Source organism: Paracoccus shandongensis (genome assembly GCF_017315735.1).
In the GTDB taxonomy this organism is placed as follows: Bacteria; Pseudomonadota; Alphaproteobacteria; order Rhodobacterales; family Rhodobacteraceae; genus Paracoccus; species Paracoccus shandongensis.
The window spans coordinates 1-48,796 of sequence record NZ_JAFLRK010000025.1; the positions used below are offsets into that span (position 1 = coordinate 1).

Genomic DNA, 48,796 nt, shown 5'->3' on the forward strand with positions numbered 1-48,796 from the left:
CCTGGCCCGCCGCGCCGACCCCGGCCCGCGCCCCGCGCCGCTTTACCTGCGCCCCGCCGATGCGGCCCCCGCCCGCGATGCGCCGCCGCTGATCCTGCCGTGACGCCCGACCAACTGGCCGCGCTGCACGCGCGCTGCTTCACCCTGCCCCGCCCCTGGAGCGCGCCCGCGTTCGCCGCCCTGCTGGACAGCCCGCATGTCTTCCTGCTGGCCCGCCCTGATGGCTTCCTGCTGGGCCGCACGGTTGCGGACGAGGCGGAACTGCTGACCCTGGCCGTTTCCCCCGATGCCCGCCGCCAGGGTATCGCCCGCGATCTGGTCGCGGAATTTGCCGCCACGTCACGGGCGCGCGGCGCCACCCGCGCCTTTCTGGAGGTCGCGGCCGACAATGCCCCCGCGCAGGCCCTTTATGCCGCGACGGGCTGGCGGGAAACCGGGCGCAGGCGGCGCTATTACGGGCCGGATCTGGACGCGATCGTCATGGAACTGCCGCTGGAGGACCGCCAAGAAGGCGGTTGACCGCCACCAGCCGATACGCCCTAATCGCCCCATCACGCGGGTGGCTTGAATCGCCCGATGCAACAGGATGAGGTTTCCTTATGTCCCTGACGAAAACGCTTCTGGCGGGCGTGGCGCTGACGGCCCTAGCGGGCACCGCCGCCCTGGCGGAACCGGCGCTGATCTTCGATCTTGGCGGCAAGTTCGACAAGTCCTTCAACGAAGCGGCCTATACAGGCGCGAAACGCTGGGCGGATGAAACCGGGGGCACCTACAAGGAACTGGAAATGCAGTCCGAGGCGCAGCGCGAACAGGCGCTGCGGCGGCTGGCCGAAACCGGCGCCAATCCCATCGTGATGACCGGCTTCGCCTTCGGCGACGTGCTGAACCAGGTGGCCCCGGATTACCCCGACACGAAATTCGCCATCATCGACATGGTGGTGGAACAGCCCAACGTCCAGTCCATCGTCTTCACCGAGGAACAGGGCGGCTATCTGGCCGGGATCATGGCGGCCCATGCCTCGAAATCGGGGACGGTGGGCTTCATCGGCGGCATGGACATTCCGCTGATCCACAAGTTCGAATGCGGCTATTCCCAGGGCTTCAAGGCCGCCAAGCCCGACGGCAAGGTGCTGGTCAACTATACCGGCACCACGCCCGCCGCCTGGAACGACCCCGTGAAGGGGGGCGAGCTTGCCAAGGCCCAGATCAGCCAAGGCGCCGACGTGATCTATGCGGCGGCGGGCGGCACGGGCATCGGCGTGCTGCAGGCGGCGGCCGACGGCGGCATCCTGTCGGTCGGCGTGGACAGCAACCAGAACCACCTGCACCCGGGCAAGGTGCTGACCTCGATGGTCAAGCGCGTGGACAATGCCGTCTATGACGCCTTCAAGAACGGCGTTGAGCCGGGCGTCAAGGTCATGGACCTGAAGGCCGAGGGCGTGGACGTGGCCATCGACGACAACAACAAGGCCCTGGTCACCCCGGAAATGCAGGCCGCCGTGGATGAGGCGCGCGCCAAGATCGCCAGCGGAGAGATCAAGGTCCATGACTACATGACCGACAACACCTGCCCGGTCCAGTAAATGGCCGCCATGGTGCAGAACGGGGGGCGGCTGGAAACGGCCGCCCCTGCGGCGATTGAACTGCGCGGCATTTCCAAGGCCTTCGGGTCGGTGCAGGCCAACCGCGACATCGACCTGCGGGTGGAACGCGGCACGATCCACGGCATCATCGGCGAAAACGGCGCGGGCAAGTCCACGCTGATGTCGATCCTTTACGGCTTCTACAAGCCCGACGCGGGGCAGATCCTGGTGGGCGGGCGCCCCCTGACCATCACCGACAGCCAGACCGCGATCCGCGCGGGCATCGGCATGGTCTTCCAGCATTTCAAGCTGGTCCAGAACTTCACCGTGCTGGAAAACATCATCCTGGGGGCCGAGGATGGCCGCCTGCTGCGCCCCTCGCTGTCCAAGGCGCGCGGCGTCTTGCGGCAACTGGCCAAGGATTACGAACTGAACGTCGATCCCGACGAAGTGGTGGAAAACCTTTCCGTCGGGCACCAGCAGCGGGTCGAAATCCTCAAGGCCCTGTATCGCCAGGCCGACATCCTGATCCTGGACGAACCGACCGGCGTGCTGACCCCCGCCGAGGCCGACCACCTGTTCCGCATCCTTGAGGGACTGAGGGCCGAGGGCAAGACGATCATCCTGATCACCCACAAGCTGCGCGAGATCATGGAGATCACCGACACCGTGTCCGTGATGCGGCGCGGCGAGATGGTGGCATCGGTCAGGACCGCCGAGACCAGTCCCGAACAGCTGGCCGAACTGATGGTCGGCCGCAAGGTTCTGCTGAACGTGCAGAAGGCGCCCGCGGCGCCAGGCCAGCCGGTGCTGGAAATCCGCAACCTGCGCATGGTCGATGCGACGGGCGTGGAACGCCTGCGCGGCATCGACCTGGACATCCGCGCGGGCGAGATCCTGGGGATCGCGGGCGTGTCGGGCAACGGCCAGACGCAACTGCTGGAAATCCTGGGCGGATACCCCGAAAAGGGCAGCACCGTCACGGGCGAGGTCCGCGTGAACGGCACCCCCCTGCCGCTGTCGGGTTCCGCCTGCAACGCCGCCGAACGCCGCCGCCAGAACATCGGCCATATCCCCGAGGACCGGCAGGTCGAGGGCCTGATCATGGACTTCGCCGCCTGGGAGAATGTGGCCTTCGGATACCACGACGCCCCCGAATACGGGCGCGGCGCGCTGATGGACCGCGACGCCATCCGCCGCGATGCCGAGGGCAAGATCCAGCGTTTCGACGTGCGCCCGCCCAGTTGCGACCTGGCCGCGCGCAATTTTTCCGGCGGCAACCAGCAGAAGATCGTCGTGGCCCGGGAAATCGAGCGCAATCCTGACCTCTTGCTGATCGGCCAGCCCACGCGCGGCGTGGACATCGGCGCCATCGAGTTCATCCACAAGCGCATCGTCGAATTGCGCGACGCGGGCAAGGCGATCCTGCTGGTGTCGGTGGAACTCGATGAGATCATGTCGCTGTCCGACCGCATCGCCGTGATGTTCGACGGCCGCATCATGGGCGAACGCCTGCCCGGCGCCACCACGACCGGCGAACTGGGCCTGCTGATGGCAGGCGTGGACGCCGCTTCCACCCCCCAGACCCAAGACCTTTCCCGAGAAGTGTGAATGACGACTGCCCGCATCGCCTGCCTTTTCTCCCTGTTCCTCGTTGCCGGGTGCAGCACCGGCGCCATGACGCGGATGCCCAAGATGGACATCTGGCCCGACGGCGAGGCCCCCGACCGCCTTGTCATGGCCGCCGAGGCCCGCGCCCAGACCCGCGCCCGCAACCCCGACGGCAGCTGGGCCGTGGCCGATCCGGTCCGGGAGTCCGACTATGAGGACGACTTCGCCGCGAACTGCGTGACGGACGCGCGCGGCACCGCCTGCGCCGACCACGCCCCCGTGGAAATGCCCGCCGAGGCCGCGACCGCGCCCCAGGTCACGGGCCGCGTCGCCATCGCCTTCGCGACTTTGGCCGACGGCAGCCGCTGCACCGGAGAGGCGCGCCAGGGCGCCACCCGGGCCGAGGAAAACCTGCTGGTCGTGCGCGGCTTTCCGGGCAAGGGCGGCGCGGTCCCCCGTGCCCGCAGCCTGGCGCGCATGGCCGGCAACGGCGACGCGATCACCTGGGACCAGATCGCCGATGCGAAGACCTTCCTGGGGCTTTGCCAGGGCATGAAAGGCTGACCGATGACCAGGATGCCGAAATGGGCCGATGTGATCCTGACACCGCTGATCTCTCTGGTGCTGGCGATGGCGATTTCGGCGCTTGTGATCCTGGCCATCGGCGAAAGCCCGACCGTCGCGCTGACCACGATGATCGACGGGGCCCTGGGCTCCAGCTATGGCTGGGGCTTCACGCTGTATTACGCGACGAACTTCATCTTCACCGGGCTTGCGGTGATGGTCGCCTATCACGCCAGCCTGTTCAACATCGGCGGTGAGGGCCAGGCGGCCATGGGCGGGCTTGGCGTGGCGCTGGTGCTTCTGTCCCTGCCCCTGCCGCATTGGGCGCTGGCCCTGCCCGTCGCGATGATCGGCGCGGCGCTGTTCGGCGCGGCCTGGGCGCTGATCCCCGCGTGGCTGCAGGCGAAACGCGGCAGCCATATCGTGATCACCACGATCATGTTCAACTTCATCGCCGCCGCCGCGCTGAACTATGTCCTGGTGAACCTGATGCGCCCGGTGGGCAGCATGGACCCGGCATCCGCCCGGTTCCCTGACGCGACGCACCTGCCCAAGCTGTCGGACATGGCGCTGGCCCTGGGCTTCGAATGGGGCAAGAACACGCCCGTCAACATCAGCTTCTTCGTGGCCGTGATCGCCTGCGTGCTGGTCTGGCTGCTGATCTGGCGCAGCCGCCTGGGCTTCGAGATTCGCGCCTTCGGCAAGTCCGAACCCGCCGCGCTTTACGCGGGCATCAACCCGGTCCGCATCACCGTGATCGCCATGCTGATCTCGGGCGGGCTGGCCGGGCTGATGGCCATCAACAACGTCATGGGAGAGGCCGAGCGCCTGGTCCTGAACGCGGTCGAGGGTGCGGGCTTCATCGGCATCGCGGTCGCGCTGATGGGCCGCAACCACCCTGTCGGCGTCTTCCTGGCCGCGCTGCTGTTCGGGTTCCTTTATCAGGGCGGGGGGGAACTGGCGCTCTGGACCTCGATCCCGCGCGAGTTGATCGTCGTCATCCAGGCGCTGGTGATCCTGTTCACGGGCGCGCTGGACAACATGGTGCGGATGCCGCTGGAACGGATGTTCCTGGCGATGCGGAAAAAGGGCGCGTGATGGATCTGAACACCGTCCTGCAAATCCTCGACAGCGCGGTGCGGCTGATGACGCCCCTGCTGCTGGCCTGCCTGGCCGGGCTTTATTCCGAACGCGCCGGGGTCTTCGACATCGGGCTGGAAGGCAAGATGCTGATGGCCGCCTTTTCCGCAGCCACCGTGGCCGCGCTGACCGGCAATGTCTGGCTGGGGCTGATGGCGGGCCTCTTGGGCGCGCTGCTGCTGTCGGCCATCCACGGCATCGCCTCGATCACCTTCCGGGGGAACCAGTTGATTTCCGGCGTGGCGATCAACTTCCTGGCCTCGGGGCTGACGGTGCTGCTGGGGCAGAAGATCTTCGGCCTGGGCGGGCGCACCCCCAGCCTGACGCCGGGGGCCGAGCTTGAGGCGCAGGTTTCGCCCTTCCGGGGCTGGCTATCGGGCATCACCGGGCCGGAGGGCGCGGCCGCGCTGACCGCCGCGCCCCGCTTCGGCGACGTCACCCTGCCCTTCGCCGAAACCCTGCGCGGCGTTCCGGTGATCGGGCCGCTTTATGCCGAGGTGATCTCGGGCCATTCCATCCTGGTCTATGTGGCATTCCTCATGGTGCCGCTGACCTGGTGGGTGCTGTATCGCACGCGCTTCGGGCTGCGTCTGCGGGCAGTGGGGGAAAACCCGGCCTCGGTCGATACGGCGGGCGTGTCGGTCACGCGGCTGCGCTTTGCCGCCGTGGCGATTGCCGGGCTGCTCTGCGGGCTGGCGGGGGCCTATCTGGCGACCGGGCTGTCGGCGGGCTTTGTCAAGGAAATGACCGCCGGGCGCGGCTTCATCGCGCTGGCCGCGCTGATCTTCGCCAAGTGGCGGCCCTGGGGGGCGCTTGGCGCGACCTTCCTGTTCGGCCTGCTGGAGGCCCTCGCCAACCGCTATCCGAACCTGGATCTGGGCATCGTCACCGTGCCGTCGATGTTCATGAACGCCCTGCCCTATATCCTGACCGTGATCATCCTGGCGGGCTTCGTGGGCCGCGCCATCCCGCCCCGCGCCGGAGGAGAACCCTATGTCAAAGAGCGCTGAGCTTGCCCGCCTGATCCGCGACCGCGCGGGCGACCAAGCGCCGGAATACGGCCTGGTCCTGGGGTCGGGCCTCGGGCACCTGTCGGGCACGGTCGAAGGCGTGGCGATCCCCTATGACGACCTGCCGGGCTTTCCCCATGCTGGCGTGTCCGGCCATGTCCCGCACCTGGTGATCGGCCAGCTTGAAGGCCGCCGCGTCGCCGTCTTCGGCGGCCGGTCGCATTACTACGAATCGGGCCGCGCCGATGCGATGCGCCTGCCGCTGGAAACCCTGGCCGCGCTTGGCTGCGACCGGCTGATCCTGACCAACGCCGCCGGATCCCTGCGTCCGGACATCCCGCCGGGCGATCTGATGATGCTCAGCGACCACATCGCTTTCGCCGGCACCAACCCCCTGATCGGAGAGGCGACCGACGCCCGCTTCGTCCCCATGACCGACGCCCATGACGCGGAAATGCGCGCGGCCCTGTCAGCCGCAGCAGCGGCCGAGGGCATCGACCTGCCCCAGGGCGTCTATTGCTGGTTCTCGGGCCCCAGCTTCGAGACGCCCGCCGAAATCCGCGCGGCCAAAATCCTCGGCGCCGATGCCGTGGGCATGTCCACCGTGCCGGAAATCATCCTGGCCCGCTTTCTGGGGATCCGCTGCGCCGCCATCTCGGTCATCACCAACATGGGCGCGGGCCTGTCGGACGAATCGATCAGCCACGACCACACCAAGGCCATGGCCCCGCTTGGCGCCGCCAAACTGGAACGCATCCTGCGCCGCTTCCTGCGCAAGGCATAAACGTCTTCTTCACTTAAATATCCCCGCCGGAGGCAACCCCCGCAGGGGGTTCACGCCAGCCGCGCCAAGGCAGCCTCGACCCGCCCCGCCGCCTCGTCCAGGTCGCGCAAATCCTCCAGAACAACAACCGCCTTTTCCCGCTCGGCATAGCGCAGCCGGTGCTTCAGGTAACGCGGGTCGTAATGGTCGCGCAAAAGCCCCTCGGCCAGGCCCCGCCAGTCGCCCGCCGCGACGGCAGCCTGCCAGCCCTCGATCCGCTCGGCGGGGTGCAGCCGCGACAGCGCGGCCAGGATCGCCTCGACCCGCGCGGGATCCACCACCATGTCGTCATAGGTCGCGGCGGTATAACCCGCCCGCGCCGCCACAGGCACCTCCAGCCGCAGCCGGGGCGCGGCGCAGATCGCCTGCCACATGGCCTTGGGCACCGTCACCGCGCCGATGCGGCTGCTTTCTGCCTCGACCAGCACGGGGCGGGCGGGGTCCAAGGCTTCCAGCGCCAGGGCCAGCCGCCCCTCGAACAGCTTCTGGCCGGGCTGGCCCTCGGCGCGCCCGCCGAACAGGCTGCCCCGGTGGTTGGCCAGCCCCTCCAGGTTGATCACCTGCCAGCCGCGCCGGGCCAGCCGGTTCAGGATCGCGGTCTTGGCGCTGCCGGTGTTGCCGTCCAGCACGATCACCGGGGCGGGCACCGGCCGGTTCTGCACCCGGTCCACGACCAGCGCGCGCCAGGCCTTGTAGCCGCCTTCGATCCGGTCCACCCGCCAGCCGATCTGCGACAGGATGGTGGCGAAGCTGCCCGACCGCTGCCCGCCGCGCCAGCAATAGACCAGCCCGCGCCAGCTTCCATCGCGGTCGGCCAAGGGCCCGGCGATATGGCGCGCGGCATTGGCCGCCACCAGGGCGCCGCCGATCTTGCGGGCGTCGAAAGGGGAAACCTGCTTGTAGATGGTGCCGACCCGCGCCCGTTCGGCATCGTCCAGAACGGGCAGGTTGATCGCGCCGGGCAGGTGATCGGCGGCATATTCCGCCGGAGACCTGACGTCGATGATGTCGTCGAACCCCGCCAGCGCGGGATCCGACAGGCCTGTCAGCGTCAGCGCCACATCAATAGACGTAAACGGGCGTTCCGACGGGCACCTGGTCGTAAAGCGCCATCACCGCCTCGTTGCGCATCCGCAGGCAGCCGTTCGACACGGCGCGGCCGATGGAATTCGGCTCGGTCGTGCCGTGGATGCGGATCGCGGTGTCCTGGCCCTTGTCGTTGTACAGATACAGCGCCCGCGCCCCCAGGGGGTTCTGCGGGCCGCCCGGCATCCCGTTGGCCCATTTCGCGTATTGCTGGGGCTTGCGCTTGATCATGTCCTGTGTCGGCGTCCAGGACGGCCATTCGACCTTGCGGCCCACGGTCGCGCGGCCCTTCCAGACCAGTTCCGCCGTGCCCACGGCCACGCCGTAACGGACCGCCCGGCCCGGCGCGATCACGTGATACAGGAAGAAGTCCTTGCTGACCACGACGATGCTGCCGACCTCGAAATCGTCGCGGATCGCGACCTCGGTCGGGGCATAGGGATCGCGCGCAGTCTGGGGGGCGGCCTCTTGCGAGAAGGCCAGCGAGGGGGCGAAAGAGGCGGCGGCCATCAGCGGCACGGCCAGCGACATCAGCTCACGGCGGTTCATGGTGATCCTGTCAATCTCGTGTTCTTCTGCTCTGCCCTGCCCATAACAAGGGACAGGCTGTCCATGCAACTCACGACGGCGTTTCGCGTTCACTTTGCCCTTGACCAGGGGCCGTCCGGGGCACATCTGCAAGGTCATGGCCCCCGTCCTGCGCCCCTGCTGCCAAAAAGCGCGCCGCCCTCTGCGGCGGCCCGCGCATCTGTGCCGGGGCCGGGGCGACCGGGCCTGCCGCTGCCACCAGGACGCGCGCCCCCTTATTGCCCGTCCCCGCCATGCGCCGCGTATCGACCCGCGCGCCCTGATCGCCGCGCAACTTCCCCGGCAGGCGCCCACCCGCCCGCAGGCGCCGCCCCGTTTCCTGAACCCGTCCTGCACCCGCCGCATGATCTCAGGAAACCATCATGACCGTTCACTCCGCTGACCTGCCCGTTCCGGGCGATTCCCAAGACCTGATCACCACCCGCCTGTCCATCGAGGGGATGAGCTGCGCCGCCTGTTCCGGCCGCGTCGCGCGCACCCTGTCCGCCCGCCCCGGCGTGACGGATGCGCAGGTGAACCTGCTGGCCGGATCGGCCAGCATCCGCCATGCCCCCAGCCTGTCCCCCGCCGACCTGGCCGAGGCGGTGACACGGCTGGGCTATCCCGCCACGCTCCAGCAGGACGCCGCGCCTGCGCCCAAGGCTGACGAGGCCGCCGCCCTGAAGCGCGCCTTCCTGACCGCGCTGGCCCTGACACTGCCGGTCTTCGCGGTGGAAATGGGCGGCCACCTTGTCCCGGCCTTCCACCACTGGCTGCACGGGCTGGCGGGCACCGGGCCGCTGAACTGGATGCAGATGATCCTGACGGCGCTTGTGCTGGCCGGACCGGGACGGCGCTTCTTCGCAACCGGCATCCCCGCCCTGCTGCGCGGCGGACCCGAGATGAACAGCCTCGTGGCCCTGGGCTCGGGGGCGGCGTTCCTGTTCTCGGCGGTGGTGGTGCTGATGCCCGGGCTGATCCCGCCTGCCTCGCGCCACGTCTATTTCGAGGCGGCGGCGGTTATCGTCACCCTGATCCTAATGGGCCGCTGGCTGGAAGCCCGCGCCAAGGGCCAGGCGGGCGCCGCGATCCGCGCCCTGGTCGAACTGGCCCCCGACCGCGCCACCGTCCTGCGGGACGGCCAGCCCGTGCCCGTCGCCGTGGCCGACCTGCATCCCGGCGACCTGGTGCTGCTGGCCCCGGGCGAACGGGTCGCGGTCGATGGCACCGTCACCGAGGGCCAGGGCCATGTCGATGAATCCATGCTGACGGGCGAGCCGATCCCGGCCCCGAAATCCCCCGGCGATCCGGTCACGGGCGGCACCGTGAACGGCACCGCCGCGCTGACCTATCGCGTCACGGCCACCGGGGCCGACACCACGCTGTCCCGCATCGTCCGCATGGTCGAGGGCGCGCAGAACGCCCGCCTGCCGGTGCAGGCCCTGGTGGACCGCATCACCCGCATCTTCGTGCCCGTGGTGATGGGGCTTGCCGCGCTGGCCTTCCTGCTGTGGCTGGCCTTCGGCCCGGATCTCGCCCATGCGGTCGTGGCGGGCGTGGCGGTGCTGATCATCGCCTGCCCCTGCGCGATGGGACTGGCGGTCCCCGTATCCATCATGGTGGGCACCGGACGCGGCGCGCAGCTGGGCGTGCTGTTCCGCCGGGGCGAGGCCCTGCAGCGCCTGTCGAACGCCCGCCTGATCGCCATGGACAAGACCGGCACCCTGACGGTCGGCCACCCCGAGCTGCTGGCGATCCACACCCAAGGCATCGCCGAGGCCGAGGCCCTGCGCCTGGCCGCCGGGGCCGAGGCGCGGTCCGAACACCCGCTGGGCGCGGCCATCGTCGCGGGGGCCGTGGCGCGCGGCCTGGACCTGCCCCCGGCGACCGAGGTCAAGGCCACCGCCGGACGCGGCCTATCGGGCGTGGTCGAGGGGCATCGCCTGCTGATCGGCAACCTGTCCGCACTGACCGAGGCCGGGATCGATCCCGCCCCCGCCCTGCGCGGCGCGGCAAAGGAAGCCGCAGCCCAGGGCGCGACCCCCGTGCATCTGGCCGTCGATGGCCGCCATGCCGCGGCCTTCGCCCTGGCCGACCCGGTCCGCCCCGAGGCCGCCGACACGGTCGCCACCCTGCACCGCATGGGCCTGCGGACCGCGATGCTGTCGGGCGACATTCCCGCGACGGCGCAGGCGGTGGGCCGGCGGTTGGGGATCGACGACGTGCAGGCCGGGCTGATGCCGGGCGACAAGCTGGCGGCGATCCGGGCTATGGGCGCAGGGTCGGTCTTCGTGGGCGACGGGATCAACGACGCCCCGGCGCTGGCCGCTGCCGAAACCGGCATCGCCATCGGCACCGGGACCAGCATCGCCATCGAATCGGCCGACCTGGTGCTGATGTCGGGCGACCTGGGGGGCGTGGCGCGCGCGGTCCGGCTGTCGCGCGCGGTGATGCGCAACATCCGGCAGAACCTGTTCTGGGCCTTCGCCTACAACACCGCGCTGATCCCCGTTGCCATGGGCGTGCTGGTGCCCTTTGGCGGGCCGCAATTGTCGCCCATGCTGGGGGCGGGGGCGATGGCGCTGTCCTCGGTCTGCGTGGTGGGCAACGCCCTGCGGCTGCGCAGGGTGCGCTGAGCGGGCCTAGTGGCCCTTGTGGCCCCCATGGCCCGCGTGGCTTTCGGGGGCCGCCTCGGTCCGGTCATTGTCCAGCGCGGCCTCGACCTGCTGCGTCCCGCAGTCCCCGAAGTCCAGCGTCAGGACGATGCTGTCGCCATCCGCCAGGGGCTTGACCAGCCCCATCAGCATCACATGGTCGCCGCCCCGCGCCAGGGCATGTTCGCCGCCCGCCGGAATGTCGATGCCGCCTTCGATCTTCTGCATCTTCATCACGCCGCCTTCCTCGACATTGGTATGCAGGTCCACCATGGCGGCCGCGTCCGAGGACACGCCGGTCAGGCGGCAGTCGGTCGCGCCCCGGTTCTCGACCACCATGAAGGCGGCGGCGGTCTTGGGATTGGCGCTGCGCACATAAGCGTCGCGGATCGCCAGCCCGTCCTGGGCCAGGGCAACGGCGGGCGTGACAAGCGCCAGCGCGGCCAGGGTCATGCGGATCATCGTTCTTGTCCTTCTGAGGCGAAACTCTCGCAGCGTGGCGCGACCATCACCGAAGGACGCGCGGAAGGCAACGGACATGCAAAAGCCCCGCCGCTTGAACGACGGGGCATATTGCCGCAACCGGGGGCCGGATCAGGCCTGGGGCGCTTGGGCCTTGGCGATCTCGCGCTTGATCTTCAGCGCGCGGTCGGACAGCTCGTCGTCCTTGGCCTTGGCCAGGAAGGCGTCCAGCCCGCCGCGGTGATCGACCGAGCGCAGCGCCGCCGCCGAGATGCGCAGCGAATAGCCACGGTTCAGCTTTTCCGACAGCAACGTGACCTCGTTCAGGTTCGGCAGGAACCGGCGACGGGTCTTGTTGTTGGCATGGCTGACATTGTTGCCGGACATCGGGCCTTTGCCGGTCAGTTCGCAGACGCGCGACATGGTGTTGATCCTTCGTCTTTGCTATGCGGGCGGTCCCGGCGGGGGTTCCGGCCCAAAGTGAAAAGGCGCCGCGAGGCAGCGCCCGGAATTCCGTTTGCGCGTCCCTAATGGAAGCCGAACGCCTCGTCAACCGGGAATCAGCTTTCCAGCCCTTTCACCTTGGCTCAAATATCCCGGGGGTCCGGGGGCTGGCCCCCGGCCACCGCGGGACGCAATCAGGCATAGCGCCGCTCGATCGCGATCAGCTTTTCCTTGCGCCACAGCCCGCCCGCATAGCCCGTCAGCGTGCCGTCCGCGCCGATCACCCGGTGGCAGGGCACCACCAGGGCGATGCGGTTGGTGGCATTGGCGCGGGCCACGGCGCGGATGGCCGTGGGACGGTCGATGCTGGCGGCCAGTTGCAGATAGCTGCGCGTCTGGCCCGCCGGAATGTCCTGCAAGGCGCGCCAGACCTGCTGCTGGAAAGGCGTGCCGTGCAGGGTGACGGGAACGTCCAGAAACGGGGCGTTTCCGGCGAAATAGGCCGCAAGCTGTGCCTCGGTCCGGTCGTGGACGGGCGTGCGGCCCAGGCCGACACGGCCGCCCACATGGGCGGACAAGCGGCGCAGCCCCTCGGGCAGGGCCTTGCGGTCGATGAATTCCAGCAGGTGCAGCGTCGAGGTGTCGGCAATGGCGATCATCCCGCCCAGGGGCGTGTCGATCCAGTCTGCCAGCAGGTCCGACCCCTGCCGCATCCGGTGCGGGGCATGGCCGAACAGCCGCGCGAAGGCCGCCCGGAAGCCCGATGCCGAATCGAAGCCGGCCTCCAGTTGCGCGTCGATCATCGGCGATCCTTTCACCAGGCTGGCCATCCCGCCCCGCAGCCGCGCGGCGCGGGCCATCTCCAGGAAGCTTTGTCCGAAATGCCGTTTGAAGGCCCGCCGCACGGTCGAGGGGTCGTGCCCAAGCGCCAGAAGGTCGGCTTCGGACCAGCGGTGGCCGGGGCGTTCGTCCAGCCGCGCCATCAGGTCGCGGACCAGCGGCTCGCCCTCGGCCGTCGCGCCCAGCGGGTGACAGCGGCGGCAGGGGCGAAAGCCCGCGGCCTGCGCGGCATCGGGCGTGGCAAACCAGCGGCAGTTCCGGGCCAGCGGCTTGCGCGCCGGACAGGTCAGGCGGCAGAAGATGCCGGTGGTCGTGACGCCGACCAGGGCGCGGCCTTCCCAAGCGGGATCCCGCGCCACCAGCGCGGCATAAAGCGTATCGGTATCGGGCAGGTCCAGCATGTCGTTCACCTTCTCCATGCCTTGACCCTAACCGATTCGCAGGGGCGCGTGGGCCGCGAAATCGGGCGTTTATTTCTGCCGCGCCAGCCAGCCCAGCATCTCATGCGCGGCCTCGGCCGGGGCGGCGCGGCCACCCGCCACGGCATCCCCCAATCCCGCCAGCCGGTCCCGCGCGGCGGGCGTGTCCAGCCGCGCCAGCAGGCCCGCGCGCACATCGGCCAGGAACCAGTGGCGCGCCTGCTCTGCCCGGTTGGCCGCGAAATGCCCGTGTTCCCGGCGCCATTCGGCCAGCGCCTGCATCTCCTCCCACGCCTTCGCCAGACCGTCCCCGGTGGCGGCGGATACCGGCAGCGCCTTGGGAAAGCCCTGCGGATCCTGCGGGCGCTTCCTCAGCAGCCGCAGCGCGCCCGCGTAATCGGCCACCGTGCGGCGTGCGGTGCCCAGCAGGTCGCCATCGGCCTTGTTGACCAGGATCAGGTCGGCCATCTCCATGATGCCGCGCTTGACGCCCTGCAATTCGTCGCCGCCCGCAGGCGCCAGCAGCAGCACGAACAGGTCGCACATCTCGGCCACCAGGGTTTCGGACTGGCCCACCCCCACCGTCTCGATCAGCACCACGTCATAGCCCGCGGCCTCGCACAGCCGGATCGCCTCTCGCGTGCGCCGCGCCACGCCGCCCAGTTGCGCGCTGGACGGCGTGGGGCGGATAAAGGCCATGGGGTTGCGGGCCAGCGTTTCCATCCGCGTCTTGTCGCCCAGGATCGACCCGCCCGACCGCGCGGACGAGGGGTCCACCGCCAGCACCGCCACGCGCAGGCCCGCTTTGGTCAGCATGGTCCCGAAGGCCTCGATGAAGGTGGACTTGCCCACCCCCGGCGTGCCCGACAGCCCGATCCGCAACGCCTGACGATCCGGCAGGTCCGCCAGCAGCGCCACGGCCCGGGCACGGTGGTCGGGCCGTGTCGATTCGATCAGCGTGATCGCCCGCGACAGGGCGCGGCGGTCCTTGGCGACCAGGGGTTCGATAAGCTCATCCATGGGCCCATGGGATAGGGGGCGGCGCGGCGATTGCCAAGCCGCCCCTGCGGCCCGATAATGCCGCCATGATCCGCGTCCTTGCCGTGCTTGCCCTGACCGCCCTGCCCGCCGGTGCCGAACCCCTGCGCCTGCTGATGGTGGAAAAGGAGGGCTGCGTTTATTGCGCCGCCTGGGACCGCAGCATCGGCCCGGGCTATGCCGCATCCGAACAGGGCCAAGCCGCGCCCTTGGTGCGGGTGGACATCCACGGCCCCTGGCCCGACGGGCTGGCCCTGGCGCGCAGGCCCTTCGTCACGCCGACCTTCATCCTGCTGGACGGCGGATCCGAGGTGGGGCGGCTGGAAGGCCACATGAGCCCCGCGCAGTTCTGGCCGGCCCTTGACACCCTGCTGGACCAGGCCCGCTGACCGGGCTTTCGCAAGGCCATCGCATCGGCTAGTCACCGGGCAACGCTTTCAGTCTAGGGTGACGATCATGCATGACATCCGTGCCATCCGGGAAAACCCCGCAGGTTTCGACGCGGCCCTGTCGCGGCGCGGGGTCGCGCCGATGTCGGACCGCATCCTGTCGCTGGACGCCGACCGCCGCGCCCGGATCGTCGCGGCGGAAACCGCCCAGGCCGACCAGAACCGAGCCAGCAAGGACGTGGGCGCCGCCAAGGCGCGCGGCGACGATGCGGAATTCGAACGCCTGCGCGCGCTGGTGGCCGAGAAGAAGGCCGACGTGACCCGGATGCAGGCCGAAGCCTCGCTTCTGGACGGCCGGTTGCGCGACCTGCTGATGGAAATCCCGAACCTGCCGCTGGACAGCGTGCCGGACGGCCGTGATGAGGCCGACAACGTCGAACTGCGCCGCTGGGGCAGCCCGCGCGCCTTCGACTTCACCCCCGTCGAGCATTTCGAGATCGCGGGCGTGAAACCCGGCATGGACTTCGAGACCGCCGCCAAGCTCTCGGGCAGCCGTTTCGTGGTGCTGAAGGGCGGCGTGGCGCGCATCCACCGCGCGCTGGCGCAGTTCATGCTGGACCTGCATGTGGACCGCCACGGCCTTCAGGAAACCTGGGCGCCGGTGCTGGTCCTGGAAAACATGATGGTGGGCACCGGGCAACTGCCGAAATTCGGCGAGGACAGCTATCTGACGCGCGAAGGCTATTGGCTGATCCCCACGTCCGAGGTCACGCTGACCAACACCGTCCACGGCGACCTGGTGGACCACGCCACCCTGCCCCGCCGCATGGTCGCCCATTCGCAATGCTTCCGGTCCGAGGCCGGCAGCGCGGGCCGCGACACCACCGGCATGCTGCGCCAGCACCAGTTCGAGAAGGTCGAGATGGTGTCCATCACCGACGCCGACACGGGCGTTGACGAACACGCCCGCATGACCCGCTGCGCCGAGGCCGTGCTGGAGGCGCTGGAGCTGCCCTATCGCACCATCGTCCTTTGCACCGGCGACATGGGCTTTGGCGCGCGCATCACCCATGACATCGAGGTCTGGCTGCCCGGCCAGGACAAATACCGCGAGATCAGCAGCGTCAGTTACTGCGGCGATTTCCAGGCGCGGCGGATGAACGCGCGCTATCGGTCCGACAGGACCGGCAAGCCTGAATTCGTCCATACGCTGAACGGGTCGGGCCTGGCCGTGGGGCGCACGCTGATCGCGGTGCTGGAAAACGGCCAAGGGGCGGACGGGTCGGTCACGCTGCCCGCCGCGCTGCATCCCTATCTGGGCGGGGCGACCCGGCTGGACGCGGAGGGCCAGCTGGTCTGACCACAAGCGCGTGAAGCCGCGATTGCGGCAGGGCGCGCCGAAACTGGGCGCGTGCCCTGGGCGTTTGCCCGCATGGCGCGCGCGGCAGAGATCCTTTACCTGGCTTCGGTGACGATCTTCGTCGCCAGCAGCGCCGTTCTGGCGACCCTGGGCCGTCCGGCGGCCCAGATCGCCGCGCCGATCCTGCCTCAAGCCCATTCCTATGGCCCGCTGGAGCTTGGCCCAAGCCTGCCCATGGCGACCCTGCCGCAGCTTTATGTCCAGCCGCAGAACCCGCTGATGTGGATGCTGCTGGCCGCGCTGTGGCTGGCGTTGCTGGCCGACGGGATCGGGCAATACCTGGACCCCTCGGACCATGGCCCGCATCCCGCCTGGCTGCCCCTCAGCCTTGCCTTGCTGGGGGGCGCGCTGTGGCCCTGGCTGGTGGGGGTTCACAAGCCGCTTGCCACGCTGGGCGCGCTGCTGATGCTGACCGCCGCCTTGTCGGGCGCCATGCGCGCCCGCGGCCAGAGGCGTCCCGCGCCGGGCTTCCTGGCGGGGTGGAGCCTTGCGCTTGGCACCGCGACGCTGGCAAGCCTGATCGGCGCGCCGCTGGACCTGACCACCCCGCAGACGGCCATCGTGGCGATCCTGCCCGGCGCGGTGATCGGGATGTTCGCCCAGGAACGGCTGGACGGGTCGCTGGCCTTTTCGCTGGCGATGATCTGGGCCTTTTGCGCGGTGGCCGTGACCACCATGGCCAGCAGCCCCGGCGTGGCCCTGGCCGCGATCATCGGCATATCCGGCATGGGGGTCGTGTTCGTGCGCGCCGCGACGTAGGGCAAGGCCACCCTGCAGGGGATCCCGGCCTTACGCTTCCTTCGGCTTCTGCCGGTTCCTGTGCTTGGACAGCGCGCCCGACTGGTTGATCTTCTTGGCCTTTTCCTTGAAGGGGTTGTCGCCCCCCTGGTCGCGGAAGAACAGCCGGATGGGCGTGCCGGGCATGTCGAAATCGGCCCGCAGCCCGTTCACCAGATACCGCTGATAGCTGTCGGGCAGCTTGTCGGTATGCGTGGCCTTGACGATGAAGGCGGGGGGCCGGGTCTTCACCTGCGTCATGTAGCGCAGCCGGATCCGGCGTCCGCCCGGCGCGGGGGGCGGATGGCTTTCGGTCATCGCGCCCAGCCACTGGTTCAGCCGCGCGGTGGAAATGCGGCGGTTCCAGACCTCGTGCGCCTTGAGGATCGCGGCGTGCAGCCGGTCCAGCCCCTTGCCGGTGCGGGCGGACACCGTGACCAAGGGCGCGCCCTTCAGCTGCGGCAGCAGCTTTTCAAAGTTCGCGCGCAACTCGTTCAGCTTCTGGGGCTTGTCGTCTTCCAGATCCCATTTGTTCGCGGCGATCACGACCGCGCGCCCCTCGGTTTCCGCGAAATCGGCGATGCGCAGATCCTGTTGTTCAAACGGGATGGCCACGTCCAGCAGGACCACCACCACCTCGGCAAAGCGGACGGCGCGCAACCCGTCGGCCACGGACAGTTTTTCCACCTTGTCCGTGACCTTGGCCCGCTTGCGCATCCCTGCCGTGTCGAAGATCCGCATGGGCGTGCCCATGAAGGTGGTCGCCACGCTGATCGAATCGCGGGTGATCCCGGCCTCGGGGCCCGTCAGCAGGCGGTCTTCGCCGATGATCTTGTTGATCAGGGTGGACTTGCCCGCATTGGGCCGCCCGATCACCGCCAGTTGCAGCGGGCGCGCGGCGGAGGGGCGCCAATCCTCGGCCCCCTCGCCGGTCTCGGCGTCCTCGTCCGAGATGTCGATGTCGGTCTCGGCGGCGATGGGCGTAGGGCGCTCGGCCTCGATCCGGTCGGCCAGGGGGACCAGGGCGCGATACAGGTCGTCCATCCCCTCGCCATGTTCGGCGCTGATGCGCAAGGGTTCGCCCAGGCCAAGGCCCCAGGCCTCCATCGCGCCGGATTCGCCCGCCCGGCCCTCGGCCTTGTTGGCGGCGACGATGACGTGCTTCGCGCGCTTGCGCAGGATGTCGGCGAAATATTCGTCCGCCGCCGTGACGCCCACGCGGGCGTCGATCACGAACAGGCAGATGTCGGCCTCGTCCACCGCGCGCTCGGTCAGGCGGCGCATCCGGCCTTGCAGGCTGTCGTCGTCGGCCATTTCCAGGCCCGCGCTGTCGATCACGACAAAGCGCAGATCGCCCAGGCGGGCCGCGCCTTCGCGCAGGTCGCGGGTGACGCCCGGCTGGTCGTCGACCAGGGCCAGCTTCTTGCCCACAAGGCGGTTGAACAGGGTCGATTTGCCGACATTGGGCCGACCGACGATGGCAAGTGTGAAGGTCATCGGAACGCGTGCAGTTGGCCGCTGCGCGAGACGACATAGATCGTCTGGCCGGCAATGGCGGGGGCGGCGGCGGCACCGCCGGGGATTTGCGCCTGGCCGACCAGGGCGCCCGAATTCGGATCAAACACCCGCATCACCCCATCCGAGGACACGACGAACAGCCGCCCCCCCGCCAGCACCGGGCCGAAATGGGCATGGATGCGGTCCTGCTTCTTGATCTTCTGCGTGGTGTAATAGGGCATGGGGACGCGCCAGATCACCCCGCCCGTCGCGGCGTCCAGGCGGATCAGTTCGGCCTGGTCATTGACGGCAAAGACCGACCCGCCCGCCACGACGACCGGGCTGTTGGCCCCGTCGCGCGCCGACCAGGCCTCGATCCCGCTGTCCAGCTCGACCGCGTTGATGCGCCCCGAGGAGGTGCCGCCATAGACCCTGTTGCCCGCTATCACCGGATCGCCGGTCACGTCGCGGATGTTGGCGATGGCGCGGCCGGTGCGCATCCCGCCGATCTGCGCGGTCCACAAGGTCGCGCCGGTGTCCCGGTCGGCGGCCAGCATCTGGCCCGAGGCGAAGGGGAAGATCACCGTATCGCCCTGCACCGCCGGGACCGAGACCCCCATCACCCCCGCCGTCGAGGGCGTGCCGGATGTCTGCCACAGCACCTTGCCGTCGGATGCGCGCACCGCCCAGCCGATGTCGTTGCGGCCCAGCACATAAACCACGCCGTTCTGCACCGCCGGTCCGCCGCCGATGGGCGCATCGACCCGCTGGCGCCACAAGATGCGGCCCGATGCGGCATCCATCGCGACCAGCTCGCCAAAGCCGCCGGTGGCATAGACCCGGCCCGCCTCATAGGCGAGGCCGCCGCCCGACACGCTGTCGCGCGTTTCCAGGGCGGGGGCGATGTCGGTCGTCCAGGCGGTCGCCCCGCCGGTGGTGGTCGCGGTGACGCGGGTGCGGCTGTCCAGGGTGAAGACCAGCCCCCCGCCCACCACCGGATCGGCGCTGATGCGGTGGCGCTTGTCGCTGCCCTGGCCGATATCGGCGGTCCAGATGCGGCCGGTCCCCGCGCCCAGGGCCAGGTGGCCCGGCTGGTGCGCGGCATTGCCCGCCCGGTGCGTCCATTCGGCGTTCGTCACGGGCGCGGCCAGCCGCAGCGCGGTCGAGGTGACAGGCGCCGGGCCTTCGATGGCGGGGCCGTCGGGCGAGGTCACGGCCAAGGGATCAAGCCGCTGCCCGGGCAGGATCGTTTCCCGTTCACCGCAGGCCGTCATGCCAAGCGTGGCCGCCAGGGCCAGGGTCAGTCGCAGCGTGGCGGTCATTCCTCGCCTCTCCCTCGTGTTCGTTCATTGGCCCGCGCGTCAGCCCGCGGGCATATTGTCGGACGGTTCCGGCTCATGGCCCAGGGCGATCATCATCTCGGACAGGCGCAGGCGCAAGGCTTCGGTCAGGCCGTCCTTTTGCTGGATCTGGCGGATCAGGGTGACGGCATCGTCAGGCCGGCCCGCGCCGATCAGGGCGATGGCCTTCTGTTCCAGCGCCAGCAGTTCAAAGGGCGCGCCGGTGCGCGACAGGCGCGACAGGATCTCGTCGCGCTGCGCGGGGTCCATGGCTTCGCCCCCCAGCATGACCAGCTTCAGTTCCGCCAGGTCGTGCAGCACCGTGCCCGCCGCCTGGTCGCCCGCGACATTGCGCAGGGCCTCGGCCGCGGCGTCAATGCCGTCCTTTTCGGACCAGGCGCCTGCCGCCAGCAGCGCGGCCAGCACCCGGCGGCTGTCCGCGCCCTGCGGATCGACCTGCATGATCGCCGCCGGATCGCCTGACCCTTCCGCCGCCAGGATCGCGTCGCCCCAGGCCCGCGCCTGCGCATCGGCCCGCGACTGGCTGTATTCGCGCCAGATCACGCCCCCGACGATGCCCAGGATCACAAGGCCCGCGACCCATCCCCACCGGCGGAACAGCCGGAACAGGCGTTCGCGGCGCAGGTCGTCGAAGACCTCGTCGATGAAGTTGTCGTTCTGATTGGCCATGCCCGCCTTCCGCAGATTTTCTTGCGCCCTGTCTTATACCGGCGCGGCGGGGAAAGCCAATGCCGATGCCAAGGATGTGCAAAGGCCCGGCGCTGCGGCCGGGCCCCCATGGCGATGTTGCGGAAATCACATGCGCGAGGCGACGTTTTCCCAGTTCACCAGGTTGTTGAGGAAGTTTTCCAGGTATTTCGGACGCGCGTTGCGGAAGTCGATGTAATAGCTGTGTTCCCACACGTCGCAGCCCAGAAGCGCGGTCTGCCCGTGGCAGAGCGGGTTCACGCCGTTCTCGGTCTTGGTGACCTCCAGCCCGCCCTGGGCGTTCTTGACCAGCCAGACCCAACCCGAGCCGAACTGGCCCACGCCGCCTTCGGTGAACTTCTTCTTGAAGTCCTCGACCGAGCCGAAGGATTCGGTGATCGCCTTTTCCAGTTCCGACGGCATGGCGCCGGGCTTCGGCGTCATCATTTCCCAGAACTGGGCGTGGTTCCAGTGCTGACTGGCGTTGTTGAAGATGCCGTTCTGGGCGACCGCGCCCTTCTGGTAGGTGCCCTTGACGATCTCCTCCAGCGGCTTGCCGTCCCATTCGGTACCCGCGACAAGCTCGTTCAGCTTGTCCACATAGGCCTTGTGGTGCTTGTCGTGGTGGTATTCCAGCGTTTCCCTGGACATGCCGCCTTCGGCCAGTGCGTCATGCGCATAGGGAAGATCGGGAAGCGTGAAAGCCATTTTCTGTCCTTTCAGAAGGGGTTGAGCCTTGGTCGGGCGCACGGTCCCGCATTCGCGGGGCAAACGCAAGGGGTCCGGGGCGGGTTCCTGCCGGGGCAAAGGCCGGGGGTTTCACACCCCCCTGGGGCCTGCCGGCCCCTTCTTCGCTGAAAAAGGTCCAATGGACCTTTTTCCGGGCGCTTCGAAGCCCATGGGATATTTGTGGTCCAATGCAAAGATCAGCGCGGCGCCAACTGGCTTCCGGGAATGGCCGCGTTTTCCAGGATCAGACGCAGGTAGTCCGCGGTCGAACGGAAGCCGATCAGCCGGAAGCCGCCGGGGATGCGCCACAAGGCCGCCGCCGTCTGGGCCGCGCGGCTTCGGCGCAAGCCATCAGGGGGCAGCGCGTCCAGATCGACGGGCATCAGCTTGGCGATCACGTCGCCTGCATGGGGGCCAGTCACGTCAAAGACCGCGCGGGCGTCCGAGACGTCCACGACCAGGGCATGTTCGCCCGCCAGCGCATCGGTCAGCGTGGTCAGGGCGTCGGCGCGTTCCGCAACCGGCAGGACCAGCAGCAGCTCGTCCGGGGACATCCAGCCCAAGCTGCGGCTGCCGTCCGTCACGATGCGGGTCATGGCGGGAATGGCGAGGCCCGATGCCTCGGCGATGGCGTCGCCCGCGCGGTCCAGGTCGGCGCGGATCGCGATCATGCCCAGGCCGGTGATGCGGGTGATGGTTGCAAGCGCCTCAGCCATTCAGACGGGTTCCTTCCTTGTCGTAGAAGACCGGATCGACGATCCGCGCCTGCATCATCCCGCCTCCGGGCAGGGGAAAGTCCAGCACCTGCCCCATCCGCGCCGGGCCGTGGCGCACCAGCCCCATGGCGATCGGCCGGTTCAGCGTGGGCGAGTGATAGGAGGAGGTGACGCGGCCCTGCGTCCGGCGCTGGCCGTTGGCATTCACCCCCGGTTCGACCGCATAAGCGCCGTCGGGCAGCACGCGGCCATCCAGGCTTTCCAGCCCCACCAGTTGCCAGCGGCTGCCGTCCTTCATGAAGCTGCGGGCCTGCGCGCGTTTGCCGATATAGTCGGGCTTCTTCTTCGAGATGGCCCAATGCAGCCCCAGATCCTGCGGGATCACCGTGCCGTCGGTTTCGTCCCCGATCATGATGAAGCCCTTTTCGGCGCGCATGACGTGCATGGCCTCGGTCCCGTAGGGGGTGATGCCCAGGTCGCGGCCCGTGTCGTGCAGCGTTTCCCACAGTTCCAGCCCCCGGTTGGCGGGGACGGCGATCTCATAGCTGAGTTCGCCCGAGAAGCTGATGCGATAAATGCGCGCGGGGATGCCAGCCAGTTCGCCCGTCGCCCACTGCATGAAGGGCAAGGTCTCCTGGTTCAGGTCGATGGTGCCGGGCAGGCGTTGCAGCAATTCGCGCGCCTTGGGTCCGGCCACGGCGATCTGGGCATATTGTTCGGTCAGGCTGGCGGTCCAGACCTGCCAGTCCCACCATTCGCATTGCAGCCAGTCCTCCATGTGGGCATGGATGCGGTCCGCCCCGCCGGTGGTGGTGTGGCACAGCCAGGTGTCGCCCGACAGCCGCGCCACGACCCCGTCATCCATCAGGAAGCCGTTTTCGTTGCACATCAGGCCATAGCGGCATTTGCCGACCGGCAGCGTGGACATCATGTTGGTGTACATCATGTCCAGGAACCGCCCGGCATCCGCTCCCTTGACAACGATCTTGCCCAGGGTCGAGGCGTCCAGCGTGCCCACGCCATGGCGCACCGCCAGGATCTCGCGGTTGACCGCCGCGTGACGGTCCTCGCCCGAGCGGGGATAGCTGTAGGGGCGGCGCCAGTGGCCCACGGGCTCGAACGATGCGCCGTGGCTGGCGTGCCAGTCGTGGATCGGCGTCTTGCGCAGGGGCTGGAAGGCCTCGCCCCGCGCCTCGGCCGCGATGGTGCCCAGGGTCAAGGGCGTGTAGGGCGGGCGGAAGGTGGTGGTGCCGGTGGCTTCCAGCGGCTGGTCCAGCGCGTTCGACAGCACAGCCAAGCCGTTGATGTTGCTGGTCTTGCCCTGGTCGGTCGCCATGCCCAGCGTGGTGTATCGCTTGGCATGTTCCACGGAGGCATAGCCCTCGCGCGCGGCCAATTCGACGTCGCTGACCTTCACGTCGTTCTGGAAATCCAGCCACATCTTGGCGCGCAGCCTGTAGGGCGCCCCGGACGGCATGACCCAGACGGGCACCGTGGGCGCCTCGGTCCGTTCCAGGCCGCCCGCGCAGCGCAGGTCGCCATTGGCGGCACCGAGAGGCGTGACCATGGGCTTGCCGTCCGCGCCCAGCGGCGGGCGCGCGGGGTCGGGGCGGAACATCGCCTGCGCTTCGTCCCAGGTGATCCTGCCCCCGCAATGGCTGTACAGGTGGACCACCGGAGACCAGCCGCCCGACATGGCCACCACGTCGCAATCGAGCGTGCCGGTGACGCGGCCCGTGCCCGCCTGGTCGCAGAGCGCCACGCCCTCGACATGGGTGCCGCCCTTGACCTTGGCGATGGCGGTGCCGGTCAGGACCGGGATGCCCGCCGCGCGCACCGCCTGCGGCAGGTCGCCGGTTGCCTGCGGGCGGGCGTCGATCACGGCCACGACCTCCAGCCCCGCGCCTTGGGCGGTCAGCGCGGTGCGATAGGCGTCGTCGTTGTTGGTGACGACCGCGATCCGCCTGCCCGGCGCCACGCCGTAATCGGTGATGAAATCGCGCACGGCGGAGGCCAGCATGACCCCCGGCACGTCGTTGCAGGCGAAGGATAGCGGGCGTTCCAGCGCGCCGGTGGCCGTGATCACATGGCCCGCGCGGATCCGCCACAGCCGCTGGCGGGGGATGCCCTGGTTCGGGTCGTGATCGGCCAGGGATTCGCGCGCCAGCAGATAGCCGTGGTCGTAAAGCCCCGTCGCCATGCAGTTGCGGCGCAGGGTCACGTTGGCGCGCGCGCGCAGGTCGGCCAGCAGCGCGTCGATGGCGGCTTGGCCGCCGTCGTGGTCGGTGGGCGTGCGCCCGCCCCAGTGGGGGTTCTGTTCCAGCACGATCACGCGCCCGCCCCGATCGGCGGCGTCGCGCGCCGCCGTCAGCCCGGCGATGCCGCCGCCCACGACCACCACATCCGCAAAGCCGTAAGCCTGTTCATAGCGGTCGGGATCGGGATCGGTGGGCGCGCGGCCAAGGCCCGCGCTGCGGCGGATGATCGGCTCGAACAGGTGCTTCCAGAAGGGGCGCGGGTGGATGAAGGTCTTGTAATAGAAGCCCGCCGGCAGCAGCGGCGACAGCCAGGTGTTGATCGCGCCCACGTCCGCGTCCAGCGAGGGCCAGCAGTTCTGGCTGCGCAGCACCATGCCCGCTACAAGCGCGGTGGTGCTGGCGCGCTGGTTCGGCTCGAACCGGCCGCCCTGGCCCAGGCCGAAAAGGGCGTTGGGTTCCTCGGCGCCCGAGGCGAGAGGACCGCGCGGGCGGTGATACTTGAAGGACCGGCCCATCAGCATCTGGCCGTTGGCCAGCAGGGCAGAGGCCAGCGTGTCGCCCTGCACGCCGCGCAGGTGGCGGCCGTCGAAGCGGAAGGCAAGCTGGAAGGCGCGGTCGATCAGGCGGCCGCCGCGCGGCAGGCGGAAGGGGGGCGTGCGGCTCATCCGGCCACCGCCTCGGATGCCTGGGGCCAGTCGGGCACCCATTCGGGGCGGGCCTGGCGGGCGTTGGCGACGATGTCATCGGTCGCGTGCGCGGTCTGCGCCTTGTAGGTGCCATAGACCTGCATGGTGTGGGTGTCGCGGGCGGCCAGGAACCACTTGCCGCAGCCATAGGCGTGGCGCCAGCGTTCGAAATGCACGCCCTTGAGGTTCTTGCGCGCGAACAGATAGGCCTCGAATTCCTCGGCCGTGCCGTCGGGGCCGATGCGCTTCAGATGCGCCTCGCCTCCGGGGGCAAGTTCGGTTTCCTCGGCTTTGACGCCGCAATAGGGGCAGAACAGGATCAGCATGATGCGCTCGGCAGGTGGGGGATGAACGGCGAAAACCACCCGAGCAAGGCTGCGGGTGGCTTGGTGGCGAAGGCCGGGGGCTGGCTGCCCCCGGACCCCCGCGGATATTTCGATGAAGAAGAAGCCCGCCAGCCCGTGCCGGCGCGGCGCGGGTCAGTTGGCCGGGGCCGGGGTGCCCGTCGTGGTGCCCGTCGTGGTTCCGGGCGTGGTTCCGGGCGCGGCAGGCTCGACCTCGATGGCGTCATCGACAGCCGGGTCGGCGGCTGTGGTGGCCGGGGCGGTCGTGGCCGCGTCGCCGGTCGCGGTGGCGTCGGTTGCCGCGTCGTCGCTGCCCGACATGAAGAAGAACAGCAGCGCCACCACAACGACGATGGCCCCGATGATGATATACATGCGATTGCTGTTGGGTTCGGCCATTCTCGTCCCTTTCCATTCACCCTGAGGTACCCGGACAATGAGACCGGCGCCCCTTGGGTTCCCCGAAAATCCCGCGCGCATTCAACCATGACTAATGTGCCACACCCGCCGCCACGGATTCGTCGATGAAGCGCCCCTCGCGGAAACGGTTCATGCCGAAGGCGGCGGCCAGCGGCCCGGGCCGGCCCTGCGCCACCAGTTCCGCCATGGCCCAGCCGGATCCGGGGATCGCCTTGAAGCCGCCGGTGCCCCAGCCGCAATTGACGAAGATACCGCCCACCGGCGTGGTGGACAGGATGGGCGAGCGGTCGCCCGTCATGTCCACGATCCCGCCCCATTGCCGCAGCATCTTCAGGCGCGAGATCATCGGAAAGGTCTCGACCAGGGCGCGGACGGTTTCCTCGATATGGTGCCAGGATCCGCGCTGCGTGAAGGCGTTGTAGCTGTCGGTGCCGCCGCCGATCACCATCTCGCCCTTGTCGGACTGGCTCATGTAGCCGTGGACGGTGTTGGCCATCACGACCACGTCCATGCAGGGCTTGATCGGTTCGCTGACCATCGCCTGCAGGGGCACGCTTTCGATGGGCAGGCGGAAGCCCGCCATGTCCGCCAGCTGGCTGGAATGGCCGGCCACGACCAGGGCCAGCTTGTCGCAGCCGATGCGGCCCTTGGCAGTGTTGACGGCGCGGACCTGGCCGCCCTCGGTCTCGATCCCCGTGACCTCGCAGTTCTGGATGATGTGCATTCCCATGTCGCTGCACGCCCGCGCATAGCCCCAGGCCACCGCGTCGTGCCGCGCCGTGCCGCCGCGCGCCTGGTAAAGCCCGCCCAGCACCGGATAGCGCGGACCGTCGATGTTGATGATCGGCACCAGTTCCTTGAGGCGCGCAGGCTCGATCCATTCGGTCGCCACGCCCTGCAGGGTGTTGGCGTGGACGGTGCGCTTGTAGCCCCGGACCTCGTGTTCGGTCTGGGCCAGCATGATCAACCCGCGCGGGCTGAACATCACGTTGTAGTTCAGATCCTGCGACAGGGTTTCATACAGCTTCAGCGCCTTGTCATAGATCGCCGCCGAGGGATCCTGGAGGTAGTTCGACCGGATGATGGTGGTGTTGCGCCCCGTGTTGCCGCCGCCCAGCCAGCCTTTCTCGATCACCGCGACATCGGTGATGCCGAAGTTCCGGCCCAGGTAATAGGCCGTCGCCAGCCCGTGCCCGCCCGCGCCGACGATCACCACCTGATAACGGTCGCGGGGTTCCGGGCTGGTCCAGGCGCGGGTCCAGCCCCCATGCTGGCGCAGCGCCTCGCGCGCGATGGCAAAGACGGAATAACGGCGTGACGGCATCAGGAACCCCCGGTGGACTCGGGCCGCAGAATGGCGGGACGGCGCGGCGGGCTCAAGACGGCTTGCGGCGCGATCACGGCAAAATGCGACAGCCTGACGCTTTCCGCGCCGGTCAAATGCCCTTAGAAGCGGGATCAACCGGAGGGCTGGAATGTTCTGGATCATCTGCGCCGCCACCACGATCGTTGTCGGCCTTGCCATCATCGCGCCCCTGCTGCGGGGCGGGCGCATGGCTGCCGAACCGACGGCGGCCTTCGACCTGCGCGTTTATCGAGACCAGTTGCGCGAGGTCGAGCGCGACCTGGAACGCGGCGTGATCGCCCCCGAGGAAGCCCTTCGCCTGCGCACCGAGATCGGGCGCAAGGTGCTGGACGCCGACCGCCGCCTGGCGCAGGCGGAAACGGGCGGCACGGGCGGGCGCGGGCTGCTGGCGCTGGCGCTGCTGGCGCTGCTGTTCGCGGGGGCGGCGGCGCTGTATCTGCGCGAAGGCCAGCCCGGGCGCGACGACCTGCCCATCGCCCGGCGCATCGCCGATGCCCAGCGGGTTTACGAGAACCGCCCCAGCCAGGCCGAGGCCGAGGCCCGGGCCCCCGCCCCCGTGGTGCCCGATGTGCCGGCCGATTTCGCCGCCCTGATCGCGCAACTGCGCGAGGCGGTGGCGAAGAACCCCGACGACCCGCAGGGCCTGGCCTTGCTGGCCACGAACGAGATCCGCCTGGGCAATCTTGCCGCCGCCCGGGATGCGCAAGCCCGCCTGGTCGCGTTGCAGGGCGAGGAGGCGAGCGCAGGCGATCTGGTCCGCCTCGCGGCCCTGATGATCGAGGCGGCGGGCGGGTTGATCACCCCCGAGGCCGAGGCGGTCCTGGCCCGCGCCCTGACCAAGGATCCCGCCCATCCGCAGGCCCGCTATCTGCTGGGGATGCTGCAATTGCAGAACGACCGCCCCGACCGCGCCTTTCCGATCTGGCGCCGCCTGCTGGAGGAAGGCCCCGAAGACGCCCCCTGGATCGCCCCCATCCGCACCGCCATCGCGGATCTGGCCTGGCTGGCGGGCCAGCCCGATTACACTCCGCCGATGCCCGGTCCCGATGCCGATGCGGTGGCCGCGGCCCAGGACATGACGCCCGAGCAGCGGCAGGAAATGATCGCGGGCATGGTGTCGCAACTGGAAGCCCGGCTGGCCGACCAGGGCGGCACGCCCGAGGAATGGGCGCGGCTGATTTCGTCCCTGGTGGTGATCGGCAACACGGACCACGCGCGCGACATCTTGACCGAGGCGCAGACCCGCTTTGCCAGCCAGCCCGAGGCGCTGGAGATCGTGCGCCAGGCCGCCGACCAGGCGGGGCTGGCGGAATGATCCACGCCGACATCACCGATTTCGCGGCCAGCCTGCCCCCGGTGGGGGCCCTTGCCGGGCTGGACCTGGGCACCAAGACCATCGGGGTCGCGGTCAGCGACGGGCTGCGGCAGGTGGCATCCCCCCTCACCGTGATCCGGCGGCAGAAGTTCACGTTGGACGCCGCCGAACTGCTGGCGATCGCCAAGGATCGCAGGCTGGTCGGCCTGGTCCTGGGCCTGCCGCGCAACATGGACGGCAGCGAGGGCCCGCGCGCCCAATCCACCCGCGCCTTCGCCCGCAACCTGGAACGGCTGACGGATCTTTCCATCGGCTTCTGGGACGAACGCCTGTCCACCGTGGCCGCCGAACGCGCCCTGCTGGAGGCCGACACGTCCCGCAAGCGCCGGGCCGAGGTGATCGACCAGGTGGCGGCGGGATACATCCTGCAAGGCGCGCTGGACCGGCTGCGGTATCTGCACGGATGACCCTAAGCCCCTGCGTCAAGATCTGCGTGATCGACCCCGCATCCGGGCTTTGCACCGGCTGCTGGCGGACCCTGGACGAGATCGCCGCCTGGGGCACGCTGACGCCTGAAGACCGGCAAAGGATCATGGCCGAGCTGCCCGCCCGCAAGCCAAGCCTCGGCTGACCCGCTTGCCGCATGGCGGACCATCTGCGATAGAAGCGGCCGACCCGACCACGAGGCCCGTTCATGACCTTCCGCGCCCGTCACCTGCTTGGCATCGACCACCTGTCCCCGCCCGAGATCGTCACCCTTCTGGATCTGGCCGAGGATTACGTCGCCCTGAACCGCCGCACGGTCAAGCACGCCGACGCGCTGGCGGGGATGACCCAGATCAACATGTTCTTCGAGAACTCGACCCGCACCCAGGCCAGCTTCGAACTGGCGGGCAAGCGGCTTGGGGCGGACGTGATGAACATGGCCGTGGCCCATTCGTCGGTGAAGAAGGGCGAGACGCTGATCGACACGGCGCTGACGCTGAACGCGATGCAGCCCGACCTGCTGGTGGTGCGCCATCCGAACAGCGGCGCGGTCAACCTGCTGGCCGAAAAGGTGAACTGCGCCGTCATCAACGCGGGCGACGGGCGGCACGAACACCCCACGCAGGCGCTGCTGGACGCGCTGACGATCCGCCGCGCCAAGGGCCGGCTGCACCGCCTGACCATCGCTATCTGCGGCGACATCGCCAACAGCCGGGTGGCCCGCTCGAACCTGCTGCTGCTGGGCAAGATGGAAAACCGCCTGCGCCTGATCGGGCCTTCGACCCTGATGCCGGCGGGCGCGGGCGAGATGGGCGTGGAACTGTTCGAAAACATGCGCGAGGGGCTGAAGGGTGCCGACGTGGTGATGATGCTGCGGCTTCAGAAGGAACGCATGGACGGCGGCTTCATCCCGTCGGAACGCGAATACTTCCACCGCTTCGGCCTGGACGCCGAAAAGCTGGCCTGCGCGGCCCCCGATGCCATCGTCATGCATCCGGGGCCCATGAACCGGGGCGTGGAAATCGACGGCACCATCGCCGACGACATCAACCGCAGCGTGATCCAGGACCAGGTGGAGATGGGCGTGGCCGTGCGCATGGCAGCACTTGACCTGCTGGCGCGGAACCTGCGGGCGGAACGGGGACGGGCAGCGGCGGGGGTGATGGTGTGAGTGATTTTGGAAGATTAGAGCGCGTTGACTTGCGCCAAGGTTGGATGACCGAAGCGCAGCATTTCACCCCATGGCTTGCACGCGAAGAAAACCTTGCGCTCTTGGCTGACACCCTGGGTCTTGATCTCGAATTTGAAGCGCAGGAGCGAGCCGTCGGCCCCTTCCGGGCTGATATTCTGTGCAAGAACACCGCCGACGACAGCTGGGTTCTGATCGAGAACCAGTTGGAGCGCACCGATCACAGCCATCTGGGCCAACTCATCACCTATGCGGCAGGTCTGCACGCGGTCACAATCGTCTGGATTGCTGCGCGCTTTGCTGACGAACACCGCGCCGCATGTGACTGGCTGAACGAGATAACATCCGAGAATGTGCGCATCTTCGCGCTTGAAGTTGAACTGTGGCGGATTGGTCAAAGTCCTATCGCTCCCAAGTTCAACGTCATCAGTCAGCCGAATGACTGGGCCAGACAGGTCGCCACAGCCCAGAAGGCCATTACCGATGGCGAGTTTAGTGAAACCCGGCAAACCCAGTGGCGCTATTGGAAAGCGGTCGAGGATCTGATCGGCAAGGCCAATGGCACCATACGGCCCGTCTCGCCACAGGCCAGTTCTTGGGTGTCACATGGCATAGGCAAGACCGGTGTGCATTTCAACTTCGCCATGAGTCGCCCAGAGAAGCTTGTTCGGATCGAGGTTTATCTCTCGGGGCTTCATGCGAAGTCCGATTTCGCCCAACTGGCGGCACGCCAAACCGAAATTGAGGCAAAGCTGGGAAAATCGCTTGTTTGGCAGCCTATGCCCGACAAGAAAGACGCAAGGATTGCTCTCCCTTTGTTGGACATCGATCCCTTCGACGAGGCGGATTGGGAACGCCAACACCGCTGGATCGTGGAAAATGCCCAATTGCTCCACCAGGTATTCCGACCTCTGGTCATGTCGCTGGACCGCCCTGGCAAGACCGTGGAAGATCCTGCATCCCCTGAGGCACAATGACCGCGACCCTGTTCACCAACGCCCGCCTGATCGACCCCGAGGCGCAAACCGACGCCCCCGGCAGCCTGCTGGTCCGCGACGGCGTGATCCAAGGCATCGACATCGACGCCCCCGAGGGCGCCACCGTCATCGACTGCAACGGCCGCGCGCTCGCGCCCGGGATCATCGACTGGGGCGTCAAGATCGGCGAGCCGGGCGAGCGGCACAAGGAATCCTTCCGCAGCGCGGGCCTTGCCGCCGCCGCCGGGGGCGTGACCACCATCGTGGCGCGTCCCGACACCCTGCCGCCCATCGACACGCCGGAATCGCTGGAATTCGTAACCCGCCGCGCCGCTGATGCGCCCGTGAACATCCGCCACATGGCGGCGCTGACCAAGGCCCGCGAAGGGCGCGAGATGGTCGAGATCGGCTTTCTGACCGACGCGGGCGCGGTGGCCTTTACCGATGGCGTACGGCAGGTGACGGATACGCGGCTTTTGTCGCGCTGCATGACCTATGCGCGCGGCCTGGGCGCGTTGATCGTGGGCCATCCGCAGGATGCGGGCCTGTCGAGGGGGGCTGCGGCCACCAGCGGCAAGTTCGCCTCGATCTATGGCATCCCGGCGGTGTCGCCCATGGCCGAGGTGATCGGGCTGGACCGCGACCTGGCCCTGGTGGCCATGACCGGCTGCCGCTGGCACGCGGACCAGATCACCACGGCACGCGCCCTGCCCGCCCTGCGCCGCGCGCGGGACGCGGGGCTGGACGTGACGGCGGGGATCTCGATCCACCACCTGACGTTGAACGAATATGACGTGGGCGATTACCGGACCTTTTTCCGCTTCACGCCCCCCTTGCGGTCGGAAGACGACCGGCTGGCGATGGTCCAGGCGGTGGCGGACGGACTGATCGACGTGATCGCCAGCTTCCACACGCCGCAGGACGAGGAATCGAAGCGCCTGCCCTTCGAGGCCGCCGCCCCCGGCGCGGTCGGGTTGCAAACGCTGCTGCCTGCGGCGATGCGGCTGTATCACCAGGGGGGCCTGAGCCTGCCGCAACTGTGGCGGGCGATGTCGCTGAACCCGGCGAAACGGCTGGGCCTGCCTGGCGGGCGGCTGTCCGTGGGCGCGCCTGCCGACCTGGTGCTGTTCGACCCCGACGCGCCCTTCGTGCTGGACCGCTTTACCCTGCTGTCCAAGTCGAAGAACACCCCCTTCGACGGCGCGCGGATGGAGGGCCGTGTCCTGGGCACCTGGGTCGCGGGCCGCCGCGTCTTCGGGGGCAAGCCATGATCCTGTGGACCGTCTTCGGCTATCTGCTGGGCTCCATCCCCTTTGGCCTGGTCATTGCCCGTGCGCTTGACCTGGGCGACCTGCGCACCATCGGGTCGGGCAATATCGGCGCGACCAATGTGCTGCGCACCGGGAACAAGGGTGCCGCGCTGGCGACGCTGCTGCTGGATTCCGGCAAGGGCGCCATCGCCGTGCTGGCCGCGCGGCACCTCAGTGGCGACACGGCGGCGGTGCTGGCAGGGGGCGCGGCCTTCCTGGGGCATTGCTTCCCGGTCTGGCTGGGCTTCAAGGGCGGCAAGGGGGTCGCGACCTTTCTGGGCACGCTGATCGCGCTGCACTGGCCGCTGGGCCTGATCGCCTGCGGGGTCTGGCTGCTGACGGCGCTGGTCAGCCGCATCAGCAGCCTGTCGGCGCTGCTGGCCGCCGCGCTGTCGCCGGTCTTTGCCTGGGGCTTGGGCCGCACGGACCTGATCGCGGTCAGCCTGTTCATGGCGGTGCTGATCTTCCTGCGCCACCGCCCGAACATCGCCCGCCTGCTGGACGGAACCGAGCCCCGGATCGGGAAAAAGGGTTAACGCTCGGCCACGAGGATCCGGCCTGCGGGGCGTGCGGGACGGGTCGGGGCGGGCTCGGGCTGCGGTTCGGCCACGACCTCGCGCAAGGGGGTCTGGCTGAAGACGCGGGCCGGGGTTGCGGCGGGCGCGGCCACGCCCTGCCCCGCAATGCGGCGCAGCGCCTCGGCCCCGCGCCGGGCCGAGATCGCCAGGGAGACCAGCGCCAGGCAGGCGCCCGACAGCAGGATCAGCGCCACGATCCCCAGCAGGCCCACGAAGATCGGCAGGGGCGGCAGCCCCTCGGCCTGGCCGACCTGGGTGACGATCGCGCCGATCAGGGCCACGACGCCCACCGCAAAGACCGCGCCCACGATCCGCTGCACCCACACCATCGCATCCGTCTTCATCGCCTGCCCCTTTCCGGTTTGCCCCTGCCCTGCCACCGGCCCGGGGTCCGTGCAAGGGGAAGGACGGTCATATTGTCGTGCGCCGGTGCCAGGCGCGGTTTGTTGACCTTGCGGAAAGAAAACGCGTTCCGGGACGCGCGGGCACCATGCTACAAGCCTCGGCACAGCCGGCTTCCCCGGTTTTTGGTGATTCGCGATGTGTCAGGCCTGTTTCCACCCCGATCCGGTTTCCGGCAAGATTCACTTCTGCCATTGCGGCAGCCCGCTGACCCTGACGATCATGCGCCGGATCGAGGCCGACATTTCCCGCCGCCAGATGATCGGCGGGATGGCCGCCGTGGTGGGCATGTTCGCGGGCTTCGGCCTTGCCCCGCGCGAGGTGCAGGCCCAAACCCCGGCGCGGCCGATCCTTCTGACCAACCTGCGGCTGTTCGACGGCGAAGCCCTGTCCCTGCGCGAGGGTGTCGGCATTCTGATCGACAATGGCCGCATCACCGCGCTGCCCGCCCCCGGCCAAGGCCCCGAGGATGCGCAGGTGATCGACTGCGGCGGGTGCGCGGTCATTCCCGGCCTGATCGACACGCATTGGCACACCACCCTGGCGTCCGTCAGCCAGATCGCCGCCATGACCCAGGACATCGGTTTCCTGCATCTGATGGCGGGGCAAGAGGCCGGGGCCACGCTGATGCGCGGCTTCACCACCGTGCGTGACGTGGGCGGCCCGGCCTTCGGGTTGAAGGCGGCGGTGGACCGGGGCGTGGTCACGGGACCGCGGATCTTTCCGGCGGGGGCGATCATCTCGCAAACCTCGGGGCACGGGGATTTCCGGTTCCAGAACAGCCTGCCGATGATGCCCGGCGATCCGGCGGACTATGCGACCCGGCAGGGCATGTCGGCCCTGGCCGATGGCGTCCCCGAGGTTCTGCGCCGCACGCGAGAACAGTTGATGAAGGGCGCCAGCCAGATCAAGATCACGGCGGGCGGGGGCGTCGCGTCGCAATACGACCCGCTGGAATCGCTGCAGTTCACAGAAGAGGAAATGCGCGCGGCGGTGGATGCGGCGACCGATTGGGGCACCTATGTCTGCGCCCATGTCTATACCGCGCCCGGCATCCGCCGCTGCATCGCGGCCGGGGTGAAATCCATCGAACACGGCCAACTGGCGGACGAGGATACCGTGCGGCTGATGGCCGACAGCGACACCTGGTGGTCGATCCAGCCCTTTCTGGCCGATGAGGACGCGAACCGCTACACCGACCCCAAGGCCGTGGCCGCGCAGCGCGCCGTGGCCGAGGGGACGGCGAACGCCTTCGAATGGGCCGACAAGCACCGGGTCAACTGGGCCTTCGGCACCGACATCCTTTACAGCGGCGGCGAAAGCCAGGGGCGGCAACTGGCCAAGCTGGCGCGCTTCATGTCGCCCCTGGCCGCGCTGCACCGGGCGACGGGCGCGGCGGGTCGGCTGCTGGCGCTGTCGGGCGCGCGAGCGCCCTATGACGGCAGGCTGGGGGTGATCGCGGAAGGCGCGCTGGCCGACCTGCTGGTCATTGACGGCGATCCCGAGCAGAGCCTCGACTGGCTGGGCAATACCGGCAACCTGCGGCTGATCATGAAGAACGGCCGCCTGTTCAAGAACGAGCTTTCCGAGGATTCGATATGATGAAATTCGCCGCCCTTGCCGCCGCCCTGCTGGCCGCCTCGCCTGCCCTGGCGCAGGACTGGAACGTCCAGGTCACGCCCTATGTCTGGGCCTCGGGCCTGGGGGGCGATGTCACGCCCTTCACCGGCGCGCCCACGCTGTCCTTCGACAAGAGCTTTTCCGAGGTGCTGGAGGATCTGGACGCGGCCTTCTTCCTGTCGGGCTATGCCCGCAAGGACCGCTTTGTCGTTCTGGGCGATCTCAGCTATTCGGCCAGTTCCAAGTCCGGGCTGATCCCGCCGGGCCTTCCGGCCGAGGGGGAACTGACCCAGCGGTCCCTGACCCTGGCCGCAGGCTGGCGGGCCATCGACAACGACGGGCTGGCGCTGGACGTGCTGGGCGGCGTGCGGGCCTGGAAGATCAAGGCCGAGGTGTCCGTCGCGGGCGGGCTTGTCAGCCGGTCCGGGGACAAGGATTTCGTCGATCCGATCATCGCCTTGCGGGCGAATTACCAGCTTACCCCCCGCTGGTCGGCCATCGCCTATATCGACCACGGCATCACCGGCATGGGGTCGGACAGCACCACGCAGGTGGTTGCCACCGTGAATTACCAGATGACCGACCGGGCCTATGTCTCGGCGGGCTACCGGCGGCTGGACGTGGATTACCGCAGCGGCGGCACGCGGGTGGACGCAACCATGGCAGGCCCGCTGCTGGGCCTGACCTGGCGGTTCTAGGCGTCAATAGGAATATTCGCGGTAGATGGGGGTCAGGTCGCCCCCCCATTCGCCGTGGTATTTGTCCAGCAATTCGTCGGCCATGACCTTGCCGCTGTCGAGGCTTTCCTTGATGGCGTTCAGGAAATGCGTCTCGTCCGGGACCATGCCGCCCGCGCCCGCGCGGGCGCGGTTCTTCAGCCCCGCTTCCGCGATCCCGACCACCTGGCGCGCGAGATCCCGCATCCGAACCCCGTTCACCTGCGCGTCGAGCGCGTGGATCCCGGCCTCTCGCCGCCAGGATTCGCGGGTCTCGTGGTCCCAGTCCTTGACCAGATCCCAGGCGGCATCCAGCGACGACTGGTCATAGATCAGCCCCACCCACAGCGCGGGCAGCGCGCAAAGCCTGCGCCAGGGGCCGCCATCGGCGCCGCGCATCTCGATGTATTTCTTCACGCGGGCCTCGGGGAAAACCGTGGTCATGTGGTCGGCCCAGTCGGACAGCGTGGGCACCTCGCCCGGCAGGGCGGGAAGGCGGCCCTCCAGGAAGTCGCGGAAGCTTTGCCCCAGGGCGTCGATGTATTTTCCGTCGCGATAGACAAAATACATCGGCACGTTCAGGACGTAATCGACCCAAGCCTCATATCCGAACCCGTCCTGGAAGACGAATGGCAGCATCCCGGTGCGCGCGGCGTCCAGGTTCTGCCAGATATGGGCGCGCCAGCTTTTCCAGCCGTTGGGCTTGCCGTCCAGGAAGGGCGAATTGGCGAACAGCGCGTTGGCGACGGGTTGCAGCGACAGGGCCACGCGCATCTTCTGGACCATGTCGGCTTCCGACCCGAAGTCCAGGTTCACCTGCACAGTGCAGGTGCGATACATCATCTGCTTGCCCAGCGTGCCCACGCGGTCCATGTAGTCGGTCATCAGCCGGTAACGCCCCTTGGGCATCATCGGCATGTCGTCCTGGCCCCAGATCGGGGCCGCGCCCAGGCCGATGAAGCCCGCGCCGATGCGGTCGGCGATCTCCTTCACCTCGGCCAGGTGGCCGTTCACCTCGTCGCAGGTCTGGTGGATGGTTTCCAGGGGCGCGCCCGACAGTTCCAGCTGCCCGCCCGGTTCCAGGCTGATATTGGCGCCGTTGCGTTCAAGCCCGATCAGCTTGTCCTGTTCCAGGACCGGGTTCCAGCCAAAGCGTTCCTGCAACCCCGTCAGCATCGCCAGAATGGAACAAGGGCCGTTATAGGGCAGCGGCATCAGGCCCGCCTTGTCGTATCCGAACTTCTCGTGCTCGGTCCCGATGCGCCAAACCTCGCGCGGCTTTTCGCCGCTGGCGATATAGGCGGCCAGCTGGTCGCGGCTTTCGATCGGGCCTCCGCCCTGTTGTGGTATCGACATGAGGCGGGGCCTTTCTGGGTTCGCGCGTCACAGGTGACGCGCGGCGGGGGCCAAGTCAACCCGCCTCAAGGGGGCCTCCGCCAAAGGGTGCGCACGGCGTCCGGCTGGTCGGCGACATGGGCCAGGGCGGCGGACACGGTGCCCATGTCGAGGCCCGGGAGCGCGGTGAAGGCATCGGCCAGCGCATCCGCCCCGGCGGCATCGACGGGCACCAGCAGCGCCTCGCCATTGGTGCTGCGCAGCCGCCAGTGGCCCCGGCCCTTCAGCCGCAGCAGGCGGATTTCCACCAGGTCGCGCAGGGCGATCTCTCCGCCCAGAACGGATGCGCCGTAATAGCGGATGGCGCCCTCGTCCAGCTCGACCACGCCGGGGGCGGCGATCTGGCGGCGGAAGGGCAGGCGGCGGATCGCGCCCAGCAGCAGCGACAGGCCGACCAGCAGGACAAGCGCGCCGATGGCCGCAAAGAACCAGCCGCCGCGCAGGGCCAGCCACAGGCCGGACAGCAGGATGGCGGCGGCGACCAGGGCCTCGGACCGGCGGGCAAGCCAGGCGCGCAGGTCAGGGCGGATCATCCGGTGGCGGTCAGGCATGGGTATTTGGGCAACGAAGAAGCTACCATCGCGACAGGGCGTCTTCGTCGCTGGCCTTGGCATCGACCCATCGGGCGGCGCCGTCATGGCCGATTTCGCGCTTCCAGAAGGGGGCGCGGGATTTCAGCCAGTCCATCAGGTAATCGGCGGCCTGGAAGGCCGCGTGGCGGTGGCGGGCGGCGGTGGCGACCATCATGATGGGTTCCCCCACCGCCAGCCGCCCGTGGCGGTGGACGATGCGCCAGTCGGTGAGGTTGAAGCGTTCGGCGGCCTGCGCGCCGTAATCCGACAGCGCGCGTTCGGTCATGCCGGGGTAATGCTCGATTTCCAGCGCGGCCATGGCGCCGGTGTCGTCGCGCACCACGCCGGTGAAGGTGGCGATGGCCCCCGCGCCCGCGCCGAAGCCCGCGAGTTCCGCGGCAAGGTCGAAGGGCGGGGTCTGGACACGGGCCGACATGGATCAGCCGCCGGTCATGGGCGGGAAGAAGGCGACCTCTCGCACGCCTTCCAGCGGCGCGTCCAGATCGGCCAACTGCTGGTCCAGGGCGCAGCGCACGGCGGCAAGGTCGGCAAAGGCCGCCGCGTGCCAGTCGTCGCGGGCGGAAAGGTCCGCGATCAGGTCGCGCACGGTGGCGGCGTCGGTCTCGATGCGTTCGCGCGGCTGGCCGATGCGTTCGCGCAACCAGGCGAAATAAAGAACATCAAGCGTCATGGCCGGGTTCGCGCAGGTAAGGGCGCGCCTTGGCGAAGTAATCCCAGCCGGTCCAGGCCGTCAGGATCGCGGCGATCCAGATCAGCAGCAGCCCGACCTGCGTGGCCAGATCCGCCCAGGAGGACGAGAACCACGGCAAATGCCCCTCGCCCACGCGCGGGGGGCGGCCATGTTCGACATAGGCCAGCCCCGTGCCCAGGAACAGGACCGAGATGGCGACCATCTGCGTGGTGGTCTTCCATTTCGCCAGCTTCGTGACCTTCAGCAGCCGCGCGTTCGATCCCAGGAACTCGCGCAGGCCGGACACGAAGACTTCGCGGAACAGGATCAGGGTGGCGGGCAGGATCAGCCAGGGGTTCATCCCGGAATAGCCGGTGATGACCACGATGGCGATCACCACCATGGCCTTGTCGGCGATGGGGTCCATGGCCGCGCCGAAGCGGCTTTCCTGCTGCCAGCTGCGCGCCAGATAGCCGTCGATCCAGTCGGTCACGGCGGCGACAAGGAACAGCGCCAGCGCCGCCCAGTCGGCCCAGGGACGGCTGAAATACAGAAACATCAGCGGCACGGCAGGCGCCGCGATCAGCCGAAGAAGGGTCAGGATATTGGGGACGGTCCAGCGCATAAGGGGCAAGCTAGTCCGTGCCGTGCCGCTTGGAAAGGGGCGGCGCATCGAAATGCGCCGCGCCCGGGGCATCAGCCAAGCGCGCCGTCGATCAGCGGATAGGCGCGGCCCGCGATGGTCAGGTGGACCGCCTTGATCCGCTGTTCGCCGAAGCGGCGGGTGCGGTGGCCGATCACGCGGACGGGATCGCCGGGCATCACGGCGGCGGGGGTCAGACCGATCGCCGCATTGCGGGCGCGGCTGGCAAGTTCCACCGTCCAGTTGCGGCCCTCGGCGTCGCTGACGCACAGCACCGGGTCGCTGCCGGTGCTGTTGTTGTCGGTGACGGTGCCGGTCAGTTCCATCAGATGCGGCTTGAATTCATCCCCCCGGGCGTATCGGGGCAGGCCGGCGGGCAGGAACCGCGGGGCGATGATGCCGGGTTCGGGCAAACGGGTCATGTGAGCCTCTTTCCCAAGGATTGAGCGGGGCAACCATAGCGCGATCGAAGGCCAGCCTTGTGGTGCCATGTTACCGCGCGTCCTCAGGCCGCACGGCGCAGGGCAGGCCCACCCAGGCGGCGACGCGCAAGTCCTTGATCCATGGCCTGTTTGGAACCGCCCCGGGTTCGCCCGCGATTCCCGTTCCCCCGCGCTTGTGAAGTTTGGAACGGCATTCCCCGCGCCCGGTCAGCCCCGCGCGTTGAAGTGGTCGTAAACCTTCTGCGCCATCGCGGCCGAGATCCCCTCGACCGCCTGCAGATCGGCCAGGCCCGCGCGGCTGACCGCCTTGGCGCTGCCGAAATGCTGAAGCAGCGCGCGCTTGCGCGAGGCGCCGATGCCCGCGATCTCGTCCAGGGGGTTGGCCATGACCGATTTCGCGCGCTTGGCGCGGTGGGTGCCGATGGCCCAGCGATGCGCCTCGTCGCGCAGGCGCTGGATGAAATACAGGACCGGGTCGTTCATGCGCAGCGCAAAGGGGGCGCGGCCGGGGCGGTGGAATTCCTCTTTCCCCTGGTCGCGATCGATGCCCTTGGCGACGCCGACGATGGGAATATCCTCGACCCCCAGGTCGGCCAGGATGCCGTCCACGGCGGACACCTGCCCCGCGCCGCCGTCGATCAGCAGCAGGTCGGGCCAGGCTTCGGTCTGGCGGTCGGGATCCTCTTTCAGCAGGCGGGTGAAGCGGCGCGACAGCACCTCCTTCATCATGCCGAAGTCGTCGCCGGGCGTGATCTCGGTCCCCTTGATGTTGAACTTGCGATACTGGCTTTTAATGAAGCCTTCCGGCCCGGCCACGATCATGCCGCCCACGGCATTGGTGCCCATGATGTGGCTGTTGTCGTAAACCTCGATCCGGCGCGGGGGGGCGGGCAGGTCGAAGGCCTCGCCCACGCCTTCCAGCAGGCGCAGCTGCGTGGCGCTTTCGGACATGCGGCGGGCCAGGCTTTCGCGGGCGTTGCGCAGGGCGTTTTCCACCAGGTCGGCCTTCTCGCCCCGCTGCGGCACGCCGATGACGATGCGGCGGGCGGCGCGTTCGGACAGCACCTGCGATGTCAGATCCGGTTCATCGGGGGCGTGCGACAGCAGGATCATCCGGGGCGGCGGCTTGTCGTCATAGAATTGCAAAAGGAAGGCCTGCATCACCTCGGCGGGGGATTCCACGCCGCCCAAGCGGGGATAGAAGTCGCGGTTGCCCCAGCTCTGGTTGCCGCGGATGAAGAAGACCTGCACGCAGGCCTGGCCGCTTTCCATGTGCAGGGCGACGATGTCGGCCTCGGCCACGCGCTTGGGGTTGATGGCTTGGACGGACTGCACGGCGGTCAGCGCCTTGATCCGGTCGCGAAGCGCGGCGGCGCGTTCGTATTCCATGTTTTCCGCAGCCGCCGCCATGTCGCGGGCAAGGTTGGCCTGGATCACCGTGGTCTTGCCTTGCAGGAAGCGTTCGGCATCCGACACCAGCGCGCCGTAATCCTCGGCGCTGATGCGGCCCACGCAAGGCGCGCTGCACCGCTTGATCTGGAACAGCAGGCAGGGGCGCGTGCGGGATTCGAAGGTGGCGTCCGTGCAGTTGCGCAGCAGGAACACCCGCTGCAACTGCGTCAGCGTCCGGTTCACCGCCCCCGCGCTGGCGAAGGGGCCGTAATAGTCGCCCTTTTCCGACTTCGCCCCGCGATGCTTCTTGATCTGGGGATAGGCATGGGACTTGGCCACCAGGATGTTCGGGAACGACTTGTCGTCGCGCAACAGCACGTTGTAGCGCGGCTTCAGCTGCTTGATGAGGTTCTGTTCCAGCAGCAGCGCCTCGGTTTCCGTGCGCGTGGTCAGGAACATCATGGAACAGGTTTCGCGGATCATCCGCGCGATCCGCGCCGAATGGCCCGAGGGCCGGGCATAGTTCGACACCCGCGCCCGCAGGTCGCGGGCCTTGCCGACATACAGCACCCCGCCCTGCGCATCCAGCATCCGATAGACGCCGGGGCTGCGGTCAAGCTGGCGCAGATAGTCTTGGATCAGCGCGTGGCCAGTCTTGGGGCCAGTCTTGGGGGGCGTGGTTTCGGTCATGTGCGTCAGATAGGTGATTCCCGTGGCGGGCTGCAAGTTCCGGGGGGCGATTGCAAGGCGGAAGCTGTCCACCGGCGCTGTGGATAAATCTGTGGGTGTCCTGTGAGCCTGAGGGCTCCTGTCCAGCAATCGTTACAGTGCCGTGACTTTGCCGCATTTTTAGGCAGAAGATCAGGTTATTGAAATCGTTGGAAAACTTTTACTCGCGGATGCTGCTTGGCGAAACTTGCGCAGTTTCAGGCCTTTGATTGACGGATCTTACCTAAGCCGGGGACAACTGCCGCAGGGTCACACCCGTGTCAGTCACGCCGCCGGGTCGGGCGGCCGGAGGGGCGGATCCCCAGGATCCGGCCCAACCCGCGCCGGAAGGCCGGGCCGCGCAGCAGCGCCATCGCCACCATCACCAGCAGGAACAGGATGACGATGCGGACGCTCATCCGCCCGCCCCGAAGCGGGCGAAGGCCGCGCGTTCCTGGGCGGCGTCCAGAACGGTGCCCGCCGACAGGCCCAGCCTGCGGAACAGCGACTGGCGGGGGGCGTGGACCACGAAGCGCGTCTTGTCGCCGTAAAGCGCCTTCATCTGCGGCACCAGATGGCCGATGCCGTCGGCCAGCCCCAGTTCGACCGACTTGCGCCCCGCCCAGAATTCGCCGGTGAACAGGTCGCGGTCGGCGGCCAGCCGGTCGCCGCGGCGGGCGGTCACGTGGTCCTTGAAGGCCTGGTGGATCGGTTCAAGGACGTTGTGCAGGCGTTCCACATCCTCGGGTCGTTCCGGGCGGAACGGGTCCAGCGTGGATTTCGACCGCCCCGCCGTATGCACCCGCCGCTCGATGCCCCAGCGGGCGATCAGATCCTGGAAGCCGAAGCCGGCCGAGATCACCCCGATGGATCCCAGGATCGAACTGTCGTCCGCCCAGATCCGGTCGCCCGCGCAGGCCAGCCAGTATCCGCCCGAGGCCGCCACATCCTCGACAAAGGCATGGACGGGGGTCTTCGTCTCGTCCGCCAGGCGCCGGATGCGCGCGGCGATCAGGGACGACTGCACCGGCGATCCGCCGGGCGAGTTGATGGACAGCGCCACGGCCACGGGCTTGCCCTTGCGGAAGGCGCGCTCGATCACCGGGGCCAGCGCCGCGTCGGACAGCGCGCCGCCGCGCCCGGCCATGCCGATGGCGCCGTGCAGCCGGACCACCGAGACGCGGGGGCCCTTGTTCGTCAAACGGTCAAGATAGGGAATACGCATGACCGCAGACTTAATCATGCGGCCCCCTTGCGACAAGCGTCACCCATGCCGGATCGTGTCGCCGGGCAGGAAGGTCGGCGTCAGCGCGACGATGCGGTCCTCGGGGATCGCGTCCTTGCCCGCGACCAGCCGCGCCGCGCGCCGCCCGATATCGACGCGCCGCGCATCGGTCGTGGCCAGCCGCACCGGCAGCCCGTCCAGAAGATCGACCCCGTTGAAGCCCGCCAGCCCGATCCGGTTGGGGATGTCGTATCCCTTGTCGAGGCAATACAGCAGCCCCCCTGCCCCGATCATGTCGTTCGAGAAATACAGGAAATCCAGATCCGGAGCGCGGGTCAGGATCCGTTCCGTCAGTTCCCGCCCCTTCAGCAGGCTCGATCCGCCCTGGTAGTATTCGCGTGCTTCCAGCGGCACGCCAGCCTCGGCCAGGCCCTCCTCGAACCCCGCCAGGCGTTTGCGGGCGCGGTGATCCTCGGGCATGTGGGTGCCGACAAAGCCGATGCGGCGGTATCCGGCGGCCAGGATCCGCGCGGCCATCTCGCGCCCCGCGCGGCGGTGGGAAATGCCGACGACCGTGTCGATCCCCTCGCCGTCCACGTCCATGATCTCGACCACCGGGATGCCGGAATTGGCCAGCATCGCGCGCGACGCCTTGCTGTGTTCCAGCCCGGCCAGGATCACGCCCGAGGGCCGCCAGGACAGCATGTCGTAAAGCACCATCTCCTCTCGCGCGGGGGAATAGTTGGTGACGCCGATCACGGGTTGCAGGCCGGTATCGTCCAGTTCCGCCGAAATCCCCCCCAGCACGTCGGGAAAGACCAGGTTCGACAGGGACGGGATCACCACCGCGACCAGGTTCACCCGCTGGCTGGCCAGCCCGCCCGCGATCTTGTTGGGAACGTATCCCAGGGTCTTCGCCGCCGTCAGCACCTTTTCGCGCGTCGCCGCCGACACATCGCCCCGGTTGCGCAACACCCGGCTGACGGTCATCTCCGACACGCCCGAGGCTTCGGAGACATCACGCAGGGTCAGCGGGCGGCGGGGTCTGGGGGCGTTCATCGGCTTCCGGTCACTCAGGTCTTTGCCCGATGTTAGCGGACGCCACCCCCCGCGACAACCTTGCCAAACCGCGCCATAGCGGTCAAAAGGGCTGTGGCGGCCCCGTGGCTCAACTGGATAGAGCAGCCCCCTCCTAAGGGGCAGGTTACAGGTTCAAGTCCTGTCGGGGTCACCAATTACCTATGTGCAGAATGTTCTTGTTTTGTTCTGTTCCCGGACGTGCAATACTGGTCTGGAATCAACCAGGAGCAGTGCCTTGCCGAAGAAGGCCACCATTCAATACCGCGAGTTCAGGGCGAATGGCGCCTTGCGGGGGATGGACCTCAAGGCGGTGCTGGTCGATGTGCTGCGCCGCCGGACCGACGCCCACCTGATCGGCCGGAATGCCCGCCTGCGCGCCATCAACCTGGACGGGGACGGCAGCCATGTCGTGCTGAACAAGGTCTCGTCGCCGGACAGCTGGGACGGGCCGGTGTTCTGCGGGCAGATCCTCCATGTCAAGGCGGGCGCGGACATCCAGGCCGTGCTGCAATCGCTGGACGACGACACGGACGAATTCCTGGTCCGGAACATCGACCTGGGCCGGGGCGCGCGGATCGTCAAGGGCGTGCTGTATTTCGCCGTCCACCGCAACCATGTCGGCCTGATCGAAAGCACGGCCGTCAGGGGCGCCGTGCTGGAACGCTATCTCACCGCGCTGCTGCGGCAGGCGGGCGAGCTGGACCCCGATGACCGCATCGTCCTGGCGGGCAGGTTCCTGGCCAGCGGCGAAAAGGGCCTGACCGAGATCAGCGACCTGACGCTGGCCGCGCGGCCCAGCCAGCGTGCCAGGGCCATGGCAGGCGATCACCTGTCCGACGGCCAAGCGGCCGAGGCCCGCGACGAAGGGGCCACGATCCTTGACGTGCTGCGCCTGATGGGCTGGCGGGACGAGGCCCTGGCGCGCCTGGAGGCCCAGGTGCCGGAAGGCGGCCGGGTGGAAGGGCTGCTCAAGGTCTTCATCAAGGACCGCCGCCACAAGCTGCGCATCCCCCGGGCCGCCATCGACGAGGCCCTGCGGAACATCGATCCCGCCGATCTGGGCCTGCAGGGCGACGGCCGGGAACAAGGGGGCATGGTCAAGCTGTCGGTGGTGAAGGACATCGCAACCGAAGGCTCCCTTCTTGATCCGGCCGATGCTATGGTGAAGATCATCGAGGCCCTGAGGGAATGGGCCGCCGCCGGGAAAATAGATTGTCGCTTCGATGGCTCAGACTGGCCGCCCTGACCGCGGGTTCCGCGGCCGGCGCGCTGTTGCCGCCTGCCCTGCTGACCGGCGATCCGTCGCGGTTGCTGGTGACCTTCCTGGGGCTGGTGGCGGCCAGCATCCTGCCCAGCGTGTCGCTGGTCATCGGCAGCCTGTCATCCACGGGCCGTTCGGTCCTGAAGATCGAGGAACTGGCGCGGGAACTGGCGGGGGCCATGCGCAGGCTGTTTTCCATCCTGGGGCTTGTCGCCGGGGTCGTGGCGCTGCTGATGGTGATCGCCATCACGCCCGACATCGCTTGGCGGATCCCCTTTTCGCCGTTCCAGGTGCCTGACGCGGCGCGGCGCGGCCTGCAATCGCTGGCCTTCCTGCTGACCACCGCCGCCACCCTCAAGGCCGCGGCCATTCCACGAATCCTCGCCCGCGTCCTGGCGATCAAGAAGGACATCGCCATCCACGAGGCGCGCAAGGCCTTGGCCGAGAAATCCCCCTCGGACGCAGACATCCGGCAGATGTTTGCGAAGAAGGACGGGTTTGGAAAGACCGTACCCCTGGACAGCATCCGGTCCTGACGGAAAGGGGCATCTGTCGGGGGAAAATGGTGGGCGACCCTGGAATCGAACCAGGCATGGGTCTCCCCGGCGGAGTTACAGTCCGCTGCCGCACCTTGCAGCACGTCGCCCGCCGAACGCTTTCGGCGTGGGGGCCTCATTAGCGGGCGCGGCGGGGGGCGTCAAGCGGATTTCCGGGCCTTGCGCCCCATGCGCCTTGCGCGCCATGAAGGGGCAAGGCCGAAAGGATGACAGGCATGGCAGAACAACCGGGAAAGCCCAGGAAACCAGACTGGGTGATCGACAAGGAACGGGCGCGCCGCGCGGCGGCTGCGGAAACGGTATGGCTGTTCGGCCTGCACGCCGTGCGCGACGCGCTTGCCAATCCCCGGCGCGAAAAGCTGCGGCTGGTGGTGACGCCCAATGCCGTGGACCGGCTGGGCGACCTGCACGGGATGGCGCCGGAAATCACCGATCCCCGGATCTTCGGGCGTGCCGTGCCGCTGGCGCCCGACAGCGTCCACCAGGGCGCCGCGCTGGAGGTGAAGCCGCTGAAATGGGGCGGGCTCAGCGATGTCGTGCTGCGCGAGGCCCCGGGCGAACGCCGGCCGCTGCTGGTGGCGCTGGACCGCGTCACGGATCCCCACAACATCGGCGCCGTCCTGCGTTCGGCCGAGGTCTTCGGGGCGCGTGCGGTGATCGCCCCCGCCCGCCATTCCGCGCCCGAAACCGGCGCCCTGGCCAAGACGGCATCCGGCGCGCTGGAACGCCAGCCGTACTTGCGCGTGCCGAACCTGGCCGAGGCGCTGGCGCAGCTGAAAGGCATGGGCTTCATCCTGATCGGGCTGGACGGCACGGGAGAGATCCCCCTGCCCGACCTGCTGGGCCGCCTTCCCGGCCGCGCGGTCTGCCTGGTCCTGGGGGCCGAGGGGCCGGGAATGCGCGAACTGACGATGAAGACCTGCGACCATGTCGCGCGCATTCCCTTTGCGGCGGATTTCGGGTCGCTGAACGTGTCCAACGCGGCGGCGGTGGCGCTTTATGCGGCCAGCATGGCATAAGGGTCACATCACCGCGACAATGCGCGCCGTGCGGTTGAGAATCGGCGCTGCGGCGGGCAATGAGGCGTCTTGCCGCCACCATTGCCCGTTCCCATGAAATCGCTGATTCTGTCGCTGATCCTGCTGTCGGTCCCCGCCCTGCCCGTCCTGGCCGAGGACTGGGCCATGGACGGATTCGACGCCGTGGGCCTGTTGCAAAGCGGCCGTCCCGTCCCGGGGCGGGGCGACATCGCCACCATGTGGAAGGGCAAGGTCTGGCATTTCGCCAGCGAGGAAAATCGCAGCCGCTTCGAATCCGACCCGCGCAGCTTTGCCCCGGCCTTTAGCGGCCTTTGCCCCGTCGCCCTGGCCGAGGGACGGCGCGTGTCGGGCGATCCCCGGCATTTCGTGGTGATCGGCAACCGGCTTTACCTGCTGCGCTCGGACCGCTCGGCGCAGCAACTGCGGCGGAGGCCGCAAGAGATCCTGGCGCGGGCTGGCCGGATCTGGGACCAGTGACGGTTTTGCCTGCCGCATAATCACGAATTCGCGATCCCTCTGGAACTTTTCGGGGCTGTTGCACATTTACCCTTTGGAACATGACCTCGGAACCGTCATGTTCAGATCACTGTCCCTCGTTCCGCGACTTGCGCCCGGCCAGAAACTGGACCGGGCGCCTTTTCTATGTAATTGTGCATACAACTTTTGGACGAGGAGGGGAGGCCCGTCATGGAAGTCGAATTTGAAGACGACGAAGACATTGCCCACATCGCGAGCACCATCAAGGTGATCGGCATCGTGGGGCTGTCGCCGAACGAAGCGCGTCCCAGCTGGGGCGTGGCGCGTTACCTGCAAGCCAATGGCTTCCGCGTCATCCCCGTCAATCCCGGCCATGCGGGCAGCCGCATCCTGGGCGAGACGGTCTACGCCCGGCTGTCCGACATCCCCCGGTCCGCCGGCGTGCAGATGGTGGACATCTTCCGCCGCGCGGACGCCGTGGGCCCCATCGTGGACGAGGCCTTGCAGCATCTTCCCGACCTCCGGTCGATCTGGCTGCAACTGGGGATCAGAAACGACGGGGCCGCGGCGCGGGCCCGGGCCCGGGGCATCACCGTCATCCAGGACCGCTGCCCCAAGATCGAGTTTCCCCGTCACCTGTGACCGGCATCACGGAAAAGGCCCCGGCATCGCCGGGGCCTTTCCTGGTCATTGCGCCTCGGCAGTCTGCAGCAGATCGGTGATCCGCCGGACGGCGGCCCGGCGGTTTTCGCGCACGTCGCCGTCCTGGCGCACCTGCGGGAACTGCTCGCCATAGCCCTGCACCACCAGGTTTTCCGGCGGCACCTGGAAATATTCGGTCAGCGCCAGCGCGACCGATTCTGCGCGGCGGTCGGACAGCGCCAGGTTGGCCGCGTCCGATCCGACAAGATCGGTATGGCCTTCGATCAGGAAGACCTCGCGCGGGTTCTTGGCGATGGCGTCCTGGATGACCTTGCCCAGCGTGGACAGTTGCTTGGCCTGGTCCGGGCTGATCGCCGCCGAACCCGTGTCAAAGGTGATCGCGTCGATATTGACGGGCGCGACCAGGGACCGGACCTCGGGGATGGAACGGATCTGGCCCAGGCTGAAGCGGCGGTCGATATCGACCTCGCGCCGCAGGGCCTCGCGCAGCGCCGCCTCGTCCTGGTAGATGCCGGGGGTGGCGACCGGGGCGGGTGCGGGCAGCGTGGCGATGTCCACGGGTTCGACTTCGGCGGTGTCGTCGATCAGCTGCGTCCGCGTGCCGTCGGGAGAGACCAGCGTGCGGCGCAGCACCCGCAGGTCGGCGTCGCGGATGGTCACGACGCGGCTGCCGTCGGCCCGCGTCACCACGGTGCGGGATGATCCGTCGTCGAAGTTCTCGGTCGCCACCGTCGATCCGGGCTGGCGCAGCAGGGCCGTGTCGTCCTTGATCAACTCCTGGCTGCCGTCGGGGCGCGTGACGACCACCCGGTCGGGCGCGGACAGCGCGACCTGGCGGTTGTTGTTCAGATAGGTGCCGACCGCCACCGCGCCCAAGCCCAGCAGCAGCGCCTTGGCCAGGTCGTTGTTGTCGTCATCGTCATCGTTGCGCGCCTGCTGGCGGGCCTGCCGCTGGTCGTCCGGTTGCAGCGCATCGCGCAGGCTGGTGCTGAAATCCTCGTCCGAGGAGCGGCTGTTTTCCCTGGTGATCCGTTGTTCGACCACCTCGCCCTTGCTGTCCTCGTCCAGGGCGGCGGCGCGGGCGGCGCGCCTTTCCCGCGCGGCCTGGCGGGCGGCTTCGCTGCGGGGGGCATCCGCCTCGGGCGCGCGGGCCGGTTGCGGGGCG

52 protein-coding genes and 2 tRNA genes are annotated in these 48,796 nt (G+C 68.6%); 26 read left to right on the forward strand and 28 right to left on the reverse strand.

The window, feature by feature from the left end; translation table 11 throughout:
- The first annotated feature begins 99 nt into the window (after nucleotides 1-99).
- From rimI to JX613_RS14130, 7 genes are all read left to right on the forward strand, one after another.
- Nucleotides 100-519: a ribosomal protein S18-alanine N-acetyltransferase gene (rimI, locus tag JX613_RS14100; RefSeq protein ID WP_207102105.1), complete on the forward strand. Its 420-nt coding sequence runs from the start codon at nucleotides 100-102 to the stop codon at nucleotides 517-519.
- Nucleotides 520-599: 80 nt separating this feature from the next.
- Complete coding sequence (locus JX613_RS14105; protein ID WP_207102106.1) at nucleotides 600-1,583, forward strand: BMP family lipoprotein; 984 nt, start codon at nucleotides 600-602, stop codon at nucleotides 1,581-1,583.
- Entirely contained in the window at nucleotides 1,584-3,194 is a 1,611-nt protein-coding gene (locus JX613_RS14110; protein ID WP_419538836.1) for an ABC transporter ATP-binding protein, read from the forward strand. It abuts the gene before it with no gap.
- The gene (locus JX613_RS14115; RefSeq protein WP_207102107.1) at nucleotides 3,195-3,758 is read left to right on the forward strand and encodes a hypothetical protein; all 564 of its coding nucleotides are present in this window, start codon (nucleotides 3,195-3,197) and stop codon (nucleotides 3,756-3,758) included.
- Between the two features lie 3 nt (nucleotides 3,759-3,761).
- Complete coding sequence (locus tag JX613_RS14120; protein WP_207102108.1) at nucleotides 3,762-4,856, forward strand: ABC transporter permease; 1,095 nt, start codon at nucleotides 3,762-3,764, stop codon at nucleotides 4,854-4,856.
- Nucleotides 4,856-5,908, forward strand: a complete 1,053-nt coding sequence (locus tag JX613_RS14125) for an ABC transporter permease (protein WP_207102109.1) — start codon at nucleotides 4,856-4,858, stop codon at nucleotides 5,906-5,908. The genes JX613_RS14120 and JX613_RS14125 overlap by 1 nt, the downstream gene beginning before the upstream one ends.
- Nucleotides 5,892-6,692, forward strand: coding sequence for a purine-nucleoside phosphorylase (locus JX613_RS14130; RefSeq protein ID WP_207102110.1), 801 nt, complete (start codon nucleotides 5,892-5,894; stop codon nucleotides 6,690-6,692). Before JX613_RS14125 ends, JX613_RS14130 begins: the two co-directional genes overlap by 17 nt.
- Nucleotides 6,693-6,742: 50 nt before the next feature.
- On the opposite strand, the gene mnmH is transcribed toward JX613_RS14130, so the two are convergent.
- Both mnmH and JX613_RS14140 read right to left on the reverse strand, forming a co-directional pair.
- Complete coding sequence (mnmH, locus tag JX613_RS14135; RefSeq protein WP_207102111.1) at nucleotides 6,743-7,792, reverse strand: tRNA 2-selenouridine(34) synthase MnmH; 1,050 nt, start codon at nucleotides 7,790-7,792, stop codon at nucleotides 6,743-6,745.
- Nucleotide 7,793: 1 nt separating this feature from the next.
- Nucleotides 7,794-8,366: a L,D-transpeptidase gene (locus tag JX613_RS14140; RefSeq protein ID WP_207102112.1), complete on the reverse strand. Its 573-nt coding sequence runs from the start codon at nucleotides 8,364-8,366 to the stop codon at nucleotides 7,794-7,796.
- A gap of 401 nt (nucleotides 8,367-8,767) precedes the next feature.
- On the opposite strand from JX613_RS14140, the gene JX613_RS14145 reads away from it, so the two are divergent.
- On the forward strand, nucleotides 8,768-11,020 hold the full coding sequence (locus tag JX613_RS14145; RefSeq protein WP_207102113.1) for a heavy metal translocating P-type ATPase: 2,253 nt from the start codon (nucleotides 8,768-8,770) through the stop codon (nucleotides 11,018-11,020).
- 6 nt (nucleotides 11,021-11,026) lie between these two features.
- On the opposite strand, the gene JX613_RS14150 is transcribed toward JX613_RS14145, so the two are convergent.
- From JX613_RS14150 to meaB, 4 genes are all read right to left on the reverse strand, one after another.
- The gene (locus JX613_RS14150; RefSeq protein WP_207102114.1) at nucleotides 11,027-11,500 is read right to left on the reverse strand and encodes a copper chaperone PCu(A)C; all 474 of its coding nucleotides are present in this window, start codon (nucleotides 11,498-11,500) and stop codon (nucleotides 11,027-11,029) included.
- A 132-nt stretch (nucleotides 11,501-11,632) separates the two neighbouring features.
- Nucleotides 11,633-11,923: a 50S ribosomal protein L28 gene (rpmB, locus tag JX613_RS14155; RefSeq protein WP_207102115.1), complete on the reverse strand. Its 291-nt coding sequence runs from the start codon at nucleotides 11,921-11,923 to the stop codon at nucleotides 11,633-11,635.
- A 215-nt stretch (nucleotides 11,924-12,138) separates the two neighbouring features.
- The gene (locus JX613_RS14160; protein WP_237168578.1) at nucleotides 12,139-13,203 is read right to left on the reverse strand and encodes a bifunctional transcriptional activator/DNA repair enzyme AdaA; all 1,065 of its coding nucleotides are present in this window, start codon (nucleotides 13,201-13,203) and stop codon (nucleotides 12,139-12,141) included.
- A 51-nt stretch (nucleotides 13,204-13,254) separates the two neighbouring features.
- Nucleotides 13,255-14,223, reverse strand: a complete 969-nt coding sequence (gene meaB, locus JX613_RS14165; protein ID WP_207102116.1) for a methylmalonyl Co-A mutase-associated GTPase MeaB — start codon at nucleotides 14,221-14,223, stop codon at nucleotides 13,255-13,257.
- A gap of 65 nt (nucleotides 14,224-14,288) precedes the next feature.
- On the opposite strand from meaB, the gene JX613_RS14170 reads away from it, so the two are divergent.
- The 3 genes from JX613_RS14170 to JX613_RS14180 all read left to right on the forward strand — a co-directional run bounded on the left by JX613_RS14170 (nucleotide 14,289) and on the right by JX613_RS14180 (nucleotide 16,809).
- Nucleotides 14,289-14,630 carry a SoxS protein gene (locus JX613_RS14170; protein WP_207102117.1) on the forward strand — a complete coding sequence of 114 codons (342 nt, stop codon included), beginning with the start codon at nucleotides 14,289-14,291 and terminating at the stop codon, nucleotides 14,628-14,630.
- Nucleotides 14,631-14,697: 67 nt separating this feature from the next.
- Complete coding sequence (gene serS / locus JX613_RS14175) at nucleotides 14,698-15,990, forward strand: serine--tRNA ligase (protein WP_207102118.1); 1,293 nt, start codon at nucleotides 14,698-14,700, stop codon at nucleotides 15,988-15,990.
- Nucleotides 15,991-16,041: 51 nt separating this feature from the next.
- The gene (locus JX613_RS14180; RefSeq protein WP_207102119.1) at nucleotides 16,042-16,809 is read left to right on the forward strand and encodes a hypothetical protein; all 768 of its coding nucleotides are present in this window, start codon (nucleotides 16,042-16,044) and stop codon (nucleotides 16,807-16,809) included.
- Nucleotides 16,810-16,839: 30 nt separating this feature from the next.
- Here the strand turns inward: JX613_RS14180 and der are convergent, their stop codons facing one another.
- The 9 genes from der to JX613_RS14225 form a co-directional block, all read right to left on the reverse strand.
- Entirely contained in the window at nucleotides 16,840-18,324 is a 1,485-nt protein-coding gene (der, locus tag JX613_RS14185) for a ribosome biogenesis GTPase Der (RefSeq protein ID WP_207102120.1), read from the reverse strand.
- Nucleotides 18,321-19,646, reverse strand: coding sequence for a PQQ-like beta-propeller repeat protein (locus JX613_RS14190; RefSeq protein ID WP_207102121.1), 1,326 nt, complete (start codon nucleotides 19,644-19,646; stop codon nucleotides 18,321-18,323). Before JX613_RS14190 ends, der begins: the two co-directional genes overlap by 4 nt.
- 39 nt (nucleotides 19,647-19,685) lie before the next feature.
- On the reverse strand, nucleotides 19,686-20,354 hold the full coding sequence (locus tag JX613_RS14195) for a tetratricopeptide repeat protein (RefSeq protein ID WP_207102122.1): 669 nt from the start codon (nucleotides 20,352-20,354) through the stop codon (nucleotides 19,686-19,688).
- Between the two features lie 126 nt (nucleotides 20,355-20,480).
- Nucleotides 20,481-21,080: a superoxide dismutase gene (locus tag JX613_RS14200; protein WP_207102123.1), complete on the reverse strand. Its 600-nt coding sequence runs from the start codon at nucleotides 21,078-21,080 to the stop codon at nucleotides 20,481-20,483.
- A 218-nt stretch (nucleotides 21,081-21,298) separates the two neighbouring features.
- Complete coding sequence (locus JX613_RS14205; RefSeq protein ID WP_207102124.1) at nucleotides 21,299-21,817, reverse strand: sarcosine oxidase subunit gamma; 519 nt, start codon at nucleotides 21,815-21,817, stop codon at nucleotides 21,299-21,301.
- The gene (locus JX613_RS14210; RefSeq protein ID WP_207102125.1) at nucleotides 21,810-24,740 is read right to left on the reverse strand and encodes a sarcosine oxidase subunit alpha family protein; all 2,931 of its coding nucleotides are present in this window, start codon (nucleotides 24,738-24,740) and stop codon (nucleotides 21,810-21,812) included. Before JX613_RS14210 ends, JX613_RS14205 begins: the two co-directional genes overlap by 8 nt.
- A complete protein-coding gene (locus JX613_RS14215; protein ID WP_207102126.1) occupies nucleotides 24,737-25,087 on the reverse strand; it encodes a sarcosine oxidase subunit delta in 351 nt (116 codons plus the stop codon). The genes JX613_RS14210 and JX613_RS14215 overlap by 4 nt, the downstream gene beginning before the upstream one ends.
- A 153-nt stretch (nucleotides 25,088-25,240) precedes the next feature.
- Nucleotides 25,241-25,504: a hypothetical protein gene (locus tag JX613_RS14220; protein WP_207102127.1), complete on the reverse strand. Its 264-nt coding sequence runs from the start codon at nucleotides 25,502-25,504 to the stop codon at nucleotides 25,241-25,243.
- Nucleotides 25,505-25,595: 91 nt separating this feature from the next.
- Nucleotides 25,596-26,849 (reverse strand): sarcosine oxidase subunit beta family protein, encoded by a 1,254-nt coding sequence (locus JX613_RS14225; protein WP_207102128.1) that lies wholly within the window; start codon nucleotides 26,847-26,849, stop codon nucleotides 25,596-25,598.
- Nucleotides 26,850-27,000: 151 nt separating this feature from the next.
- Here JX613_RS14225 and ccmI point away from each other — a divergent pair, with 151 nt between their 5' ends.
- The 7 genes from ccmI to plsY all read left to right on the forward strand — a co-directional run bounded on the left by ccmI (nucleotide 27,001) and on the right by plsY (nucleotide 32,704).
- Nucleotides 27,001-28,206 carry a c-type cytochrome biogenesis protein CcmI gene (gene ccmI, locus JX613_RS14230; protein ID WP_207102129.1) on the forward strand — a complete coding sequence of 402 codons (1,206 nt, stop codon included), beginning with the start codon at nucleotides 27,001-27,003 and terminating at the stop codon, nucleotides 28,204-28,206.
- Nucleotides 28,203-28,673, forward strand: a complete 471-nt coding sequence (gene ruvX, locus JX613_RS14235; RefSeq protein ID WP_207102130.1) for a Holliday junction resolvase RuvX — start codon at nucleotides 28,203-28,205, stop codon at nucleotides 28,671-28,673. The genes ccmI and ruvX overlap by 4 nt, the downstream gene beginning before the upstream one ends.
- Nucleotides 28,670-28,837 (forward strand): DUF1289 domain-containing protein, encoded by a 168-nt coding sequence (locus tag JX613_RS14240; protein ID WP_207102131.1) that lies wholly within the window; start codon nucleotides 28,670-28,672, stop codon nucleotides 28,835-28,837. The genes ruvX and JX613_RS14240 overlap by 4 nt, the downstream gene beginning before the upstream one ends.
- A 63-nt stretch (nucleotides 28,838-28,900) precedes the next feature.
- The gene (locus JX613_RS14245) at nucleotides 28,901-29,863 is read left to right on the forward strand and encodes an aspartate carbamoyltransferase catalytic subunit (RefSeq protein WP_207102132.1); all 963 of its coding nucleotides are present in this window, start codon (nucleotides 28,901-28,903) and stop codon (nucleotides 29,861-29,863) included.
- Between the two features lie 44 nt (nucleotides 29,864-29,907).
- Nucleotides 29,908-30,858 (forward strand): DUF4268 domain-containing protein, encoded by a 951-nt coding sequence (locus tag JX613_RS14250; protein ID WP_207102133.1) that lies wholly within the window; start codon nucleotides 29,908-29,910, stop codon nucleotides 30,856-30,858.
- On the forward strand, nucleotides 30,855-32,129 hold the full coding sequence (gene pyrC / locus JX613_RS14255) for a dihydroorotase (RefSeq protein WP_207102134.1): 1,275 nt from the start codon (nucleotides 30,855-30,857) through the stop codon (nucleotides 32,127-32,129). The genes JX613_RS14250 and pyrC overlap by 4 nt, the downstream gene beginning before the upstream one ends.
- Nucleotides 32,126-32,704 (forward strand): glycerol-3-phosphate 1-O-acyltransferase PlsY, encoded by a 579-nt coding sequence (gene plsY, locus JX613_RS14260; protein ID WP_207102135.1) that lies wholly within the window; start codon nucleotides 32,126-32,128, stop codon nucleotides 32,702-32,704. Before pyrC ends, plsY begins: the two co-directional genes overlap by 4 nt.
- Here the strand turns inward: plsY and JX613_RS14265 are convergent.
- A complete protein-coding gene (locus JX613_RS14265; protein ID WP_207102136.1) occupies nucleotides 32,701-33,090 on the reverse strand; it encodes a hypothetical protein in 390 nt (129 codons plus the stop codon). The genes plsY and JX613_RS14265 overlap by 4 nt on opposite strands.
- Before the next feature lie 280 nt (nucleotides 33,091-33,370).
- Between JX613_RS14265 and JX613_RS14270 the strand changes: the two genes are divergently transcribed.
- Together JX613_RS14270 and JX613_RS14275 are read left to right on the forward strand one after the other, a co-directional pair.
- Entirely contained in the window at nucleotides 33,371-34,750 is a 1,380-nt protein-coding gene (locus JX613_RS14270; RefSeq protein WP_237168579.1) for a metal-dependent hydrolase family protein, read from the forward strand.
- The gene (locus JX613_RS14275) at nucleotides 34,747-35,466 is read left to right on the forward strand and encodes an outer membrane beta-barrel protein (protein WP_207102138.1); all 720 of its coding nucleotides are present in this window, start codon (nucleotides 34,747-34,749) and stop codon (nucleotides 35,464-35,466) included. Before JX613_RS14270 ends, JX613_RS14275 begins: the two co-directional genes overlap by 4 nt.
- Nucleotides 35,467-35,469: 3 nt before the next feature.
- Here the strand turns inward: JX613_RS14275 and JX613_RS14280 are convergent, their stop codons facing one another.
- From JX613_RS14280 to JX613_RS14325, 10 genes are all read right to left on the reverse strand, one after another.
- Entirely contained in the window at nucleotides 35,470-36,840 is a 1,371-nt protein-coding gene (locus JX613_RS14280) for a glutamate--cysteine ligase (protein ID WP_207102139.1), read from the reverse strand.
- Nucleotides 36,841-36,905: 65 nt separating this feature from the next.
- Complete coding sequence (locus JX613_RS14285; protein WP_237168580.1) at nucleotides 36,906-37,430, reverse strand: hypothetical protein; 525 nt, start codon at nucleotides 37,428-37,430, stop codon at nucleotides 36,906-36,908.
- Between the two features lie 22 nt (nucleotides 37,431-37,452).
- Complete coding sequence (locus JX613_RS14290) at nucleotides 37,453-37,887, reverse strand: molybdenum cofactor biosynthesis protein MoaE (RefSeq protein WP_207102140.1); 435 nt, start codon at nucleotides 37,885-37,887, stop codon at nucleotides 37,453-37,455.
- 3 nt (nucleotides 37,888-37,890) lie between these two features.
- Entirely contained in the window at nucleotides 37,891-38,142 is a 252-nt protein-coding gene (gene moaD, locus JX613_RS14295) for a molybdopterin converting factor subunit 1 (RefSeq protein ID WP_207102141.1), read from the reverse strand.
- Nucleotides 38,132-38,767 carry a CDP-diacylglycerol--glycerol-3-phosphate 3-phosphatidyltransferase gene (pgsA, locus tag JX613_RS14300; RefSeq protein WP_207102142.1) on the reverse strand — a complete coding sequence of 212 codons (636 nt, stop codon included), beginning with the start codon at nucleotides 38,765-38,767 and terminating at the stop codon, nucleotides 38,132-38,134. The genes moaD and pgsA overlap by 11 nt, the downstream gene beginning before the upstream one ends.
- 71 nt (nucleotides 38,768-38,838) lie before the next feature.
- Nucleotides 38,839-39,207 carry a hypothetical protein gene (locus tag JX613_RS14305; protein WP_207102143.1) on the reverse strand — a complete coding sequence of 123 codons (369 nt, stop codon included), beginning with the start codon at nucleotides 39,205-39,207 and terminating at the stop codon, nucleotides 38,839-38,841.
- Nucleotides 39,208-39,435: 228 nt separating this feature from the next.
- Nucleotides 39,436-41,310 carry an excinuclease ABC subunit UvrC gene (gene uvrC, locus JX613_RS14310; protein ID WP_207102144.1) on the reverse strand — a complete coding sequence of 625 codons (1,875 nt, stop codon included), beginning with the start codon at nucleotides 41,308-41,310 and terminating at the stop codon, nucleotides 39,436-39,438.
- A gap of 299 nt (nucleotides 41,311-41,609) precedes the next feature.
- The gene (locus JX613_RS14315; protein ID WP_207102145.1) at nucleotides 41,610-41,747 is read right to left on the reverse strand and encodes a hypothetical protein; all 138 of its coding nucleotides are present in this window, start codon (nucleotides 41,745-41,747) and stop codon (nucleotides 41,610-41,612) included.
- A complete protein-coding gene (locus JX613_RS14320; RefSeq protein WP_207102146.1) occupies nucleotides 41,744-42,553 on the reverse strand; it encodes a S49 family peptidase in 810 nt (269 codons plus the stop codon). Before JX613_RS14320 ends, JX613_RS14315 begins: the two co-directional genes overlap by 4 nt.
- Before the next feature lie 39 nt (nucleotides 42,554-42,592).
- On the reverse strand, nucleotides 42,593-43,612 hold the full coding sequence (locus JX613_RS14325; protein ID WP_207102147.1) for a LacI family DNA-binding transcriptional regulator: 1,020 nt from the start codon (nucleotides 43,610-43,612) through the stop codon (nucleotides 42,593-42,595).
- Between the two features lie 98 nt (nucleotides 43,613-43,710).
- Here JX613_RS14325 and JX613_RS14330 point away from each other — a divergent pair.
- From JX613_RS14330 to JX613_RS14340, 3 genes are all read left to right on the forward strand, one after another.
- Nucleotides 43,711-43,787, forward strand: a tRNA-Arg gene (locus JX613_RS14330).
- Between the two features lie 81 nt (nucleotides 43,788-43,868).
- Nucleotides 43,869-44,879 (forward strand): hypothetical protein, encoded by a 1,011-nt coding sequence (locus tag JX613_RS14335; RefSeq protein WP_207102148.1) that lies wholly within the window; start codon nucleotides 43,869-43,871, stop codon nucleotides 44,877-44,879.
- Nucleotides 44,846-45,430, forward strand: a complete 585-nt coding sequence (locus tag JX613_RS14340) for a hypothetical protein (RefSeq protein WP_207102149.1) — start codon at nucleotides 44,846-44,848, stop codon at nucleotides 45,428-45,430. The genes JX613_RS14335 and JX613_RS14340 overlap by 34 nt, the downstream gene beginning before the upstream one ends.
- A gap of 27 nt (nucleotides 45,431-45,457) precedes the next feature.
- Here the strand turns inward: JX613_RS14340 and JX613_RS14345 are convergent.
- Nucleotides 45,458-45,541: transfer RNA gene (locus JX613_RS14345), tRNA-Tyr, on the reverse strand.
- Between the two features lie 125 nt (nucleotides 45,542-45,666).
- Here JX613_RS14345 and JX613_RS14350 point away from each other — a divergent pair.
- The 3 genes from JX613_RS14350 (at nucleotide 45,667) to JX613_RS14360 (ending at nucleotide 47,610) form a co-directional block, all read left to right on the forward strand.
- Nucleotides 45,667-46,470, forward strand: coding sequence for a TrmH family RNA methyltransferase (locus JX613_RS14350; RefSeq protein WP_207102150.1), 804 nt, complete (start codon nucleotides 45,667-45,669; stop codon nucleotides 46,468-46,470).
- Nucleotides 46,471-46,563: 93 nt separating this feature from the next.
- Nucleotides 46,564-46,968 (forward strand): YHS domain-containing (seleno)protein, encoded by a 405-nt coding sequence (locus JX613_RS14355; protein WP_207102151.1) that lies wholly within the window; start codon nucleotides 46,564-46,566, stop codon nucleotides 46,966-46,968.
- A gap of 210 nt (nucleotides 46,969-47,178) precedes the next feature.
- Nucleotides 47,179-47,610 (forward strand): CoA-binding protein, encoded by a 432-nt coding sequence (locus JX613_RS14360; protein ID WP_207102152.1) that lies wholly within the window; start codon nucleotides 47,179-47,181, stop codon nucleotides 47,608-47,610.
- 45 nt (nucleotides 47,611-47,655) lie between these two features.
- Here JX613_RS14360 and JX613_RS14365 read toward each other — a convergent pair.
- On the reverse strand, nucleotides 47,656-48,796 hold a 1,141-nt coding region (locus tag JX613_RS14365), incomplete at its 5' end, for an OmpA family protein (protein ID WP_207102153.1).

Coding starts and splice junctions, on each gene's coding strand:
- JX613_RS14105 (WP_207102106.1), top strand. CDS start 600: ATGTCCCTGACGAAAACGCTTCTGGCGGGCGTGGCGCTGACGGCCCTA.
- JX613_RS14110 (WP_419538836.1), top strand. CDS start 1,584: ATGGCCGCCATGGTGCAGAACGGGGGGCGGCTGGAAACGGCCGCCCCT.
- JX613_RS14115 (WP_207102107.1), top strand. CDS start 3,195: ATGACGACTGCCCGCATCGCCTGCCTTTTCTCCCTGTTCCTCGTTGCC.
- JX613_RS14120 (WP_207102108.1), top strand. CDS start 3,762: ATGACCAGGATGCCGAAATGGGCCGATGTGATCCTGACACCGCTGATC.
- JX613_RS14125 (WP_207102109.1), top strand. CDS start 4,856: ATGGATCTGAACACCGTCCTGCAAATCCTCGACAGCGCGGTGCGGCTG.
- JX613_RS14130 (WP_207102110.1), top strand. CDS start 5,892: ATGTCAAAGAGCGCTGAGCTTGCCCGCCTGATCCGCGACCGCGCGGGC.
- JX613_RS14140 (WP_207102112.1), bottom strand. CDS start 8,366: ATGAACCGCCGTGAGCTGATGTCGCTGGCCGTGCCGCTGATGGCCGCC.
- JX613_RS14145 (WP_207102113.1), top strand. CDS start 8,768: ATGACCGTTCACTCCGCTGACCTGCCCGTTCCGGGCGATTCCCAAGAC.
- JX613_RS14150 (WP_207102114.1), bottom strand. CDS start 11,500: ATGATCCGCATGACCCTGGCCGCGCTGGCGCTTGTCACGCCCGCCGTT.
- rpmB (WP_207102115.1), bottom strand. CDS start 11,923: ATGTCGCGCGTCTGCGAACTGACCGGCAAAGGCCCGATGTCCGGCAAC.
- JX613_RS14160 (WP_237168578.1), bottom strand. CDS start 13,203: ATGGAGAAGGTGAACGACATGCTGGACCTGCCCGATACCGATACGCTT.
- meaB (WP_207102116.1), bottom strand. CDS start 14,223: ATGGATGAGCTTATCGAACCCCTGGTCGCCAAGGACCGCCGCGCCCTG.
- JX613_RS14170 (WP_207102117.1), top strand. CDS start 14,289: ATGATCCGCGTCCTTGCCGTGCTTGCCCTGACCGCCCTGCCCGCCGGT.
- serS (WP_207102118.1), top strand. CDS start 14,698: ATGCATGACATCCGTGCCATCCGGGAAAACCCCGCAGGTTTCGACGCG.
- der (WP_207102120.1), bottom strand. CDS start 18,324: ATGACCTTCACACTTGCCATCGTCGGTCGGCCCAATGTCGGCAAATCG.
- JX613_RS14190 (WP_207102121.1), bottom strand. CDS start 19,646: ATGACCGCCACGCTGCGACTGACCCTGGCCCTGGCGGCCACGCTTGGC.
- JX613_RS14195 (WP_207102122.1), bottom strand. CDS start 20,354: ATGGCCAATCAGAACGACAACTTCATCGACGAGGTCTTCGACGACCTG.
- JX613_RS14200 (WP_207102123.1), bottom strand. CDS start 21,080: ATGGCTTTCACGCTTCCCGATCTTCCCTATGCGCATGACGCACTGGCC.
- JX613_RS14205 (WP_207102124.1), bottom strand. CDS start 21,817: ATGGCTGAGGCGCTTGCAACCATCACCCGCATCACCGGCCTGGGCATG.
- JX613_RS14210 (WP_207102125.1), bottom strand. CDS start 24,740: ATGAGCCGCACGCCCCCCTTCCGCCTGCCGCGCGGCGGCCGCCTGATC.
- JX613_RS14215 (WP_207102126.1), bottom strand. CDS start 25,087: ATGCTGATCCTGTTCTGCCCCTATTGCGGCGTCAAAGCCGAGGAAACC.
- JX613_RS14220 (WP_207102127.1), bottom strand. CDS start 25,504: ATGGCCGAACCCAACAGCAATCGCATGTATATCATCATCGGGGCCATC.
- JX613_RS14225 (WP_207102128.1), bottom strand. CDS start 26,849: ATGCCGTCACGCCGTTATTCCGTCTTTGCCATCGCGCGCGAGGCGCTG.
- ccmI (WP_207102129.1), top strand. CDS start 27,001: ATGTTCTGGATCATCTGCGCCGCCACCACGATCGTTGTCGGCCTTGCC.
- ruvX (WP_207102130.1), top strand. CDS start 28,203: ATGATCCACGCCGACATCACCGATTTCGCGGCCAGCCTGCCCCCGGTG.
- JX613_RS14240 (WP_207102131.1), top strand. CDS start 28,670: ATGACCCTAAGCCCCTGCGTCAAGATCTGCGTGATCGACCCCGCATCC.
- JX613_RS14245 (WP_207102132.1), top strand. CDS start 28,901: ATGACCTTCCGCGCCCGTCACCTGCTTGGCATCGACCACCTGTCCCCG.
- JX613_RS14250 (WP_207102133.1), top strand. CDS start 29,908: ATGACCGAAGCGCAGCATTTCACCCCATGGCTTGCACGCGAAGAAAAC.
- pyrC (WP_207102134.1), top strand. CDS start 30,855: ATGACCGCGACCCTGTTCACCAACGCCCGCCTGATCGACCCCGAGGCG.
- plsY (WP_207102135.1), top strand. CDS start 32,126: ATGATCCTGTGGACCGTCTTCGGCTATCTGCTGGGCTCCATCCCCTTT.
- JX613_RS14265 (WP_207102136.1), bottom strand. CDS start 33,090: ATGAAGACGGATGCGATGGTGTGGGTGCAGCGGATCGTGGGCGCGGTC.
- JX613_RS14270 (WP_237168579.1), top strand. CDS start 33,371: ATGCGCCGGATCGAGGCCGACATTTCCCGCCGCCAGATGATCGGCGGG.
- JX613_RS14275 (WP_207102138.1), top strand. CDS start 34,747: ATGATGAAATTCGCCGCCCTTGCCGCCGCCCTGCTGGCCGCCTCGCCT.
- JX613_RS14280 (WP_207102139.1), bottom strand. CDS start 36,840: ATGTCGATACCACAACAGGGCGGAGGCCCGATCGAAAGCCGCGACCAG.
- JX613_RS14285 (WP_237168580.1), bottom strand. CDS start 37,430: ATGCCTGACCGCCACCGGATGATCCGCCCTGACCTGCGCGCCTGGCTT.
- JX613_RS14290 (WP_207102140.1), bottom strand. CDS start 37,887: ATGTCGGCCCGTGTCCAGACCCCGCCCTTCGACCTTGCCGCGGAACTC.
- moaD (WP_207102141.1), bottom strand. CDS start 38,142: ATGACGCTTGATGTTCTTTATTTCGCCTGGTTGCGCGAACGCATCGGC.
- pgsA (WP_207102142.1), bottom strand. CDS start 38,767: ATGCGCTGGACCGTCCCCAATATCCTGACCCTTCTTCGGCTGATCGCG.
- JX613_RS14305 (WP_207102143.1), bottom strand. CDS start 39,207: ATGACCCGTTTGCCCGAACCCGGCATCATCGCCCCGCGGTTCCTGCCC.
- uvrC (WP_207102144.1), bottom strand. CDS start 41,310: ATGACCGAAACCACGCCCCCCAAGACTGGCCCCAAGACTGGCCACGCG.
- JX613_RS14315 (WP_207102145.1), bottom strand. CDS start 41,747: ATGAGCGTCCGCATCGTCATCCTGTTCCTGCTGGTGATGGTGGCGATG.
- JX613_RS14320 (WP_207102146.1), bottom strand. CDS start 42,553: ATGCGTATTCCCTATCTTGACCGTTTGACGAACAAGGGCCCCCGCGTC.
- JX613_RS14325 (WP_207102147.1), bottom strand. CDS start 43,612: ATGAACGCCCCCAGACCCCGCCGCCCGCTGACCCTGCGTGATGTCTCC.
- JX613_RS14350 (WP_207102150.1), top strand. CDS start 45,667: ATGGCAGAACAACCGGGAAAGCCCAGGAAACCAGACTGGGTGATCGAC.
- JX613_RS14355 (WP_207102151.1), top strand. CDS start 46,564: ATGAAATCGCTGATTCTGTCGCTGATCCTGCTGTCGGTCCCCGCCCTG.
- JX613_RS14360 (WP_207102152.1), top strand. CDS start 47,179: ATGGAAGTCGAATTTGAAGACGACGAAGACATTGCCCACATCGCGAGC.